The 56560-nt window shown below is 67.2% G+C and carries 52 protein-coding genes and 1 tRNA gene (1 of these 53 cut by a window edge); 25 read left to right on the top strand and 28 right to left on the bottom strand.

All coding sequences use genetic code 11. The features are described from left to right. Positions 1–502 carry the 5' portion of a hypothetical protein gene (locus ABZW96_RS32680; protein ID WP_355080063.1) on the bottom strand. The gene continues 122 nt to the left of window position 1, outside the view, so only the first 502 of its 624 coding nucleotides appear in the window; its start codon is at positions 500–502; the stop codon falls past the left edge of the window. Positions 503–801: 299 nt separating this feature from the next. On the opposite strand from ABZW96_RS32680, the gene ABZW96_RS32675 reads away from it, so the two are divergent. Both ABZW96_RS32675 and ABZW96_RS32670 read left to right on the top strand, forming a co-directional pair. Continuing rightward, positions 802–1134, top strand: a complete 333-nt coding sequence (locus ABZW96_RS32675) for a metalloregulator ArsR/SmtB family transcription factor (RefSeq protein WP_355080061.1) — start codon at positions 802–804, stop codon at positions 1132–1134. Beyond that, positions 1131–1607 carry an SRPBCC family protein gene (locus ABZW96_RS32670; RefSeq protein WP_355080059.1) on the top strand — a complete coding sequence of 159 codons (477 nt, stop codon included), beginning with the start codon at positions 1131–1133 and terminating at the stop codon, positions 1605–1607. Before ABZW96_RS32675 ends, ABZW96_RS32670 begins: the two co-directional genes overlap by 4 nt. Positions 1608–1815: 208 nt before the next feature. On the opposite strand, the gene ABZW96_RS32665 is transcribed toward ABZW96_RS32670, so the two are convergent. The 6 genes from ABZW96_RS32665 to ABZW96_RS32640 all read right to left on the bottom strand — a co-directional run bounded on the left by ABZW96_RS32665 (position 1816) and on the right by ABZW96_RS32640 (position 6529). Next, a complete protein-coding gene (locus tag ABZW96_RS32665) occupies positions 1816–2805 on the bottom strand; it encodes a pirin family protein (RefSeq protein WP_355080057.1) in 990 nt (329 codons plus the stop codon). After that, a complete protein-coding gene (locus ABZW96_RS32660) occupies positions 2802–3596 on the bottom strand; it encodes a GNAT family N-acetyltransferase (protein ID WP_355080055.1) in 795 nt (264 codons plus the stop codon). The genes ABZW96_RS32665 and ABZW96_RS32660 overlap by 4 nt, the downstream gene beginning before the upstream one ends. A 140-nt stretch (positions 3597–3736) precedes the next feature. Continuing rightward, positions 3737–4030 carry a putative quinol monooxygenase gene (locus ABZW96_RS32655; RefSeq protein WP_355080053.1) on the bottom strand — a complete coding sequence of 98 codons (294 nt, stop codon included), beginning with the start codon at positions 4028–4030 and terminating at the stop codon, positions 3737–3739. Between the two features lie 25 nt (positions 4031–4055). Next, entirely contained in the window at positions 4056–5066 is a 1011-nt protein-coding gene (locus ABZW96_RS32650; protein ID WP_355080051.1) for an aldo/keto reductase, read from the bottom strand. Continuing rightward, the gene (locus tag ABZW96_RS32645) at positions 5063–5521 is read right to left on the bottom strand and encodes a MerR family transcriptional regulator (protein WP_355080049.1); all 459 of its coding nucleotides are present in this window, start codon (positions 5519–5521) and stop codon (positions 5063–5065) included. The genes ABZW96_RS32650 and ABZW96_RS32645 overlap by 4 nt, the downstream gene beginning before the upstream one ends. A gap of 123 nt (positions 5522–5644) precedes the next feature. Continuing rightward, positions 5645–6529: an alpha/beta hydrolase gene (locus tag ABZW96_RS32640; RefSeq protein WP_355080047.1), complete on the bottom strand. Its 885-nt coding sequence runs from the start codon at positions 6527–6529 to the stop codon at positions 5645–5647. A 77-nt stretch (positions 6530–6606) separates the two neighbouring features. On the opposite strand from ABZW96_RS32640, the gene ABZW96_RS32635 reads away from it, so the two are divergent. After that, complete coding sequence (locus ABZW96_RS32635) at positions 6607–7215, top strand: TetR/AcrR family transcriptional regulator (RefSeq protein ID WP_355080045.1); 609 nt, start codon at positions 6607–6609, stop codon at positions 7213–7215. 10 nt (positions 7216–7225) lie between these two features. On the opposite strand, the gene ABZW96_RS32630 is transcribed toward ABZW96_RS32635, so the two are convergent. After that, complete coding sequence (locus ABZW96_RS32630) at positions 7226–7597, bottom strand: glyoxalase superfamily protein (protein ID WP_355080043.1); 372 nt, start codon at positions 7595–7597, stop codon at positions 7226–7228. Positions 7598–7655: 58 nt separating this feature from the next. On the opposite strand from ABZW96_RS32630, the gene ABZW96_RS32625 reads away from it, so the two are divergent. After that, positions 7656–7859 (top strand): hypothetical protein, encoded by a 204-nt coding sequence (locus ABZW96_RS32625; RefSeq protein WP_355080041.1) that lies wholly within the window; start codon positions 7656–7658, stop codon positions 7857–7859. Between the two features lie 23 nt (positions 7860–7882). Here the strand turns inward: ABZW96_RS32625 and ABZW96_RS32620 are convergent, their stop codons facing one another. After that, entirely contained in the window at positions 7883–8374 is a 492-nt protein-coding gene (locus ABZW96_RS32620) for a histidine phosphatase family protein (protein ID WP_355080039.1), read from the bottom strand. Positions 8375–8555: 181 nt separating this feature from the next. Between ABZW96_RS32620 and ABZW96_RS32615 the strand changes: the two genes are divergently transcribed. After that, positions 8556–10226 carry an FAD-dependent oxidoreductase gene (locus tag ABZW96_RS32615; protein ID WP_355080037.1) on the top strand — a complete coding sequence of 557 codons (1671 nt, stop codon included), beginning with the start codon at positions 8556–8558 and terminating at the stop codon, positions 10224–10226. Positions 10227–10592: 366 nt separating this feature from the next. On the opposite strand, the gene ABZW96_RS32610 is transcribed toward ABZW96_RS32615, so the two are convergent. The 3 genes from ABZW96_RS32610 to ABZW96_RS32600 form a co-directional block, all read right to left on the bottom strand. Continuing rightward, positions 10593–11378, bottom strand: a complete 786-nt coding sequence (locus tag ABZW96_RS32610) for an acyl-ACP thioesterase domain-containing protein (RefSeq protein WP_355080035.1) — start codon at positions 11376–11378, stop codon at positions 10593–10595. A 222-nt stretch (positions 11379–11600) separates the two neighbouring features. Then, positions 11601–12734, bottom strand: coding sequence for a transglycosylase SLT domain-containing protein (locus ABZW96_RS32605; RefSeq protein WP_355080033.1), 1134 nt, complete (start codon positions 12732–12734; stop codon positions 11601–11603). After that, entirely contained in the window at positions 12731–13063 is a 333-nt protein-coding gene (locus ABZW96_RS32600; RefSeq protein WP_355080031.1) for a type VII secretion target, read from the bottom strand. Before ABZW96_RS32600 ends, ABZW96_RS32605 begins: the two co-directional genes overlap by 4 nt. A gap of 146 nt (positions 13064–13209) precedes the next feature. On the opposite strand from ABZW96_RS32600, the gene ABZW96_RS32595 reads away from it, so the two are divergent. Beyond that, positions 13210–14184, top strand: a complete 975-nt coding sequence (locus ABZW96_RS32595; protein ID WP_355080029.1) for an NADPH:quinone oxidoreductase family protein — start codon at positions 13210–13212, stop codon at positions 14182–14184. A gap of 17 nt (positions 14185–14201) precedes the next feature. Next, positions 14202–15314 carry a winged helix DNA-binding domain-containing protein gene (locus ABZW96_RS32590; protein ID WP_355080027.1) on the top strand — a complete coding sequence of 371 codons (1113 nt, stop codon included), beginning with the start codon at positions 14202–14204 and terminating at the stop codon, positions 15312–15314. 10 nt (positions 15315–15324) lie between these two features. Here ABZW96_RS32590 and ABZW96_RS32585 read toward each other — a convergent pair whose 3' ends face one another. After that, positions 15325–15849 carry an Lrp/AsnC family transcriptional regulator gene (locus ABZW96_RS32585; protein WP_355080025.1) on the bottom strand — a complete coding sequence of 175 codons (525 nt, stop codon included), beginning with the start codon at positions 15847–15849 and terminating at the stop codon, positions 15325–15327. A gap of 157 nt (positions 15850–16006) precedes the next feature. On the opposite strand from ABZW96_RS32585, the gene hppD reads away from it, so the two are divergent. The 8 genes from hppD (at position 16007) to ABZW96_RS32545 (ending at position 23713) form a co-directional block, all read left to right on the top strand. Further along, on the top strand, positions 16007–17209 hold the full coding sequence (hppD, locus tag ABZW96_RS32580; protein WP_355080023.1) for a 4-hydroxyphenylpyruvate dioxygenase: 1203 nt from the start codon (positions 16007–16009) through the stop codon (positions 17207–17209). Between the two features lie 103 nt (positions 17210–17312). After that, complete coding sequence (locus ABZW96_RS32575; RefSeq protein WP_355080021.1) at positions 17313–17840, top strand: DUF3558 domain-containing protein; 528 nt, start codon at positions 17313–17315, stop codon at positions 17838–17840. A 10-nt stretch (positions 17841–17850) separates the two neighbouring features. Next, entirely contained in the window at positions 17851–18408 is a 558-nt protein-coding gene (locus ABZW96_RS32570) for a DUF3558 domain-containing protein (protein ID WP_355080019.1), read from the top strand. A gap of 342 nt (positions 18409–18750) precedes the next feature. After that, the gene (gene rpsL, locus ABZW96_RS32565) at positions 18751–19125 is read left to right on the top strand and encodes a 30S ribosomal protein S12 (protein ID WP_039801925.1); all 375 of its coding nucleotides are present in this window, start codon (positions 18751–18753) and stop codon (positions 19123–19125) included. 1 nt (position 19126) lies between these two features. Next, on the top strand, positions 19127–19597 hold the full coding sequence (rpsG, locus tag ABZW96_RS32560; protein WP_014353063.1) for a 30S ribosomal protein S7: 471 nt from the start codon (positions 19127–19129) through the stop codon (positions 19595–19597). Positions 19598–19733: 136 nt separating this feature from the next. Further along, complete coding sequence (gene fusA, locus ABZW96_RS32555) at positions 19734–21836, top strand: elongation factor G (protein ID WP_355080017.1); 2103 nt, start codon at positions 19734–19736, stop codon at positions 21834–21836. Between the two features lie 99 nt (positions 21837–21935). Then, on the top strand, positions 21936–23126 hold the full coding sequence (gene tuf, locus ABZW96_RS32550) for an elongation factor Tu (protein WP_067809956.1): 1191 nt from the start codon (positions 21936–21938) through the stop codon (positions 23124–23126). A 104-nt stretch (positions 23127–23230) separates the two neighbouring features. After that, a complete protein-coding gene (locus ABZW96_RS32545) occupies positions 23231–23713 on the top strand; it encodes a hypothetical protein (protein WP_355080015.1) in 483 nt (160 codons plus the stop codon). Positions 23714–24088: 375 nt separating this feature from the next. Here the strand turns inward: ABZW96_RS32545 and ABZW96_RS32540 are convergent, their stop codons facing one another. Both ABZW96_RS32540 and ABZW96_RS32535 read right to left on the bottom strand, forming a co-directional pair. Next, positions 24089–24727, bottom strand: coding sequence for a hypothetical protein (locus tag ABZW96_RS32540; protein ID WP_355080013.1), 639 nt, complete (start codon positions 24725–24727; stop codon positions 24089–24091). A gap of 115 nt (positions 24728–24842) precedes the next feature. Further along, entirely contained in the window at positions 24843–26537 is a 1695-nt protein-coding gene (locus tag ABZW96_RS32535; RefSeq protein ID WP_355080011.1) for a WXG100 family type VII secretion target, read from the bottom strand. 320 nt (positions 26538–26857) lie between these two features. Here ABZW96_RS32535 and ABZW96_RS32530 point away from each other — a divergent pair, with 320 nt between their 5' ends. Both ABZW96_RS32530 and ABZW96_RS32525 read left to right on the top strand, forming a co-directional pair. Then, positions 26858–31651 carry an FHA domain-containing protein gene (locus ABZW96_RS32530; protein WP_355080009.1) on the top strand — a complete coding sequence of 1598 codons (4794 nt, stop codon included), beginning with the start codon at positions 26858–26860 and terminating at the stop codon, positions 31649–31651. Between the two features lie 13 nt (positions 31652–31664). Continuing rightward, complete coding sequence (locus ABZW96_RS32525) at positions 31665–31907, top strand: hypothetical protein (RefSeq protein WP_355080008.1); 243 nt, start codon at positions 31665–31667, stop codon at positions 31905–31907. A 50-nt stretch (positions 31908–31957) separates the two neighbouring features. Here the strand turns inward: ABZW96_RS32525 and ABZW96_RS32520 are convergent, their stop codons facing one another. After that, positions 31958–32890 (bottom strand): alpha/beta hydrolase, encoded by a 933-nt coding sequence (locus tag ABZW96_RS32520; protein ID WP_355080007.1) that lies wholly within the window; start codon positions 32888–32890, stop codon positions 31958–31960. A 102-nt stretch (positions 32891–32992) separates the two neighbouring features. Here ABZW96_RS32520 and ABZW96_RS32515 point away from each other — a divergent pair, with 102 nt between their 5' ends. Next, positions 32993–33805: a helix-turn-helix domain-containing protein gene (locus tag ABZW96_RS32515; protein ID WP_355080006.1), complete on the top strand. Its 813-nt coding sequence runs from the start codon at positions 32993–32995 to the stop codon at positions 33803–33805. 177 nt (positions 33806–33982) lie between these two features. On the opposite strand, the gene ABZW96_RS32510 is transcribed toward ABZW96_RS32515, so the two are convergent. From ABZW96_RS32510 to ABZW96_RS32490, 5 genes are all read right to left on the bottom strand, one after another. Next, positions 33983–35290, bottom strand: coding sequence for an FAD-binding oxidoreductase (locus ABZW96_RS32510; RefSeq protein ID WP_355080005.1), 1308 nt, complete (start codon positions 35288–35290; stop codon positions 33983–33985). Positions 35291–35316: 26 nt separating this feature from the next. Next, on the bottom strand, positions 35317–36768 hold the full coding sequence (locus tag ABZW96_RS32505) for an amidase family protein (RefSeq protein WP_355080004.1): 1452 nt from the start codon (positions 36766–36768) through the stop codon (positions 35317–35319). Continuing rightward, a complete protein-coding gene (locus tag ABZW96_RS32500; protein WP_355080002.1) occupies positions 36765–37217 on the bottom strand; it encodes a DUF2871 domain-containing protein in 453 nt (150 codons plus the stop codon). Before ABZW96_RS32500 ends, ABZW96_RS32505 begins: the two co-directional genes overlap by 4 nt. 7 nt (positions 37218–37224) lie before the next feature. Continuing rightward, positions 37225–37662, bottom strand: a complete 438-nt coding sequence (locus tag ABZW96_RS32495) for a DUF4267 domain-containing protein (protein ID WP_355080001.1) — start codon at positions 37660–37662, stop codon at positions 37225–37227. Positions 37663–37735: 73 nt separating this feature from the next. Beyond that, complete coding sequence (locus ABZW96_RS32490; protein ID WP_355079999.1) at positions 37736–40990, bottom strand: BTAD domain-containing putative transcriptional regulator; 3255 nt, start codon at positions 40988–40990, stop codon at positions 37736–37738. 410 nt (positions 40991–41400) lie between these two features. On the opposite strand from ABZW96_RS32490, the gene ABZW96_RS32485 reads away from it, so the two are divergent. Together ABZW96_RS32485 and ABZW96_RS32480 are read left to right on the top strand one after the other, a co-directional pair. Beyond that, positions 41401–43002 carry an LCP family protein gene (locus ABZW96_RS32485; RefSeq protein ID WP_355079997.1) on the top strand — a complete coding sequence of 534 codons (1602 nt, stop codon included), beginning with the start codon at positions 41401–41403 and terminating at the stop codon, positions 43000–43002. 205 nt (positions 43003–43207) lie between these two features. Then, positions 43208–44431 carry an FAD-dependent monooxygenase gene (locus ABZW96_RS32480; RefSeq protein ID WP_355079995.1) on the top strand — a complete coding sequence of 408 codons (1224 nt, stop codon included), beginning with the start codon at positions 43208–43210 and terminating at the stop codon, positions 44429–44431. Positions 44432–44620: 189 nt separating this feature from the next. On the opposite strand, the gene ABZW96_RS32475 is transcribed toward ABZW96_RS32480, so the two are convergent. Beyond that, the gene (locus tag ABZW96_RS32475) at positions 44621–45706 is read right to left on the bottom strand and encodes an acyl-CoA desaturase (RefSeq protein WP_355079993.1); all 1086 of its coding nucleotides are present in this window, start codon (positions 45704–45706) and stop codon (positions 44621–44623) included. A gap of 880 nt (positions 45707–46586) precedes the next feature. Here ABZW96_RS32475 and ABZW96_RS32470 point away from each other — a divergent pair. Next, positions 46587–47498 (top strand): hypothetical protein, encoded by a 912-nt coding sequence (locus tag ABZW96_RS32470; protein ID WP_355079991.1) that lies wholly within the window; start codon positions 46587–46589, stop codon positions 47496–47498. A gap of 280 nt (positions 47499–47778) precedes the next feature. Here the strand turns inward: ABZW96_RS32470 and ABZW96_RS32465 are convergent, their stop codons facing one another. After that, positions 47779–48093, bottom strand: coding sequence for a hypothetical protein (locus ABZW96_RS32465; RefSeq protein WP_355079989.1), 315 nt, complete (start codon positions 48091–48093; stop codon positions 47779–47781). 9 nt (positions 48094–48102) lie between these two features. After that, entirely contained in the window at positions 48103–49182 is a 1080-nt protein-coding gene (locus ABZW96_RS32460; protein ID WP_355079987.1) for a zinc metalloprotease, read from the bottom strand. A gap of 499 nt (positions 49183–49681) precedes the next feature. Here ABZW96_RS32460 and ABZW96_RS32455 point away from each other — a divergent pair, with 499 nt between their 5' ends. Continuing rightward, positions 49682–49900: a hypothetical protein gene (locus ABZW96_RS32455; RefSeq protein WP_355079985.1), complete on the top strand. Its 219-nt coding sequence runs from the start codon at positions 49682–49684 to the stop codon at positions 49898–49900. 170 nt (positions 49901–50070) lie between these two features. Here the strand turns inward: ABZW96_RS32455 and ABZW96_RS32450 are convergent. The 4 genes from ABZW96_RS32450 to ABZW96_RS32435 all read right to left on the bottom strand — a co-directional run bounded on the left by ABZW96_RS32450 (position 50071) and on the right by ABZW96_RS32435 (position 53834). Beyond that, positions 50071–50143 (bottom strand) — tRNA-Arg (locus ABZW96_RS32450). Between the two features lie 94 nt (positions 50144–50237). After that, entirely contained in the window at positions 50238–51065 is an 828-nt protein-coding gene (locus ABZW96_RS32445; protein ID WP_355079983.1) for a DUF1542 domain-containing protein, read from the bottom strand. 58 nt (positions 51066–51123) lie between these two features. After that, entirely contained in the window at positions 51124–52611 is a 1488-nt protein-coding gene (locus ABZW96_RS32440; protein WP_355079981.1) for an NAD(P)/FAD-dependent oxidoreductase, read from the bottom strand. A gap of 80 nt (positions 52612–52691) precedes the next feature. Next, positions 52692–53834, bottom strand: coding sequence for an acyl-CoA dehydrogenase family protein (locus ABZW96_RS32435; protein ID WP_355079979.1), 1143 nt, complete (start codon positions 53832–53834; stop codon positions 52692–52694). A gap of 527 nt (positions 53835–54361) precedes the next feature. On the opposite strand from ABZW96_RS32435, the gene ABZW96_RS32430 reads away from it, so the two are divergent. From ABZW96_RS32430 to ABZW96_RS32420, 3 genes are all read left to right on the top strand, one after another. Further along, positions 54362–54754 carry a metalloregulator ArsR/SmtB family transcription factor gene (locus ABZW96_RS32430; RefSeq protein ID WP_355079977.1) on the top strand — a complete coding sequence of 131 codons (393 nt, stop codon included), beginning with the start codon at positions 54362–54364 and terminating at the stop codon, positions 54752–54754. Further along, positions 54751–55782, top strand: coding sequence for a cation diffusion facilitator family transporter (locus ABZW96_RS32425; protein ID WP_355079975.1), 1032 nt, complete (start codon positions 54751–54753; stop codon positions 55780–55782). The genes ABZW96_RS32430 and ABZW96_RS32425 overlap by 4 nt, the downstream gene beginning before the upstream one ends. A gap of 132 nt (positions 55783–55914) precedes the next feature. Continuing rightward, entirely contained in the window at positions 55915–56517 is a 603-nt protein-coding gene (locus ABZW96_RS32420) for a serine hydrolase domain-containing protein (RefSeq protein WP_355079973.1), read from the top strand. Positions 56518–56560: the final 43 nt, after the last annotated feature.

The following is a 56560-nucleotide window of genomic DNA, read 5'->3' as shown; positions in this document are numbered from 1 at the left end:
CGATCACGAACAGGCCGAGCGGGAATCCGACGATGAAGCCGATGGCGGCGCCGATCCCCGCGCCCGCCAGGATGGTCGGCATGACCTTCTCGGCCTCGGCGTAGAACCGCTCCTGGGCGCTGACGTCGCGCAGCGGCGCGTCGGCCATGGCGATCGGCGCGACGGTGAGCCGATGTCCCGCGTCCTCGAGTACGGGCCGCAGGGACACGCGCTGGTCCCCGATGCGCAGCGTCATCGGCAGCGCGGCGACGACCTGGCCGTCGCGATCGGCGACCGTCACCACCCGGTCGTCGTGGGTCAGCTCGAACGTTCCGTCCTGGAGGGTCGCCACCGCAGCACGGCGATCCTCGCTGGCGGCGACCTCGTAGGCGACCTGGTGGAACGTGCCGTGCAGGTCGAGCGGCGCGTCGGCGGGCGCGGGCTGCGCGTGCGCGGCGCTCGTGGTGAGTGCGGTGGCCGCCAGCGCAACCAGAGTGGTCGCGGTGAATTGGATGATCCTCATCGTGCTCTTTCCGTGTCCCGCCCCGTGTCCGGTTCGTCCGGACAAGATACCGCTCGACGGGCTCGATCAGAAGGGTTGAGCGACAGTTCATCACCGATTGCGGCGGCGAAAGTATCTGTCGCACTTCGCCGGCGAGTGCCTGTAAAGCGGGAATCGGTCGCCGGGGCGGGCTTCGGCCCCGGCGTCGTCGGGTCGGCCGCCGGGTCGTGGTTTCTCGGCCGACCGTCGGTCGAGTTGCCGGATCCGGGCGATGCGATTCCCTCTTGACGTCCGCGCCGTGCTGCGCAACACTGAACTAGATGGTTCAGTATGACTTCTTGGACGCCTCCTTCGGAGCGCTCGCGGATCCCACTCGGCGTGGCATCCTCGAACGCCTCGGCAGTGGGCCCGCGACCGTCAGCGAACTGGCGGAGCGCTTCGAGATGACGCTCACCGGCATCAAGAAGCACATCCAGTTGCTGGAGGCGGCGGGCATGGTGGTGACGGAGAAGCGCGGCCGGGTGCGGTACTGCCGCCTCGGCGAGAACGTCTTCGACCGCGAAGTGGCCTGGATGCAGGGCTACCGGCGGATGGTGGAAGCGCGGCTGGATCGTCTCGGCGAATTCCTCGGACGAACGGAGCAGGAGCGATGAGCACAACCACGAACGACGCTGTCATCACGGCCGACACCGACCGCGCGATCCACATCGAGCGGGTCTTCGACGCCCCGCGCGAGCGGGTGTGGGCCGCCTACAGCAGGATCGAACAGCTCGCCCAGTGGTGGGGTCGCGGCAACCGGCTCGACATCGAGCGCTGGGAGTTTCGTGCCGGCGGGCACTGGCGTTTCGTCGAGCACGCCGAGGGGGAGACGCACGGCTTCGAGGGCCGCTTCCGCGAGATCACCCCGCGGGAGCGCATCGTGTACTCCTTCGAGTGGGACGGTATGCCCGCCCACGTGGCCATCGACAGCGTCAGCTTCGTCGATCTCGGCGACGGCCGCACCAAGGTGGTCACCGACAGCCAGTTCCACACGCCGCAGGAACGGGACGGGATGCTCCAGTCGGGTATGGAGTCCGGGCTCAACGAGAGCTACCGCGCACTGGACGCACTGCTCGCCCGAGGCTGAGACCGTACGCTTCGGCTCCGGTCGCGTGAGCGGAGCCGAAGCGCGGGGTGCGCCGTCTCGTGTCAGGGGAATCGGCGGCCGATCCAGGCGCGTCTACCGACGCGAACGGCCGTCCGGCTCGGGACGGTGGCGGCGGCAATCCTCAACAGGTGGCGGTGCTGACAACAGCGGGGCCGCCGGGCGGAGCCGGATGAGATCGCGGCGCGGTTCAGTCCCTGGCCGGGCCGATCCGGCGCTTGCGCGGCTTCAGATGCAGTCCGGGCAGGGGCGGCGCGGGAATGCGCTGCCCCGGGGTGTGGCCCGCGATGTCGGCGAACCGGCTGACGTCGTGATTCTCCCAATCGGCGCGGGCGGCGACGATGTCCTCGTGGCTGCGGCCGACGAAGTTCCACCACATCACCAGTTCCTCGCCGAACGGCTCCCCGCCGATCAGCGCGACGTGCGCGCCGCCGGAACTGGTGAGCTGGAGTTCGTCACGGCCGGTGCCCAGGTACAGCAGCGGTCCAGCCGCGAGTTCGTCGCCCGCGACGGTCACCTCGCCCTCGATCACCAGCACAGCGTGCTCGAAACGAGGGTCGAGCGGGAGAGCGACATCGGCTCCCGGCTCGAGCCGCACATCGGCGCCGACGATGGGTGTGTAGGCGATGGCGGGCGAGGTCTTCCCGGCCAGCGACCCGATCAGCACGATCGCTCGCAGGCCGGGCGCTTCGACGACCGGCAGTTCGCGATGCTGCTCGAAATGCGGCGCGATGCCGGTGCGGTGGCCCGGCAGGGCGATCCACAGCTGCAAGCCGTGTCCGGCGGGCGCGCCGGGCACGGCGTACTCGGAATGGGCGATGCCGCGCCCGGACGTCATCAGGTTCAGCTGACCGGGTTCGATCTCCACGTCCGACCCGACCGAGTCGCGGTGCCGGATACGGCCTTCGAACGGCCAGGTCACCGTTTGCAGGCCGATGTGCGGATGCGGATCGATGTCCGGCGGCGCGCCGGTCTTGGTGACCGTCGGCGAGCCGAAGTGGTCGAGAAAACACCACGCGCCGACGGTGGGCAGATCGCGCTGGGGCAGCACACGTTCGACGTACACACCGCGCACGCCGCCGAGTGGCACCTCGCGGGCCGGATAACGCTCCGCGACCGGGCCGGGGCCGGGCGCGGGTTCACACAGCGTCTCAGCCGGGCGCGGATCCAGGTCACTCACCGATCGACGCCCTTGCCGATCACGTGCTTGTCGTAGTCGGGGTGCTTGTCCAGGTACGCCTTGATGAACGGGCACACCGGCCGGATCACCCGCCCCCGCTCCACGACGTCCTCGATCGCGCTCTTGGCCAGGACCGAGCCGAGGCCCTTCCCGGAGAACGCGCCGTCGACCTCGGTGTGCGTGAACACCGTCTCGTCGTCGCGTTCCTCGTAGTCGGCGAAGCCGGCCAGCTCCCCGCCGTAGAACACCTCGTAGCGATGCCGCTCGTCGTTGCGGACGACCTTGGACTCCGAAGCCGATTCGGTCATGGTTCCCTTCTCCTTCCGTGCGCGAACCGGATGCCTGCTGAGAATCGAGACCCGGTTGAACGCGCCGATCGTGGTGGCCACCCAGATGACGACGGACAGCTGGTCATCCGTCAGATACCGGCGAGCAAAAGCGTACTCACGCTCGATGACGTGCTCGTCCGGGAGCGTCGCCGTCACTTCCGCGATCGCGAGCACGGCCTGCTCGAAGGGCGGGTACGTGCCGCCGCGCCGCCAGCCGGGCAGCACCGCGATCTCCTGCTCGGTAGCCCCGGCCGCCAAGGCCGCCCGGTAGTGCACGTCGAGGCAGTACGCACAACCGTTGATCTGGGAGACGCGCAGATTGATCAGTTCGATGATCCGGCGATCCAGCCCCACGGCCGCGGCGGCGGCCCTGACCTCGCTCGCGACGCCGTTCAGTGCGCGGAACGCGGTGGGCGTCCGTTTGTCGATCCAGACGCGATCTCGCGGGGCTTCGGGGCTCATATTCATGGGATGTTAGCGGCCGCCGGTGAACGGCGCAGACCGCGCCGCGGGAGAAACGGACTTCGGTCCGGGGAAGCGCGTGGTAGGGAAGGAGTCCGTGGTGGGCCGGGCCCGCACGCGACCCCGGACCACCGCCGCGCTCATCCGATCTCGGTGAACCGTCGCAGCTGGAACGGTTCGACCAGGACGTCCTGCAACGCCGTCGCCAGGGCCTTCAGGTGTGGCGTCTGGAAGTGCGCGGCCAAGGCGTCCTCGTCGGCCCACTCCTCGAGCAGCACCATCCGGCTCTGGTCGGTGGGATGCAGGTAGAGCTCGTATCGGACGCAACCGTCCTCGGCGAGCGTCGGTTGGATCATGCCTTGCAACAGGTCCTTCAACTCCGCCTCGCGACCCGGCTTGGCGGTGAAGCGGACGTTGAGCGTCAACGTCGACATGAGCGTCTCCTGATCTCGTGGTGGGTTATTCGCGGCCCGCCGACGTGAACGACATGTCCGCGTACCGGGTGCCGGTCACCCGGCTCGCGATCGGCTCCAGTGTCGCCAGTTCGTCGGCGGTGAGCGAAATGGTCGCGGCGGCCACGTTGTCGGCGAGCCGGGTGCGGCTGCGCGTGCCGGGGATCGGGACCACTGCGAGGCCGCGCACAGCGGCCTGTGCGTGCACCCAGGCCAGGGCCACCTGCGCCAGGGTGATGCCGCGTGCCTCGGCGATGGCCCGCAGCGGGTCGAGCAGTTCGGCATTGCGCGCCGCGTTCTCGCCGGTGAAGCGCGGCATCGTGGAACGGAAATCGCTCCTGTCGGCGGTGCCGGTGAACGATCCGGTCAGGAAGCCGCGACCAAGCGGCGAGTACGGCACGAAGGTCACACCCAGCTCCGCCGCGGCGGGCACCACGGTGCGTTCGACGTCCCGGGAGAACAGCGACCATTCCGACTGCACGGCCGCGATCGGGTGCACCGCGTGCGCCGCCCGCAGTTCGGCGCCCGTCACCTCGGACAATCCGAGCGCGCGCACCTTGCCCTCCCGCACCAATTCCGCCATCGTGCCGACCGTGTCCTCGATCGGCGCGGCGGGGTCCTTGCGGTGCATGTAGTACAGATCGATGGTGTCGACCCGCAGCCTGCGCAGGCTGCCCTCCACCGCGGCGCGGATGTAGGCGGGGGAGTTGTCGAACCCTCGGAAGGCCGGGTCGTCGGCCTTGCGGACGATGCCGAACTTGGTGGCGATCACCAGCCGGTCGCGCTCGGCGCCGAAGAAATCGCTGAGGAATTCCTCGTTGTGCCCGGAGCCGTAGACATCGGCGGTGTCGAACAGAGTGACACCCAGTTCCAGCGCCCGATCCAGGGTCGCCCTTGATTCGGTGAGATCGCTGGGCCCGTAGAACTCGCTCATGCCCATGCAGCCCAGACCCTGCGTCCCCACCTCGATACCGCTGGTTCCCAGGGTGGTGGTGGGCAGGCTGTCCGTGCTCGTCATAGCTTGATTCCTTCGCTGTCGTGCGCGGTGACCATGGCCGGGGGAGCTGTCTCGACTTTGCCCTCGTACAGGGCGATCTTGTGGTCCAACACGGCCAGGGTCTGACGGAGTTCATCGATCTTGGCGAGTACCTCGGCGCGGGTGTCCCGGAACATCTCCAGCCGCTGGGGGAGCGTGGCGTCTCCCGTCCGCACCAGCTCGGCGTAGCGAACCATGTCCGCCACCGACATGCCGGTCGTGCGCAGCCGCCCGATCAGCGCCAGCCATTCGAGATCCCGGTCGCTGAACCGGCGCTTGCCGGAGTGGTCCCGGCCGATGTAGTCCATCAGCCCGATCCGTTCGTACCAGCGCAACGTATCCCGGCTCAGCCCCGATCGCTCGGACACCTCGCCGATCGAATACCGCGGCAGCTCCCGGTCGTCACTCGCGGTCACCGGAAACGCGGTTTCACTCATGACTTCACTCGCTGACGCTCGTTCACTGCACTCGCCCTTCTCGTTGAACACTGACGACGCTAATCACCTGGAGTGCACTCCAAGCAAGACCCATTCTCCGGTTGTTTCTCCCGGCTGTCGCCGTCACCGCGAGACCGGCTTCGCGTCCTGTCGCGCGACGGTGTCGACGAAGTCGGCGACCAGCGGGGCGATCTCCGGGAGGAACTCCTCGAGCGCGAAATGGCCGGTATCGAAAACGTGCAGATCGGCGTCCGGTAGGTCGCGGAGGTAGGCGTGCGCGCCCGGCTCGGGAAAGAAGGCGTCGTTTCTTCCCCAGACGATCAATGTGGGTGGGCGGTGCGACTGCAGCCAGCGCTGCCAAACAGGGTAGAACTCGACATTGGAGTGGTAGTCCAAGCCGAGCGCGATCTGTGCCCGCTGCCGCTCGGGGCGGTCCAGGAAGTACTGGTCGAGCACCCATCCGTCGGGTGCGACGAGTTCGGAATCGGTGGTGCCGCCCAGGTATTGGCTCTGAGTCACCGGCAGGGTGAGGATCTGCCGGATGTTGTCCTCGGCGCCGGGCACGCCCGGCCGGTTGGCGACGGTCTGGCGCGCCAGTTCGGACAACCCTTCGGCGTAGGCGTTGGCGTTCTGGATCACCAAGCCCGCGATGCGGTCCGGTTGCCTGGTGGCCAGCCGGAACCCGACCGGGCCGCCGAAGTCGAAGACGTACATGACGAACCGGGTCAGGCCGAGCCCCTCGACGAAACCCTCCAGGACGTCGGCGAGCGAGTCGAACGAATAGGGGAAGTCGGCGGGCGCCTCGGTGTGTCCGAAGCCCGGGTAGTCCGGCGCGACCACGTGGTAGCGGTCGCCGAGCGCGTCGATGAGCCTGCGGAACTGGTGGGAAGCGGATGGGAATCCGTGCAGCAGGAGAAGCGTGGGCGCGTCGGCCGGTCCGGCCGTGCGATAGAAGACGCGCACGCCGTCGACCTCGACGAACCGGTGCGAGACCTTGGCGATGTTCACAGGACCACCTAAACGAGAAGAAGTTTGCATTAAGATCGTGGCAGGGCTGACGGATCGATGCAAGGGAAAGCTGTTCGATGGCAGAGGAGATCAGGCCCGGTGCGGTCCGCCCGGGCGGAAGGACGGCGCGCACGAAGCGGGCCGTGCTCGCGGCGACGCTGACGGAACTGGTCGAGAATGGCTACGCGGGAACAAGTCTGGAGAAGATCGCCGCGCGAGCCGGCGTCGCGGTGTCCACCTTGTACCGGCGCTGGGGCGGCCTGGATCGCGTGATCCTCGAGGCCGGGATGGATGTCGGCACGGGCATCGTCACGCCGGACACCGGGGACTTCGAACGCGATCTCATCGACTTCGCCCGCGCCGTGGTCGAGGTGTATCGGAATCCGGTGGCGGAGCACTGGCTGTACGCGATGGTGGTGGCCGCGACCAGGGATCCGTCCGCTCGCGCCACGTTCTCCCTGCTGTTCGAGAACCGCTTCGCGGAGGTGGTCGTCATCGTGCGGCGCGCGCTCGAACGCGGTGAGGTGCACCCCGACACCGATCCGGCGGAGGTGATCCGGTTGGCAGCCGCTCCGATCTACTACCGCATGCTCGTCACCGGCGAGCCGGTCGACGACGCGGTGGCCGAGCGCGCGGCGCGTACGGCGGCGCTGGCCGCCCGGGCGGGGGTGCTCCGGGCGGACTGACGCGCGCCGGTCAGCTGCTGTAATCGGGCAGCTGCTGGACGGCCCATTTATTGCCGTCCGGATCGGCGAAGTAGGTGAACCGCCCCCAGGCGAGGTCCTCGACCGGCGCGGCGTCCACACCGGCGGCGATCAACTGCTGGTAGGCGTCGTCGGCGCTGGCGACCACGATCTGCATGCCTCGGACGCTGCCGGGTTCCGCGTCGGTGATGCCCTCACCGAGACAGATCGAGCATCCGGAACCGGGCGGGGTCAGTTGAACGAAGCGCAGGTTCTCGTTCACCCGGTGATCGTGGTCGGCGTTGAAGCCGATCTTGGTGTAGAAGTCTTTGGCGCGGTCGACATCGGTCACCGGAATGGCGACGAGTTCGATTTTCCAATCCATCCGGCGAGCATTCCATCGTGCACCGACAAAGTCCCGGATTCCGGCCTACCCTGGGCACATGCCTGGAAAGGACATCGACCGGATCAGGGCTCGTTCGGCCTGGGCGACGGTCAAGGAAAGCCCGGTGATCACCGCGATAGCGGTCGCGCCGTTCGCGCTCGCGCTGGGCGTGGTGTGGTGGTTGTTCGGGGGACTCGCCGCGTTCGCGCTGCTGCTCGTGCTCGGCGCGGTCGTCGTGGTCGGCGGCAGATTACTGCGCTGACCGCGCGTCCGGATCGCGTGCGGTCAGCGCGGGATGTGGAATTGCACCAGCTCTCCGGTACCCGGATCGACGTCCGCCCAGTCGCGGTCGAAGCGCAGTACCGCGAGCGCCGAAGTCGGAAACTTCCGGCTGAGTTCGACCGCGGGGGCGCTGTCGCGATTGCTCGCCAGCTCCCAAGCCGTCCACGGCATGCCCGGCGCGTGGCCGACCACCAGCAGTGTCGCCACGTCGTCGGCGCTGAGGCGGACCAGCTCGATCAGCGTTTCCGGCGTGGCCTCGTAGATCCCCGGTTCGAAGACCACCGGCGCGGTGATGCCGGTCGCGGACAGCGTCTGCCTGGTGCGGGTGGCCGTGGAACAGTGCACGGCATCGATCGGCGGCTGGGTCGCGCGCAGCCACTCACCCGCGAGTCCGGCCTCGCGCCTGCCTCGCGGCGCCAGCGGTCGCTCGTGGTCGTCGACGCCGTCCGGATAGGCCGATTTGCCGTGCCGCATGAGGATCAGAGTCCGCGCCATGGAGATACGGTAAGCCCTCCGGGCGAGAGGTCCCGACCACACTCGAGGCAAACTGAAAGCGGCATCACATCACGTGCTCCCGCGGGCGACCCTCGCGGCGGACGTGACGGACGCCGCTCATCTGTCCACCACAACCCCTGGGTGGCCACAGCCCACGTACTTCTTCGAGGATCAGCACAATATGGCCTACGTAATCACGCAGCGTTGTTGCAACGACGCCAGCTGCGTCTCCGAGTGCCCGGTCGACTGCATCCGTCCCACTCCGGACCAGCCGGAGTTCGCGACGACCGAGATGCTCTACATCGATCCCGACACCTGTATCGACTGCGGCGCCTGTGTCGACGCGTGCCCGGTGGAGGCCATCTTCTCCGAGGACGACCTGACCGCTTCGCTGGCGCGATTCCGCGACATCAATGCCGCCTATTTCCAACGGCATCCGCTGGAATCCAACTTCGATCCGATCGTCACGCCCTCGCGTCCGCCGAAGGAGCTGGGCACCCTGCGCGTCGCGATCGTCGGCGCCGGGCCCGCGGCCTGCTACGCGGCGGACGAACTGTTGCGCAGGGCCGACGTGGAAGTCGAGATGTTCGACCGGCTGCCCACCCCGTGGGGTCTGGTGCGTGCGGGCGTCGCGCCCGACCATCCGGGCACCAAGACGGTCTCGGGCATGTTCGAGTCCGCGTTCCGCCGCGAGACCCTGCAGTACTACCTGAATGTCGAAGTGGGCACGCACATCTCGCACGAGGAACTGCTGCGCCACCACCACGCCGTGATCTACGCGGTCGGCGCCTCGAGCGATCGCAAGATGGGCGTCCCGGGCGAGGACCTGCCGGGCAGCCACTCCGCCACCGAGTTCGTCGCCTGGTACAACGGCCATCCCGACTACGCCGACCGGACCTTCGATCTGTCCGGTGAGCGCGCGGTGATCGTCGGCAACGGCAACGTCGCCTTGGACGTGGCGCGCGTGCTGACCGTCGATCCGGACGAACTCGCCAAGACCGACATCGCCGATCACGCGCTGGATGCTTTGCGGCAGAGCAATATCCGTGAGGTCGTCGTGCTCGGCAGGCGCGGCCCGCTCCAGGCGGCCTACACCTCGCCGGAGTTCCTCGCGCTCGCGCATCTGAAGGGCGTCGACGTCGTCGTGGAGGAGGCCGACCTGGAACTCGACCACGCCAGCCAGGCGCTCGTGGACGACCCGCAGGTGGAGCCGTCGCTGGCCTTGAAGTACGCCCTGGCCAAGGAGTACGCGGGCGGGCGCAGGGCCGAGGGCAACAAGCGGATCGTCTTCCGCTATCTGACCTCGCCCACCGCGCTGACCGGCACCGATCGGGTGGAGTCCATCGAGATCGTGCACAACGAGTTGTTCGACGACGACGGTCAGCTCGTGGCGCGCCCGACCGACCGCACCGAGAGCATCGAGACTTCGCTGGTGCTGCGCTCGATCGGCTACCGCGGCGAGCGGATCGGCGAGCTGCCGTTCGACGAGCGGCGCGGCGTCGTGCCGAACGAGCACGGCCGGGTCGTCGGCGACGACGGGACGCTGCTGAGCGGCGTGTACGTCAGCGGATGGATCAAGCGGGGACCACGCGGCGTCATCGGTTCCAACCGAACCGACTCCGAGGAGACGGTGGAGCTGCTGCTCGCCGACTTCACCGCGGGCAAACTCGCAGCGCCGCAGGCCGACCGCGCCGCGCTGAAGGCGCTGCTCGCCGAGCGCCAGGCCGACTTGGTGGACCGGGCGGGCTGGCGAGCGATCGACCAGGCGGAAAAGTCCGCGGGCAAGTCCGCGGGCCGCCCGCGGGTCAAGTTCACCACCCGCGAAGACCTGCTCAAAGCCGCCCGCGGCTGACGACCCAGGACGCCGGTCGGATCACCCCGCGACCCGACCGGCTCCGATCCCCAGGTCCCCGACGTGGCCCAAGCATCGGCTGGATCCAACGAGGACGCCGACCAGGTGGATCTTCTGCGAGAACCGGCCTACTGATTTCGCAGGCACATGGATAGCTCGTCGGGTACGTCCAAAACCCGAGCGGCACCCACGCAAGCCCTGAACGCAACTGTCGAGCCCCTGACCAGTACGGCCTGAAGAGGTGGAGACGCGGAGCAGCCTACTGATTTCGCAAGTACATGGGTAACTCACCGGGTACGCCCAAAACCCGAGTAGCACTCGACGCAGGACCTGAACGCAAATCCCGCGCCACCCGACTGGTACGGCCTAAATACTCGGAGAGGCGGGAATGGGCATGATGCGGACCACGGTCGTGGTGGTCCCGCCGACCACGAACCACAGCCGCAACACCGGCTGGCCGGTCCGATCCCCGGGTTCGTACCGGCTGCGCACGCTCACGTGCTGGCGTGCCAGCACCGGCGCCACGTATTCGATCACCGCGCGGTGTGGACCCGCGAGCAGTTTGGGATATTCGACCAAGAACTGTTCCACCGCTTGCCAGTAACAGGCGTTGTTGACGTGGTTGTACTGGTCGATATCGGTGGCCCGCACCGGGAACGGTAAGTCGGTGTCCGACTCCGGCGGTGTGGCGTCGGTCAGGTAGGGCCGCCACCGCAGGCGGTGTTCGGTGGACGTGCGGGCGAGGTAGGCGAGGCCCTCGTCGCTGATCCGCGCGGGCATGCCGGTGGACTCGCTGATATTGATCCAGAAGCCCTCGGTCTCGATCAATCCGCCGTTGCCGCTGGTGATCCGCACACGCATATTGGTCCACCGGGTGGACATCGCCGAGCACCACCGCAGCAGCTGCACGTCGTCCGGCCACAGGATCGGCCGGATGACGTCGATGACGGTGCGCCGGACGATCCAGTTCGGGTCCGACCGGTGGAAGAACGTGCTGTGCAGGTTTTCCCAGGCGATATCTTGCAGGTAGCGGGCGACGGCGTCGAACCGCAACCGGTCGTAGGGATCCACATCGCCAGCCCGGATGGGCCACGCCGAAGCAAAGCCCATGCCCTCCTCGGGAAGCGGGGCGAGTGGCTGATCGAGTGACACTTGTGCTCCTCGCGCTGCACGGTGTGCCGCGTTTTCTTCGTGCGGTGCTGTTGTGACGACTTTACGGGGCGTACGTCACACCCTCGCGTCGAGCCGTCCGTACCTCCTTAATAGTCCGTCTGCGGGGATCTGGGCCAGCAAAAACGGGGTCTTGCGCGCGCGAGAGATTCCGACGCACGGTCGCGGCGGCTCGGCGGGCGGGAAGCATGGCCGTGCGCGGGGTCAGTACCCCTGGTACGCGCCGCCCGAGTTCACGGCAGCGACACCCGGGACGTTGCCGAGCGAACCATAGCGGTCGATCGAGTACCGCACGCCGGCGATGATGTTGTCGACCGGGTTCCAGACGTCGTCGTGGCCCGGCGCCTTGTACGCGTTGAACGTGCTGTCGATGGTCTGCATCAGACCCTTCGACGGATGCCCGGCCACCCAGTTGCTGTCCCAGCGGTTCTCCGCGTATGGATTGCCCGCGGATTCGTGCTCGATGATCAGCGCGATGGCCCGCTCATCGATCTGCGCTGGGTCGTACCCCATCGCGATGAGCTTCTGCTTCGCCTCGGCGATCCACTGCGCGACGTCACCGGTCGGCATGGGCCCCGACGGCGCGGACGAACTCGTACCACCGTGATACGGCGTGCTCGACGAGGTGCCGTGCGGCGACCCGGAGTTGTGGTGCCCGGACGTCAGCTGGCTCGATTGATGCGACGACGGTGCGGCGACGGGGGTCCCCGATGCGGCGGCCGGTGCGGTGGCGGCGGGCGTGGTGGGGGCCGCGGGCACGTTCGCGCTGGGCTCGCCGAGCCCGGCGAACGCCGCCTCCAGTTTCCCGGCCGCGCTCTCGACCTGCGTCTTCGCTTGGTTCGCCACGTCATCGGCGGTCTTCAGGGCGTTGGTCAGCTCCCACGTCCGCGAGGCCGCCTGTAGTGCTTCCTGGAAGACGAGCCCTTCGACGTCGGCTTTGTCCGCGTGCGAGCGCAGATAGTCGATGCGCGTCTTGGCGTCCACGGTGCCGTTGGGCGCGACGTCGAACGGCGGCGTCTGGTTCAGCGCGTCGTCGCGCAGGCTCAATACCTTGGCTTTCGCTTCGGCGAGGTTCTGCACCTGGGTGGTGAGCGCCGTCTTCAGCTCGAGCAGGGCGGCGCTCACCGCGGAAGCGCGGGTCTTCTCGGTCTGCATCCTGGCGTTCGCGGCGTTGCCGGCGGAACCGGACCACTGCTCGGCGTCGGCGAGTGCTTTCGTGTCGTCCGCGCCCTTGCCGACCGCGGTGTCCAGGCCCTGCGACATCCGTTCGGCGAGCGCGCCCGCCGCCGTGAGCTGCTCCGGCCGCCAGTTCTCGACGTCTGGGATGCTGAGCGTCATGGCACCTGGAGTCCTATGGTGCGAAGTTTCGCCGCGAAGTCGTCCTCGACCAGCTCGTACTTTCCCGCCGCGTTGTGCAGGTTGTCCGCGATCGTGCTGAGCCGCGAGCCGATCCGCTCCAGGCAGCGGTGCGCGGCGTCGTTCGCGCGCTGGGCCGCAGGGCCGAACTCGGTGCCTGGCAGCGCCCCGACGACGGCACCGAGACTCTCGCCGCCGCCGAGGTCGGCGACCGAGGTGGCCTCCGTACGGAGAGTCTGCGCGAACGAGCGCAGCGCCGCCGGATCGACTTGCATCGTCGTCGCAGGTTGCGATTGGTTTTGCTCGACCATGAATCCCCCTTCCCTCCCGACCGCGAGGTCGCGGCCAGCATAGCAAAATCGGGCGTCCGGACGGGCGTCGTCGGACCGCGCCGGTTATGTTGTCGGTGTGGCGCCGGCCGCGGATCAGGCCGGTGCGAGGACAGAGAGGTCGGCACATGCGCGCAGCCCAGGTCAGCAAGCTGGAAGGCCCGGAAGCGATCCGGATCGTGGATATTCCGGAGCCCGCGGCTTTCCCGGGCGGGGTCGTGATCGACGTGCACGCGGCCGGTGTGGCCTTCCCGGACGTGCTGATGACGCGCGGCCTCTACCAGATGAAACCCGAACTGCCGTTCGTCGTGGGCGGCGAGGTCGCGGGCATCGTCCGGGAAGCGCCCGAGGACGCGCACGTGCGACCGGGTGACCGGGTGATCGCGCTGACCATGCTGGGCAACGCGCTGGCCGAGACGGCCGTCGCGCCCGCGCAGATGGTGTTCCGGCTCCCCGACAACGTCTCGCTGGAGGCGGGCGCGGGCATTCTGTTCAACGACCTCACCGTGCACTTCTGCCTGCGTACCCGGGGCAGGCTGGCGGAAGGTGAGACGGTGCTCGTGCACGGCGCCGCGGGCGGCATCGGCACCTCGACGCTGCGCATGGCGGCGGCGCTCGGGGCGGGCCGGGTGATCGCCGTGGTGAGCACCGAGGCGAAGGCCGAGGTCGCGCGCGCCAACGGGGCCACCGACGTGGTGCTGACCGACGGCTGGCTGGCGGCGGTGAAGGAGCTGACCGGCGGCCGCGGCGTCGACATCGTGCTCGACCCGGTCGGCGGCGACCGCTTCACCGACAGCGTTCGGTCGCTCGGCTCGGCGGGCCGGTTGCTGGTAGTCGGCTTCACCGCAGGGGAGATCCCGACCGTCAAGGTCAACCGGCTGCTGCTGAAGAACGTGGAGGTGACCGGCGCGGCGTGGGGCGAGTGGGTGATGTCGCATCCGGGCTATCTGCAGGAGCAGTGGGCCGAGGTGGAACCGCTGCTGGCCTCCGGCAAGATCGCCCCGCCGGAACCGGTGCTGTACCCGCTGGACAAGGCCGCGGAGGCGGTCGCCTCGCTGGACAACCGGACGGCCACCGGCAAGGTCGTGGTCACCCTGCGCTGAGGCATTCCGGCCGCGTCATGAAGCTGTCCAACCGGGTACTGAACCGGACCCTGCTGGCTCGCCAGCATCTACTCGAGCGCTCGCGGTTGACGGTGCACGAGATGTGCGACCATCTCGTCGGGTTGCAGGCGCAGGATTCGCTGCCGCCGTTCGTCGCATTGTGGAGCCGCGCAGCGGATTTCGATCCGGCGACGGTCTCGGACGCGCTGGAGGACCGGTCGTTGGTCCGGATCACCCTGATGCGCGGCACCATTCACCTGGTCACGCCGCCCGACGCGGTGCGGATCGCGCCGCACATACAGCCGGAACTGGAGAAGGTGCCGTTCCGGAATGGTTTCAACTACGGCGCCATGGTCGGACTGGATCCGGAGGAGGTGCGCGGGCACGGCGAAGCCGCGCTCGCCGACGAGCCGATGTCCGCGGCGGACCTGCGCGCCCGCGCCGCCGAGTTGTACCCCGACCGCGACCCTGGCGCGGTGCTGCAGACCTGGCTGTACCAGCTCCCGGTGTTGCAGACCCCGCCGCGCGGCAAGTGGAAGGACAACAGCAGGCCGATCTGGTCGCGGGTCGAGCCTTGGTTGGGCGCGCCGCTGGACCCCTCGTATCCCTTGGCGGAGTTGATCTTCCGCTATCTGCGTGCTTTCGGGCCTGCGAGCACCATGGACATGCAGACCTGGTCGAAGTTGCTCGGCATGAAGCAGGCCGTCGCGGAACTGGGCGACCGGGTGCGCACCTACACCGACGAGCGCGGTCGGACGCTCTACGACATCGCCGACGGTGAACTTGCCGATCCGGACATTCCCGCCCCGGTGCGGCTGCTCGGCTGGTACGACAACGCCTTGCTGTCGCACCAGGATCGGACCCGCATCGTGCCCGACGGCGCGGCCCCTCCGCTGCGCGCCTTCGCGGCTCAGGTCTCGCCGGTGCTGGTCGACGGCTTTCTCGCGGGCGTGTACAAGATCTTCACGAACGCGGGAACCGCCCGGCTCCGCATCAGTCCGACCCGGAACTGGACCGGGGCGGAGCGCGCGGATGTCGAGGCGGAGGCGCATGCTCTGCTCGCCTTCTTGGAGGCGGACAAGCAGGGCAGCGTGGAAATCCTCGACGTGCACGCCGGCCTGCGCCCCTGACCGGGGTCGCTCACTGCTCGCGGGCTGGTCGGTAGGCGGGCGCTTTGGTCGTCCCGGTCGGGCTCAATGTGCGCAACAGGGGCAGCGCCCGGCGGGACACCACGGTGGAAAGAACGATGACGCTGTGCGAGCGCACCACCGAGGAGGTCCGGTCGATGCTCAGCAGCACGGCCTGCAACCCCGCGTGCGAGTCGGCCCCGATCCGGCACAGCACGTCGCCGGTGCCGGTCGTGGCGTAGGCCTCCAGCACGCCGGGGATGGCGTCGAGCTCGGAGGCCACCGCGTCCAGCGCACCCTGGGCTATCTCCAGCGTGACGAAGGCCTGCACGTCGAACCCCGCGGCGGTGACATCGATCTGCGGGTCGTAGGAGGCGATCACGCCGGACTCCTCCATGCGCGCGATCCGGGACTGCACGGTGGCCCTTGCCACTCTGGTCCGCCGGGACAGTTCGAGAATGCCCGCCTTCTGGTACTCGTGCATCGCGGACAGGATGGCGAGATCGAGTTCGTCGAGCTTCGCCGATGTGCGCGCCATGCCGGCCTCCGTTCGCCGCACCGGGCTCGCTGCCCGGCCCGCTCATGCTATTCAAATTGTCCAGCATGGCCCGCCACTTCCTAGCCGAATTCGCCACACTGACTACCGGGAATCGGCGCTGTTGCCTAGCCGACGGAACCGGCGATTTCCTTGGAACATGACCATCGAGCACCTGCCGGACACCCGGTCCGGCGCCGTTCCCAGCGACGGCGAGCTGCGCACGCTCGTGGGGCTGGTGGACCACGACAACAGCGGTGACCCGTTCCCGGTCATCGGGTGGGACGCTCTGGTCTGGGCGGTGGGCAACGCCACCCAGACCGCGCACTTCCTGGAATCCGCCTTCGGCATGCGGTTGGAGGCGTACTCCGGTCCGGAGACCGGCAATCGCGACCACAAGGCATTCGTGCTGCGTAGCGGTGCGGCGCGTTTCGTGATCACCGGAGCGGTGCACCCGGACAGTCCGCTGGCCGCCCATCACAATCGACACGGCGACGGCGTGGTGGACATCGCGCTCGAAGTGCCCGACGTCGACCGCTGTGTGGCGTGGGCGCGCACCCACGGCGCCACCGTCCTGGTCGAACCGCACGACGAGACCGACGACTTCGGCACGGTCCGCTCGGCCGCGCTGGCTACCTACGGCGACACCAGGCACACCCTGGTCGACCGTTCCGGCTATTTCGGGCCCTACCTGCCCGGCTATGTCGCCCGCCGCTCCAACTACCAGCGGCGCGACGGCGCGCCCAACCGGTTGTTCCAGGCGATCGATCACGTCGTGGGCAACGTGGAACTCGGGCGGATGGACGAGTGGGTCGAGTTCTATCGGCGCGTCATGGGTTTCACCAACATGGCCGAGTTCGTCGGCGACGACATCGCCACCGAGTACTCGGCGCTGATGAGCAAGGTCGTCGCCAACGGCAACCATCGGGTGAAGTTCCCGCTCAACGAGCCCGCCGTCGGCAAGAAACGCTCCCAGATCGATGAGTACCTGGAGTTCTACCGCGGCCCCGGTGTCCAGCACATCGCGCTCGCCACCGGCGACATCCTCGGTTGCGTGGACGTTTTGCGCCGGGAGGGTGTCGAGTTCCTGGAGACGCCGACGGCCTACTACGAGGATCCCGAATTGCGCGCCCGCATCGGCCGGGTCCGCGTCCCGGTCGAAGAACTCCAGCGGCGCGGCATCCTCGTCGACCGTGACGAGGACGGCTACTTGCTGCAGATCTTCACCAGACCGCTCACCGACCGCCCCACGGTCTTCTTCGAACTCATCGAACGCCACGGCTCCCTCGGTTTCGGCAAGGGGAACTTCAAAGCTCTGTTCGAGGCGATCGAACGCGAACAGCAAGCCCGGGGCAATCTTTAATCGGAGCTCACGCAGCTATGGCCGGCCCGGCTGTCGCGGGCAGCGCTGCCCGGCCGTGTTCGCCGGACGGTCCGCCCGGAGCGCAATCGGTAGAGTTCTTGCCATGCGGATCAAGTCGGCGGTCGTGACCGCGGCAGCCTTGGTGCTCGCACTGGCGGGTTGCGGTTCGAGCGGAGACTCCGAGGACCCCGGTCCGTCGCGGCCTGCGCCCAAAGTGGTGGCCATGGGTCCGTTCGTCGGGGAGTGTGGGCACGTGACCGACGACGAGGTGCGCGCTCTTGGCGGGCTCGGCCGGATCTCCGGCGTCTTCCGCAATGCCGTCGGCTGCAATTGGCAGTCGGCCGGCATCGGTTCTGCCAGTATCACTTTCGCTTCCTATCGAGGGAGTCCGATCGAGCGTGAGCGGGCGTGGGTGACCGTGAACGGCCGAGCCCCCGATCCGATAAAGGTCGGTGGGCGCGAGGGTTTCGCCGCCTTGGATCCGAGTGGACAGATCTGCGACCTCGCCGTGCAACTCGGTGACGACTTCTTCGAATGGTCGACGAACATCGGGAATTTCAGCACGGGCACCGGCAACCCGTGCGACCGCAGCCGCGCTCTCGCCGAGCTGACTCTGCAACGGATGCAGTGAGGGGAAGGGCATGAACGTGCGACGAGTCCTGCGCGGGCGAGGCGCGGTGGCCGCCGCTGCGGTGGCGGTGGCGCTGTCCGTGGGCGGCTGTAGTCAGGTGGTGCCCGGTTCGCCGCAGCCGGTGGGCGGAAGCCAGCCGGTCAACACCAGGCTGGACAAGTTGCTGCGCGAATGCATGATCCTGTCCGAGGAGCAGATCGGCAAGGCCGTCGGCGAGGGCGTCACGGTCAGCGAGTCGTTCTTCGGCGCGGTGTGCATGTGGGATCTGATCGGCGCGCCCGGCGGCAACGGGATGGCCACGCTCAACTGGTACGAGAACGGGACGCTGAGCAACGAGAAGCAGACGAACAACAAGCTCGGCTACGAGACCACCAACATCACCATCCAGAGTTCGCTGGCATTGCAGATACGCAGGCCGAAGGACCCTGATTCCTGCGGCGTGACGGCGAGTGCGCCGGACAACGGCGTGATCGGCTGGTGGATCAACTACCGCCCCGGCTCGGCGCATCCCGACCCGTGCGACGCGGCCAAGAAGCTGATGGAAATGACCTTGAACCTGGCCAGGTAGACGATCTTCGAACCGACCCACTTTGACCCTGTGTCCCGGCCACGGGTATCGTGGACCGCTGTGCCCGGAAGCATGCGGGCAAGTTCGTGCGTGACCGTAGGCCAGCGAGAGCGGCCGACGAATCCAGCGTGCCCGGAATAAGGGCTCCGCGCCGCGCGCGACACGCCCGACCTCGGGACGCGAGAAACGTGGCCGGACGTGCGAGTGAAAGCTCGATGACAGCGGCGTGAACGACGGGCCTCGAAGTGGAAGCTTGTCTTCACGAAGGGCCCCGGGAACGCCGCGAACTTAAAACAGACACCAAGTCCACACACCGCGTTAACTAATAAGGAAAGCCGGTCTATGCCAACCATCAACCAGCTGGTCCGCAAGGGTCGCCGCGACAAGGTCGCCAAGACGAAGACCGCGGCCCTGAAGGGGAGCCCGCAGCGTCGTGGCGTGTGCACCCGCGTGTACACCACGACCCCGAAGAAGCCGAACTCCGCGCTGCGCAAGGTCGCGCGTGTTCGCCTGACCAGCTCGGTCGAGGTCACGGCCTACATCCCGGGCGAGGGACACAACCTGCAGGAGCACTCGATGGTGCTCGTGCGCGGCGGTCGTGTGAAGGACCTCCCCGGTGTTCGTTACAAGATCATTCGCGGCTCGCTCGACACCCAGGGTGTGAAGAACCGCAAGCAGGCCCGCAGCCGCTACGGCGCCAAGAAGGAGAAGAGCTGATATGCCACGCAAGGGCCCCGCACCCAAGCGTCCGCTGATCAACGACCCGGTCTACGGTTCGCCGCTGGTCACTCAGCTGGTCAACAAGATCCTGCTGGACGGCAAGAAGTCCACCGCCGAGCGCATCGTCTACGGTGCGCTGGAGCAGGCGCGCGAGAAGACCGGCACCGATCCGGTCGTCACCCTCAAGCGCGCGCTGGACAACGTGAAGCCGTCGCTGGAGGTGAAGCCCCGCCGCGTCGGTGGCGCCACCTACCAGGTGCCGGTCGAGGTCCGTCCGGGCCGCGCCAACACTCTGGCCCTGCGCTGGCTGGTCAACTTCTCGCGTGCGCGCCGGGAGAAGACCATGGTCGAGCGTCTGGCCAACGAACTGCTCGACGCCAGCAACGGCCTCGGCGCCTCGGTCAAGCGCCGTGAGGACACCCACAAGATGGCCGAGTCCAACCGGGCCTTCGCGCACTACCGCTGGTGACGTCTGCCCGGCCCGTCGTCTGGGTCGGGAGGCACAGCCGGAGGCGGCACTCACCGGCCGCTTCCGGCGTTGACATAGAGGCGACCACAGGGTCGTCCCCGATAATCCCAACTAGCTACGAGCGGGGAAGATTTCCGTGGCACAGGACGTGCTCACCGACCTGAACAAGGTCCGCAACATCGGCATCATGGCCCACATCGATGCGGGCAAGACGACCACAACTGAACGCATCCTCTTCTACACCGGCATCACCTACAAGATCGGTGAGGTCCACGACGGCGCTGCCACGATGGACTGGATGGAGCAGGAGCAGGAGCGTGGTATCACCATCACCTCCGCGGCTACCACGTGCTTCTGGAACGACAACCAGATCAACATCATCGACACCCCCGGGCACGTCGACTTCACCGTGGAGGTGGAGCGGTCGCTGCGCGTGCTCGACGGCGCCGTCGCGGTGTTCGACGGCAAGGAAGGCGTCGAGCCGCAGTCCGAGCAGGTGTGGCGTCAGGCGGACAAGTACGACGTGCCGCGGATCTGCTTCGTCAACAAGATGGACAAGCTCGGTGCGGACTTCTACTTCACCGTGCAGACCATCAAGGACCGCCTCGGCGCGAAGCCGCTGGTCATCCAGCTGCCGATCGGCGCGGAGGACACCTTCGAGGGCATCGTCGACCTGGTCGAGAACAACGCCAAGGTCTGGCGCGGCGAGACCAAGCTCGGTGAGCAGTACGAGGTCGTCGAGATCCCGGACGAGCTGAAGGAGAGGGCCGAGCAGTACCGCCAGGAACTGCTGGAGACCGTCGCCGAGTCGGACGAGGCGCTGCTGGAGAAGTTCTTCGGCGGCGAAGAGCTGACCATCGAGGAGATCAAGGGCGCCATCCGCAAGCTGACGGTGACCTCCGAGCTCTACCCGGTGCTGTGTGGCTCGGCGTTCAAGAACAAGGGCGTGCAGCCCATGCTCGACGCGGTCATCGACTACCTGCCCTCGCCGCTGGACGTGGAGGCCACCACCGGCCACGTGCCCGGCAAGGAAGAGGAACTGCTCACCCGCAAGCCGAGCGCCGACGAGCCGTTCGCGGCGCTGGCGTTCAAGATCGCGGTGCACCCGTTCTTCGGCAAGCTGACCTACGTCCGCGTGTACTCCGGCAAGGTCGACTCCGGCGCCCAGGTCATCAACTCGACCAAGGGCAAGAAGGAGCGTCTGGGCAAGCTGTTCCAGATGCACTCCAACAAGGAGAACCCGGTCGGCGCGGCCTCGGCCGGTCACATCTACGCGGTCATCGGTCTCAAGGACACCACCACCGGTGACACCCTGTGCGATCCGCAGAACCAGATCGTGCTCGAGTCCATGACCTTCCCGGACCCGGTCATCGAGGTCTCCATCGAGCCGAAGACCAAGTCCGACCAGGAGAAGCTGGGCACCGCGATCCAGCGTCTCTCCGAAGAGGACCCGACCTTCTCGGTCAAGCTCGACCAGGAGACCGGCCAGACCGTCATCGGCGGTATGGGCGAGCTGCACCTCGACATCCTGGTCGACCGCATGAAGCGCGAGTTCAAGGTCGAGGCGAACGTCGGTAAGCCGCAGGTGGCCTACCGCGAGACGATCACCAAGCCGGTCGAGAAGCTCGAGTTCACGCACAAGAAGCAGACCGGTGGTTCCGGCCAGTTCGCGAAGGTGATCATCGCGCTGGCGCCGTTCGTCGGCGAGGACGGCGCGCACTACGAGTTCGAGAACAAGGTCACCGGTGGCCGCGTGCCGAAGGAGTACATCCCTTCGGTGGATGCCGGTGCCCAGGACGCCATGCAGTACGGTGTGCTCGCCGGCTACCCGCTGGTGAACCTGAAGGTCACGCTGCTCGACGGCGCCTACCACGACGTCGACTCGTCGGAAATGGCGTTCAAGATCGCGGGCGCGCAAGCGCTCAAGGAAGCGGCTCGCAAGGCCGGTCCGGTGATCCTCGAGCCGATGATGGCGGTCGAGGTCACGACGCCCGAGGACTACATGGGCGACGTGATCGGCGACCTGAACTCCCGCCGTGGTCAGATCCAGGCCATGGAGGAACGCAGTGGTGCCCGTGTCGTCAAGGCGCTGGTTCCGCTCTCGGAGATGTTCGGTTACATCGGTGACCTGCGGTCGAAGACCCAGGGCCGGGCGAACTACTCCATGGTGTTCGACTCGTACGCGGAGGTTCCGGCCAACGTGTCGAAGGAGATCATCGCCAAGGCGACCGGCGAGTAATGGCTCCCGGGCGTTTGTAAACCCTTTCCCCGTTGTCCGCGGGGATGACCCCCGCACTGCTGCAATTGCACGCACCAACAAGTCCAGGAGGACAAAGAAGTGGCGAAGGCGAAGTTCGAGCGGACGAAGCCGCACGTCAACATCGGCACCATCGGTCACGTCGACCACGGCAAGACCACGCTGACTGCAGCGATCACGAAGGTGCTGGCTGACAAGTACCCGGATCTGAACGAGAGCTTCGCGTTCGATCAGATCGACAAGGCGCCCGAGGAGAAGGCTCGTGGTATCACGATCAACATCTCCCACGTCGAGTACCAGACCGAGAAGCGCCACTACGCGCACGTCGACGCCCCGGGTCACGCCGACTACATCAAGAACATGATCACCGGTGCGGCGCAGATGGACGGTGCCATCCTCGTGGTCGCCGCCACCGACGGCCCGATGCCGCAGACCCGTGAGCACGTGCTGCTCGCCCGTCAGGTCGGCGTGCCCTACATCCTGGTCGCGCTGAACAAGGCCGACATGGTCGACGACGAGGAGATCCTCGAGCTCGTCGAGATGGAGGTCCGCGAGCTGCTGGCTTCGCAGGAGTTCGACGAGGACGCGCCGGTCGTGCGGGTCTCCGGTCTGAAGGCGCTCGAGGGCGACCCGAAGTGGGCGGAGTCGGTGCTGGAGCTGATGGCCGCGGTCGACGAGTCGATCCCGGACCCGGTTCGTGAGACCGACAAGCCGTTCCTGATGCCGATCGAGGACGTCTTCACCATCACCGGTCGTGGCACCGTGGTCACCGGTCGTGTCGAGCGTGGCGTGATCAACGTGAACGAGGAAGTCGAGATCGTCGGCATCCGCGAGAAGACCACCAAGACCACCGTCACCGGTGTCGAGATGTTCCGCAAGCTGCTGGACCAGGGCCAGGCGGGCGACAACGTCGGTCTGCTGGTTCGTGGTCTGAAGCGTGAGGACGTGGAGCGCGGCCAGGTCGTCGTGAAGCCGGGCACCACCACCCCGCACACCGAGTTCGAGGGCCAGGCGTACATCCTGTCGAAGGACGAGGGCGGCCGCCACACCCCGTTCTTCAACAACTACCGTCCGCAGTTCTACTTCCGTACGACTGACGTGACGGGCGTTGTGACCCTGCCCGAGGGCACCGAGATGGTCATGCCCGGTGACAACACCGAGATGTCCGTCAAGCTGATCCAGCCGGTCGCCATGGACGAGGGTCTGCGCTTCGCGATCCGCGAGGGTGGCCGCACCGTCGGTGCCGGTCGCGTCACGAAGATCATCAAGTGATTCGCTGAATCGCTGAGAACGGCGCCGCTCCGAAAGGGGCGGCGCCGTTCGCGTTTCGGGGCTCCTATTCCAGCGGTTCTGACATCCGAGGTAGTGTGGATGTCATGAGCGCTGCCTACGACGTTGTCCCTTTCAGCGACTTACTGCACAAGCCTGCGGTGACCGCGAAGCTCTTGGACGACGTGCGCGCATTGCGGCTGCGTCGGCGCGATGCCGACGATCTGGCACTCATGCGGGTATCGCAGATGGATGCCGAGGGCATAGTTGTCGATTTCACGGCGCGACTGCTCGCGGGTCTGGTGCGTCGGCTGGGTGCGGAGGCCGTGCGGGATGTCCTGCCGGACGCTGTTCCTTGGGTGACCTTCCTCCCGGCAGGGGATCTCGATCAGTTTCTCGAAGAATTGGTCGCGGTAGCGCGGGGTGCGGCGGCCTTGGAGAACCTCGCTCCACTGGCCACGCTGCTGGCACAGTGGCGGCACACAGCTGAGATCTATGCCGACCCGGCGCTCTTGGCAATTCTGACTCGTGAGCCGGAAGGCGATCTCGGGCCGGTCCCGGTGCCGGAGTCGGAAGAGTCGGCCGGATGAGTCCGAAGCGGGGCGATCGCGTCGCGCCCTCTGCGGTCGGCGAAGAATTCGAAGTCCGTTTCGCGACTACCGAAGCCTGTACCGGTCGGGAGCATTTGGCGCAGCACGCGGCTGCCAACCTTCGTCGGGCGTTCGACGCGATCCGAGCGAATCCGAGGGCATCGGCGAACCCGGAGCGGCAGCATCGTCTCAAAGGTTCGATGGGATCGGCGGTGTGGAAGGGCGCCACTCTCGAGCGCTGGCAGTACGAAGGCACCAGTGGGGGCAGAGTCTGGTACTTGATCGATGACGATCATCGAACCACCTGGATAACGTACGCCGGAACCGGTCATCCGAAGGCCACGGAATAGCGTTGGATGCTGCAGCGGCGGGTGCTCAGCAGGCATAAGCGCGGCCGACGGCCGGTTCGCGCTCCGTCTGCGGGAGTTCGCGCAGGCAGCCGAGCGGGACGACGCCCTCGCTGCTCAGTTGCACGCCCGTGCCCTGGGCGGGGTGCACGCAGGTGAGGCCGGTCGTCGCGATGCGGCAGGCGTAGTCGCCGAAGGCGATGGTGCTGTCGTACGGCAAGGTCCGGCCATGACCGTTGATGAAAAGCCCTGGATCGCCGCGGAATTGGCCCACCGTCAACCGGTGCCCCGTGTAGGTCACGTATCCGCCGAACCATTGGCCGTAGCCCTCGCCCGGCGCGGGCACCGGTTCCTTCAGTTCGACCGTGCAGTCGAACCCGTCCATTCCCAGCGCTGTCCCCGTGACGCAACTGATCTTGCTGGTAGGGCTGACGAACGCGATATCGTCCCGCAGGTCGGTCACCGGACCGCCCTCGATCCGGGCCGAATGGAAGCCGGCGAGATCAACCGGCGTACCTTGCCGAACCCAAGCGATCCGATCTCTGAGTTCCCCTTCCTTCTCCGGTGCCGCCGTCGCCCGCGGCGACGACGCCGTCTGTGACGCCCCCGCTACCGGCTGCGGCCTTCCCGCCGTGGTCTGCGCGCAGCCGCCCAGCAGCAGCACCAAGCTCATCGCAACCATCCACCGCATGCTGCTCACAATATCGCTGCCTCTCAACGAAATTCACCTTCGCAAGCCGGACGCTCACACACTGGCCGCTCGTACGACTGTGCGGTGGTGATTACGGGGGTGTGGGGGAGTCCGCGGTGGTGACGAGCAGGCGGTGCAGTACCTGCGCGGGCGGCGCGGCCTCTGCGGCGTTGAGGACTACGTCGGTGAATGCCTCGGCCAGAGCAGCGGCGGGGTGGAATCGCCCGCGATCGAAGCTGCGGCCGCTCAACTGCGACCGCCATTCCTGGAAGCCGGACACCGTGCGATTCAACGAGCCCTTGTCCTCCGGGTTCAGTTGCGGCATATACGCCCTGACCAGCACGCGCTGTGCGGCGGCGCGAGCGCGAAAGCCGCCTGCTCCGTCGAGCGCTCTGCCGAGCTCGCGCACGATCGACGAATACACGGGCCGTCTCGCGCATCCGGGGGCGAGCATGCCCGCGTTGTCGGCTGTGGTGACGGTCTGCTGTAAACGCTCCGGGTCGGTGGCAGCGCCCACCGCCAGCACGATGCGTGCGGTGAGCACCCCCTCGGACGCGACCGAGGAGCGCTTCTCCGGTGAATCAGGAGCGTTCTCGGAGTCGCCAGGTGTCGCGCCCGAATCCCATTCCAGCCGCGTCGCTTCGCCGCTCGCCAGTTCTTCGATCCCAATGGCGCGCAAGACGATTTGCGGGTATCGCGGCAGCACGTCGTCCACTGCGGCGACGATCTCGGTCAGTACCTGGACCGCGACGCCCGGGGTCTCGAAACCGAAGGCGCGCACGCCGTGGCGGTCGGCGAGTTCCCGGGCGAGGCGGGCTGCGACCGACTCGGCGGAGGCGTCCACTTTCCGGTTTGCTTTCTCGTCCTTCTGATCCGGTCGTGCGGGAGGGCGGCCCGGCGCGCGCGGCGGCGAACCGGGTGTCCCCGCGTCCGGGGCGGAAACCCTCGGCGGACGCGCTGTGATGGGCCTGGACCATGGCGTACTCGGAGCCGTGGCGCCGGTCTGCTTCGCCACGCCGGCCCGGGGCGTCACGGCGGTCTGATTCGTGGCGGCAGGCTTCGTCCACGGGGAAGACGGCCGATTGCCCTGCGTGGGACGCGTGGATGCGGTTTCTGCCCGATGAGCGGGTTGCGCGCTGGAACCGGGTGTATTTGGCTGTTCGGTGCCGCGGTGGTCACGGCCGGGCGGATTCCCCTCGGTCCCGCCCGGCTGCTGCCTCGGGCTCGAACCGTCCTCAGGCGTGCCGGGAGTACCGGCAGGAGCGCTCGACAAGTCAGGTGACCGAGCGGTCGCAGGCGCGGTGACGGGAGTTCGGTGGGCCGGCGGGGCCGCCGTCGAGGCCGCGGTGGGCAGAGGAGATCCTGCGTATGGCTGCGCGGCAGTAGGTACGTCCGTAGCGTTCGGGCTGAGCCGGTGGGTGGGGGTGACCTGCTCTCCCAGCGGGATCGATACCGGATCTTTCTGGAACGCGTCGGCAGTGTCACGGATACGCTGCCCGACGGCCCGATCGTGATTCTCAAAGTTTTCGGCGAGATTGCGCAGATCGGTGCCTGCCTGCTGGAGCACTTCGACGAGGCTGTTCAAGTCGGCCATCGTTCGTTTGTGCTCCGGAACGTAGGATTCGGCGAACGCGCGGCCGGCGTCGTCCTTGCCCCAAGGCTCGCCTTCCTCGGCCAAGGCCGCGCGCAGTTTTCGCACGGTGGCCGCCACGTCCGCCCCGATCAGGTCGAACTGCGGCGCGTGCTCCCGCAGCCGATCCGGATCGACCGAAAATGTTTCGCCCACACCGTCTCCCTATGTACTTGCAGACATTGTCCCGGAACCGCTGGTCGCATACCCGCCTGTGGTGAGACTCCCGCCGCCGGGCCGGGACCGCGTGACGGTTGCCCCAGAAAGCGCCGTCTGGTCGATCGGCTCGGTGTGGGATAACGAAGCTACTTTCGGCGCAGTACTTTCGGATTAGTTGCAATCTCGACTGTCCGTCGCGCTGGGTACGGCCAGCTTTCCCTTACCGATCGAATTCCCACTATTGGGAATAATGAGTGCGGTCCGATATGTCTGAATGATCTCGCAGCGAATGTGAGGGTGCCGGGAGGCAGGCTGCGATGGATGCTAGCGGTTTGCTGGCCGAGGTGCCTTCGGCTGTGCGCGAATTGGTCCTCGGCCACTGGCCGGAGACCGACATCGATGGAATGCGTCGTAACGGGGACGCGTACCTGGTGGCTGCCGGTGAGTTGAACGACTCCGCCGACCGATACGAGGGCGAGGCCGGGCGTACCGAGCAAGCCGTGCAAGGCGCCACGTCGACAGCCCTGGCCGACCGCCACCGTGTCGTCGTGAAATCCATGCGCGATCAGGCAGCGGTGTGCCAGAGCTTGGGAAAGCAGTGCCACGACGTCGCTGATTCGAGTGTGCAAACACAGCATCTGCTGCTCGCGATGGGGATCGCCCTCGCCGCCCAATTGGCCTACGATGCTCTGCTGTTCTTCCAGGGCGGGGGCGCGAAGGCGCTGATCGACCGGATCGAGGCCGAGCAGGCGATGGCCGCCGCGGCCGCGAGACTCACCGCGGAGGTGGGCGAACGAGCGGTAGCGGGCGCTGCGCAGCGGGCTGCGCTGCACGGCGCGGTGCACGCGGCGAAAGTCGGTCTTCTGACCAGTGCCGCGATCAGCGGCGGCGCACAGCTGTGGGACCTGAAAGACGGCGTGCGCGACAAGTTCGACGTGGGCGCCTTCCTGGAAATGCTCCTCGGCGGTGTGGTCGGTGGTGTGGCGGGTGCGGAGGTCGGCCGCAGACTCGCGCCGCGCGTGCTGGGCTGGGCGCGCGGCCGAGCGATCAGTCAGCGCGGTCGGCTCGCTGCCCATATGGGCGGCACGATGTTGCTCGGCGGCGCGGGCGGTGTGACCGGCGGTCTGGCAGGCGCGGTGCCGTCGGTGTTGATCCACATGGACGAGATCCACAGCCTCGGTGACCTGTTCAAGATGGTTCGCGAAGCCGCGATCACCGGCTTCGGCAGCGGGTTCGTCGGCGCGGCGGGTAGTGCGATCCGAGTCCACACCGCAGGCCGTACCGCGATGCGTTCGGAAGGTGACGCCCCTCGACTCGGTCTGCGCCACTGGGAATTCGCCTCACGCATCAATGAGCTGTTGAGTTCCGGTGAACCACCGCGAGTGGAGACCATCGAACGATTCAGCACCGAGGGCAAGTCGGCGAGGGTGGTAGAGCGGCTCATCTTCCACGACGGCACCGAAGTGATCCACAAGGTGGTTTCCGATCCGCTGCACGCACACGCGGAATTCCTGAGCTCGCTGGTCGGCGACGCGGTGGGCGCACGGGTGCCCGCGGTGCACGTGATCGGCGACCACGTCTACATGGAAGTGGTGCCCGGCACGGTGGCGGCGGACACGTATCCGCGAAGCGCGTTCCCGCAGGACGTCGTCAGCGGTCCTGCCGGAATGCGCCAAGGTGTCATGGACGTGCTGATACGCATACCGGACCGCAATGGCGACAACTGGATGGTGGATCCGGACGGCAACGTATGGGGGATCGACCACAGTCGCGCGTTCGAGAATTTCACCGACGCGCAGTATTCCGTCGGCCCCTTCGCGGAGAACTTCCTGCGTTACGGGGACACCAACGAGATCTTGTGGAACGACCACGCTCTCACCCGCCCGGAGTTGCTGGAGATCCGGCAGCGTGTCGAAGAGTTGAGCCCGGTGTTCTACGCCGCGGGTCATCGGGACTGGTACGACGGCATGCTCCAGCGGATGACCGCGTTGGAGGAACATGCCGCGGGTGGTGGTGACGCCGGGCGTGGGGTTCTGCCGCCTGTGTCACCGCAGTCTCCCGGCTCGGCGCCGGGAATCACCCCTGGTGACGGCCGGGCGGTGTCGGTCACGCCGCGACAAGACCGGCCGCCCGGCGCTGACGCATTTGCGGGCAACGGGAGGCCACCCACACCGCGCGGCGAAGTCGACGGCTCGGCGGTCGCGCCACGAGGCCGCCGGGACCAGCCGCCGGCGCTACCACGGAATGCGGATGGTCCGCTCGTCCGGCAGGAGGAACTGACGCCGCGGGTCCCGGTCGACGAGACGTCGGATGGACGGCCGATCCGGGACGATTCGCGTGTTCCGGACGAGTCGAGGCCGCGTCCTCCGGTCGCTGAGGCAGATCCGGCCGGGCGGCAGTCGGCAGCGGATGAGGCTCCGGCGACACACGAAGAGCCGACGCCCCACACGCGGACCGACGAACCGACGTATGACGGCCCGCCGACACGACCGCAGCCGCGCGTCCAGCTGCATGAGCAGTCGGCGAGCCAGGACCGGTACACGCTCGCGGGTGCGCCGCCGCCGGCCGGACTCACCGGGCACTACCGCCATCCCGAGGGTGGCTACGTCGACGTGGTGCTGACCGGCCCTGAGGGCGCGCGGATTCCGCTGCGACTGATTCCCGGCCAGGAATACGTTTTCGGACGCGGCCAAGGCGCGCTGCTGGAGCAGGTCGCGAACGATCGGGTGTCACGCCGTCACGCGACGCTCAAGGTGGACGATCAAGGCCACGTCATGCTCCGCGACGAGAATTCGATGAACGGCACTTTCGTCGACGGCAAGCAATTGGCGGGCGGGCAATGGGTGCGCATCTACGACGGGCAAGAGCTGCTGCTGAGCCGGGACCTCGAACTGGGGGTGACATTCGAGCGGCAGACAGCCGAAGTCCGGTTGTTCGGGGACGACGGGCCCACGTTCACGCTGCATCGTGGCCGAGAAGTGGATCTCGGTCGCGGCCTCATACACCCTGAGGCGACCGGCCGAATCACTGTGTCGGGCCGCCACGCGACCATGGGCATGGACGAGGACGGTCGCGTGTGGATCCGGGATGCGGGCTCCACCAACGGCACCCGGGTGAACGGCGACCTGCTCGCCGAAGGCGAGAAGCGCACTTTGGCACCGGGCGATGGCGTGCGATTCGGCGGCTACCGCGGGGAGGCGCAGTTCATTCCGCTGGACGCCGCGCTGGACGCCAGCCCGGTGCACGTGCGGTTCGGCGTCGGGACGGACGCGACATCCGTGCGGCTGGAACCCGGTAGGCCGGTCATCATCGGCACCGGCGAGAGTTCGCCCTTCGCATCCCAGTTGCGTGGCATCCGCGGCATCGGGGAGCAGCACGCGACGCTCGGGCTGGACCACGACGGTCGTCTGTGGATCAGAGACCACCGGGGGTCGGAAGGGGTATGGATCAACGGGGACAGGATCGCTCCGAACCAGAGGGTGACACTGTCCGAAGGCGACAACGTGGGACTCGGCCCGGACTATGTCGGGACCGCTCGTATCGGCAGCGAGGAACCCCCGCAACTTCCGCCCGCCGAGCTGCGCTTCGAGCAGCGCAGACAGAAGCTCCCCATCCGCCTCGAACCCGGCCAGGAGGTTTCCGTCGACGTCAGTGCGCTGAACGGCCACGCGATGGTGATCGGCAGGCCGGGACGGCAGGTGATCGTCGGACGTGACCTGGATGGCGGCATCTGGGTGCTCGATCGGGTTCACGACGGCTGGAACCCGCTGCGGGTCAACGACGAGATCGTGCCGGAGGGCCAGAAACGCTACCTGAACGCCGAGGACGAGGTGAAGTTCGGGGACGTGTCGACACGGCTGCGATTCGGCGAGGAACCGCCGCTGGAGCTGCGGTTGTCCGACGACGAAAACGTGCCTCCGCTGACATTGCGGCGTGGTGAACAGGTTGTGCTCGGGCGCGGGACCGACTCCCCGCTGTCGGACCAGTTGACCGACACATCGGTATCCCGCCGCCATGCCGTCATCTACCGCGACGAGTTCGGAACTCTGTGGTTGCGCGACGAACACTCCACGCGGGGGACGTGGGTCGACAACATCAAGGTCGATCCCGATCAAGGGCCGGTTCGGCTTCGTCCCGGCGATCAGGTCCGGCTCGGTGACTGGATCGGCGCCGCACGTTTCGAGGACGGTTATGGTCAGGCCCCTCCGCGCCCGTTGGCGGTGAAGCTCAACAACTCACTCGGCGACGTGTCGCTGGATCTGGTGCGCGGTGGCGAACCGGTCCTGCTCGGGCGGGACGGGACGGGGATACCCAGCGGGCTTTCGCGCGCCGACCGGATCTCGCGCAGGCACGCCAGTATCGGCACCTACCCCTCCGGCCGCGTTTGGATCCGCGATGAAGGATCTACCCACCACACCTACGTCAACGGCGAAGAGATCGCACCCGGCACGAAAGTCATGCTGCATCCGGGGGATCAGGTGCGCCTGGCCGATGTGTACGAATTCACTGTCGCTTATCCTCCCGCCGACGGTGGCGCATTCGTCAACATCATCGACCAGACACCTGAGACCGGGCAGATGGTGACAGATCTCGCCCGAGTGCCCAGCCATATCTACGCGAGGGTAAGCGAGCATATGAACGCCGTGGCCGGTGGCGGAATCGTCATAGGTAATCGCCCCCTACTCCAGTTGCCCGGTACCGAGAGCCTTGCAGGCAGTACCCCATACGGACGCAAGGCCGGAACGAGCTGGAACACCGTCCAGGGCGTGTACATGGGTGGACCGCGCCGGCTGGTGATCAACTCCGGCGGGCGCAGCGGCAGCGAGAACGTGGTCTTCCACGAGTTCGGGCATGCGGCCGACGCGGCGTACGGTACCGGTGGAAGATGGCTCAGCGACACCCAGGAGTGGCGCGACCTGCACGCGTCGATGCTTCAATCCATCGGGAAAAAACATAAGTGGAACGATTACTACAACCGTCGCTGCGAGGCTTTCGCCGAAGCGTTCACGGCGTGGATGCACGGCGACATCAAGCAGCTTCGCAAGTTCGCCCTCGGCAACGACCAGATTGCCCGTCAGTTGAAGGATTATTTTGACCGCGTATTCGGATGATACGAGCCCACCCATGCTGGCAGAAGACGGCGTGACCATCCTGCTGCCGCTGCGTGGCCAGACCGAGGACGGCGTCTTCTACAGCGGCTTCGAGGAGTTCCACCCCGGCGACCCGGGCTACGAAGAAATGCTGCCTGTCGCTCGGGAGAACCCGGTCGCGGAGAAGGAAGAGCCGCAGCGGCCGGTCGATACCGATACCTTGACCCGCATCCTCCGTGAGGCGGGTTTGGACGGACCGACCGGCGAAGACGACTAGCGGGAGCTGCGGCCCCGCAGGAACCACCCAGAGGTGGCCGACGACTACGGTCAGTGCCGGCCGACGAAGTCACGGATGAGGGCGCCGGTGCCGTCGGGCTCTTCGACCATGGGTGTGTGGCCACAGTCGAGGCTCTCGATCCGGATGCCAGGGACGCGGCGGTAGTCCTCGTAAGAGTCCGGCTGCCATCGCTTGTCCTGAGAGCCGTAGAGCACCATGGCCGGAACGCCGAGGTCGGTGAGCCGGTCCGGTTCGGACCGTTCCCGCAGGTAGTCGTCCGACGCGGTGGAGGTCGCGGTGAGACTGCGGTAGGTCATGCCGCGCAGGTCGGCGACGAACTGGTCGGGGATCCGCACGTCCCGGGTGAACGCGGAACTCATGGCTTGCCGGAGCACGACATCCGGGAGCAGCGGCCACAGCGGCTGTCCGATCGCAGGAACGAACAGTAGGTTGCCGACCGGACCGCTGCCGGTGACGGCGTCCAGGCGGGGACCGGAGTCGATCAGCATGATCGCCGACACCAGGTCGTGGCGCTGTTCGGCCAGCGAGGTGGCCACGTAGCCGCCGGAAGAATGCCCGACGACGATCGCCTGTCGTACGCCCAGCTGGTCGAGCACGGCCCCCACTCGGCTCGCCTGTTCGGACGTGCTGTAGCCGCTGTCGGGTTTATCGGACTTGCCGTGGCCGAGCAGGTCGATACGCACGACGTACCGGTCCCGCAAGGCGGGCAGCACCGGATCCCAATAGGCGGTCGAGGCGCCCAGTCCGTGCAGCAGCACCACCGCGCGAGCGCCCGGCGTTCCGTCGGCGACGACGTGGATGTCTCCGCCCGGAAGATGAACCATGTGCTCGTGCGAATCGTCGGTCTCGGCGTTCGCCGCGCCGGTCGTATAGCCGGTGGCCACGGCGACCAGGACGGTGGCGATCAGCAGCCCGATATTGCGCCACCGATTCGGTCTCGCGGCGGTAGTGGTTTCGTCCACGGTTGCTCCTTCGATTGGTTGGGACACCACCACGTTCTGGCACGACAGCGGGCCGCGTATTGAAGAAATGTCAGCGTGCGCGGCTGCTCATACAATCGACGTGTGCCTTGGGACATCGCGCGACCGGCGCGGCCACCCGCCCTGCGCGGCGTCGACATGGCCGGATTCCATGTGCACGGGGACGGCCCCGAGCAGGTGCGTGTCATTCCACATCCGGCGGTCACGGTGATCGTCGAGTTCGGCGAGTGCGGCTTCGAGGTCCGCGACTCGACGGGCCGTAGCCATTCGGGCAGTCTGACACTCGGCCTCGCCGGCACCGCGCTTCCGGTCCGTGTCGACGCCGTCGAATGCGTCCAGATTCGCCTGGAACCGGTTGTCGCCCAAGCGATTCTCGGCCTTCCTCCCACCGAGCTGGGCGGTAGCATCATCGGCCTGGACGACCTCTGGGGTCGGGAGGCGGGGTGGCTGCGCGAGCGCCTGCACGAGACGCCGAGCTGGCCCGACCGGTTCGCCCTGGTCGACACCGCGCTGTCCGCGCGGTCCCGGCACGACCAGCGCGTCGACCCTGAGGTCGCCTGGGCATGGCGGCAAATCAAACTCAGCCGCGGCCGTTTCCGCGTCGAGCACCTCGCCGCCGAGCTGGGCTGGAGCCGTCAACGACTGTGGTCACGCTTCGGCACGCAAATCGGCCTGACCCCCAAACGCGCCGCCAAACTTGTCCGCTTCGACCACGCCGTCCACCGCCTCGTGCAAGGACATTCCCCCTCCCGAGTAGCAGCCGACACCGGCTACGCCGACCAATCCCACCTCCACCGCGACATCCGCGAATTCACCGGCGTATCCCCCACCGCCGCAGCCACCGAACCCTGGCTCACAATCGACGACCGAGCCTGGCCGTCGACGATCGCGACGTAATTCGGCACGATACCGCTCGGATACTCCTGGCCCCGCGAAAACGGATGGGCGGCGAAGGGAATCGCCCTCGCGGCCGATATCGACATAGCTGGTCGCGGGCACAGCGCTGCCGCGCCGATCACGTTGGCGGGGCAGCGCTGTGTGGAGGTGCCTGACCTCGGTCTCGAAACCGGAGGTTCAGTGGAGAATCGGGAAGTTGGCGCGGAATACACCGTGTGGGTCGCGGGCCTGCTTGAGCTTTCGCAATCGGTCCAAGGTGCCGGTGTCGAAAACCTCCGCGACACTGTCGCCGGCGGACAGGACGGTGTACGGTTTGCGGCCGCTGACTCGCGCGCCCAGATCGGCGATGATGCGCTTCTGCGTGGCGAGTACCGCGGCAACGGTGTCGGGATCCGAGCCGGTGGCCTGCAGAGACAGTGCGTAGGGCTCCGCGAACGGCGGAGCCGCGCCTCGGGTGGGCTCGGCGAGCGCACCTCCCAACTGCCGGAGCTGGATGCCCATCAGCGGATCGATCGGTGCGTGCAGCAGGATGTCGGCGGCGGTCTCGTCCAGTGCGGTCAGCAGTTCGGTTCGCAGCAGTCCGGGGCCTGGGGCGGTGGGCTCGTTGACGATGGCGCCCAACTCGGCCGGGGACAATTCCCGGCGCGTGTCCGCGAGGATGCCGTCGATCGTGTCCAGCCGTCGCAGCAGGTCCCGTCCGCGCGCCGGTTCGCCCAGGTAGGCGGCGGCGATCGCGATCACCGGCGGAGCCTGCGGCAGTTCCAGCCGATTGAGCCAGACCGTGAGTTCGGCCGGTGCGTGATCGGTGATGTCCTGGAAGGCCGCACGGACCGCCTCGGTCTGCGCGGCCGGCCAGGCGATCAGGCCACCGAACAAGGCCGGAGCCGCGAACAGATCGAACTCCACAGCCGTCACCAGTGCGAAATCCCCGCCGCCGCCGCACAGTGCCCAGAACAGCTCCGGGTCGGATTCCGCCGTGACCCTGGCCTGACGACCGTCGGCATCGACGATGTCGAAGGCCCGGACGCTATCGGCCGCCCAACCGTATTTACGGCCGAACCACGATAATCCGCCACCGAGGGTATAGCCGACAACGCTGACCACCGGGGAGCTTCCGGCCAGCCCGGTCAAGCCGTGCCGGGCGGCCGCCGCCTGTACGTGCCCCCAATTGGTCCCCGCACCGACGCGGGCACGTCGCCGGGCCGGATCCACCTCGATCCGATCGAGTCGGCGCGTGCGCACCAGGATGGCGCCGGCGGTATCACCGGAAGCGCCGTGGCCGTTGGGCTGAGCGGTCACCGACAGGCCCGCGCCGCGCGCGTAGCCGACCACAGCGGCCATATCCTCCGCGTCTTCGACGTGCACGACGGCCGCTACCGGCTGGTCGATATTGAGGTTCCACGGGGTCCGTGCCGTATCGAACGCTTCGTCACCCGGCAGCAGTACCCGTCCGCGCACGGCGGATCGCAATGTGTTGTGTGACATGTAGATTCCCTTCGCTACAGAAATGTTCACCGCGTCGTGTCCGAGCCGATGGATCGAGCCTGGTTCCGGGTGGCCGGGTCGGTTGCCGGGGAGATGGGTGTGGACATCGGAAAGGCCGCTTCGATATAGGCGGCGGCCGTCAGCGCGCGGCGCTCGGCGAATGGGGCGGTGATCAACTGGACACCGATGGGAAGACCCTCGGCCGATACGCCCGCTGGGACCGTGACCGCGGGCAGGGCCAGGTAGTTGGCGGCGATCGTGAGGCGATGCGCCGCGTACATGGTCGCGACTTGTGCGGTGCCGCCGAGGTCGTAGCCGACCGGCCAGGGCAGTTCGTCCGAGACCGGGCCGAGCACGATCGGATGCTCCGCGAGGAAGCGGGACCAGGCCGCGCGGCGGGTGAGGCGCTCACCCAGCGCGGTCATGTAGCCCGCCAGATCCAGCGGCGGGAACAGGTCGATCGCCGCGTCCACGAAGGTGTTCAGTCCGGCGCTGCCGACTCGCCGCATGGCTTCGCGGCGCTGGACCACCACCTCGGTGGAAACCAATCGACCGTAGTCCGCCGCCACCTCGCCCAATTGCGGCGGATCCAGTTCGGCTACCGGATACCCCGCGCGTTCGAGGGCGTCGGCGCAGCCGAGCAGTGCTGCCCGCACCTGCGGATCGATATCGTCACCGAGCGTGACGGCGACTGCGGGCAGGACGGTATCGGTCGCGTCACGCACTGGAATCCATCCGGGATCGCGCAGGTCAGCGCTGTCGCTGAGTACCTCGAAGGCAGTCGTCAGATCGCGCACGGTGCGCGCCAACGGTCCCGGCGCCGCGAACAATTGATTCGTCGGCGCGGGTGCGGCCCCGGACAGGCTCGAGGCCACCGCTACCCGGCCGGGTGTGGTGCGTAGGGAGGCGACTCCGCAGAACGCGGCGGGTACGCGCAGTGAACCGCCGAAGTCGGTGCCCAGGCCTAGGGGGGTCATGCCCGTGGCTACCGCTGCGGCGTCACCGCCGCTGGAACCGCCCGGGCTGCGAGTCGGGTTCCACGGATTCACCGTCGGGCCCGCCTCGTCGTTGTCGGTATGCCAGCGAGTGGCGAAGTCCGGCATGTTCGTTCGCCCGATGACGATCGCCCCGGCTCGCCGCAGTGCGGACACCGCGGGTGCGTCCGCTGTCGCGACGGCCTGCCCGAAGGCCGCCACGCCCCAGGTGGTCGGGCTGCCCGCGACATCGAGGTTGTTCTTGATGGTGACCGGGACCCCGTGCAGCGGCCCCGTCGGCGCCCTGCGGTCGGCCGCGGCCGCCTCGGCGCGCGCGGATTCGCTGAATACCGTGGTGAGCGCGCCGATCTCGGAGTCGGCCTGCTCGATGCGCTCGAGATGCGACTCGACGACCTGGGTCGCGGTGACCGCACCCTCGGCGATCAGCGTCGCGAGCGAGACCGCGTCCCGCGTCCACAGTGCGCCGTCCTGCCCGGTGTTCATAATGCCTCCCGTTCGGCGAATACCGCTGCGCTGTGCGGTGTTCGACTGTCGTCGATGGATTTGCCGACGGTGATGAAGAAGAGGATCAGCCCGACGGCCAGCAGGATGTGGCCCACGCCCGCGCCGAGCGCGATCGCCTCACCACTGCTCTTGCCCAGCACGGTGAGGGTGCCGTGCAGCGTCATGGACACGACGGTGATGGCCAGGCCGATGTTGTACAGCCAGAAGAACCAGCCGTACAGGCTTCCCCGGGCGCTGAGCGTGAACTGTTTCTCCAAGGCCAGCACGATGAGGAAGAACAGCATGCCCAGCGCCAGCACGTGGGTGTGCACGACACCGAGCTGCGACTGCCCGGTGAAATGTTCGACCTTGGTGATCTCGCGGTAGTAGAACCCGGAGATCAGGCCGATGATCATGTAGATGTGCGCGGTATTGAGCAGTGTCTTCATCGGGCGCTCAGCGATTTTCCCGGCGCAGCAGCAGCGCGCCGGCTGCGGCCACCAGGCCCGCGGTGAGACCGTGCACGCTCAGGGCGGTCGCGGTGGAGCCGCGGCGCACCAGGATGGTGAGCATATCGCCGGTCGGGATGAGGGCGATGGTGAGCAGGGTCGCGCCGAGGGTGCGGCGCTGCCCGGCCGCGAGCAGGACCAGCATGATCAGACCGATGACCACATCGCGGACGCCTTTGACGTTCAGAAAGCCGTTGGCCTCGCCGCGCGGCCAGTCGGTGAAGCCGAACCCCGGGGCCATTCGCTGCGGGGCGAGCAGATAACCGCCGCCGACGGAGATGATGAACCCGGCTCCCAGTACGGCGCCGGCCCTACCGAGACGTTCGCCGAGTCGGCGGGAACCACGCACGGAAACAACTGTTTCCGTATTCGAAGGAACTGACATGAGCACTCCTGGATCGGTGGGATACGTGTCCCGAGCATCCAGTGCCGCCCGTACCGTTCGCTGACAGCCGTTGTCAGCGAACGGTACGCAGCAGTTCGAGCACCGCCTCGTCCGGAAGCCGGGCGCCCGCGAGGAATTCCGCGCCCAGGCGAACGGGCCCGAGCGCCTCTTCCGCTTGGTCGAGCGCCCGCCGCCGGAACGGGCCGATGCGGATCACCCCGGCCCTCCGGTTGATCCGGTCGGTTGCGCCGAGAATGCGGGCCGCCTGGTCCGGGGCGTCCTTCGCCAGAGCAACCAGGGCGTAACCGATACCGACCTCGGCCAGCAGCGCCGCCGAGGTCTGGGCGGCCAGATCGCGGGGCATGGCCAGCTCTCGCAGCGCGTCGTCCGGCCGGCCCGCCGCGACCAGGGCCGCCGCGTGCGCGGTGCTCACGAAGGCCAGGTTCACGAATCGGACGGTATCGTGGCGTCCTGCGGGTGGCGGGCCGTCGGGGAGCGGATGCTCGGACATCTGCCGGTACAGTTCCATCGCGCGGTCGTTGTCGCCGCGCAGGTGGGCCAGGTGCGCCTGCGTCGCCGCCAAGAAGCGCCCAGGCGCGGGGATGATGTGCGGGGTGATCACGGCCTCGGCCTGGTCGATATAGGTTGCCGCGACCTCGGTATCGCCGCCGACCAGGTGCATCTCCGCCGCGAAGAGCAGCACGCCCATGCGCTCACCGGCGCCCAGGTCGGCGCTGAGCAGTTCCAGCGCGCTCGCGATCAGCGGGCGGGCGCTGTCCAGGCCGAGCATCCGGGTCCGGTAGCTGGCCAGGGAGATCAGGGCGCGGCTGTGTGACCGGGCGTCGCCGTGCGCGCTCAGGCAGGTCAGCGCCGCCTCCAGAGTGGGCAGGGCGCGGGCCGGGTGGTCGCCGCCCAGTTCATCGAAACCTTTTGCTATCAGCGCATTACCGCGTAGCCATGGATCATCGGAGGTGGTGCACGCGGTCAACAGGCTGTCGTCGTCGCCGAGTAGGTCACGCAGCGCCAGTATGAGCACGAACATCGGGTGCGGAGGTCGATCCTCGGTGAGGGCCGCGCGGGTCAGCCGCTCGAATTGTCCCGTGTCATCTCGGATCTGGCCCCACCAGATGTTGGTGAAGTACGCCGGCAGCTCCTCGGCGTACCGGCAGGCCAGATAGGCCCCGGTGCACCCCGGCGGCGGTGTGTCGTCGATCAAGGCGAGGACCTCGCGGCGGCGTTCGGAGATGTCGCCGTGCAACCCGCGCAGCAGCCAATACCAGACGAGATTCGAGTACAGGCGAACCGCGCGCTCGCCGTCGCCGACGTCCAACGCCCACCGCAGTGCGGTCTCGCAATTGCCGTGTTCGGCGATCAGCCGCGCGAGCCAACCGGGTTGTGCGGTAGTGCGTAATCCGTGGGCGGCGGCGTCAGCGAATTCCGAGAAGCAGTCGGCATGGATGCGGGCGACTTCGTCCGCATCGCCTGCGGCGGTCAATTCCGCTGTCGCATAGGCGCGGATGGTCTCTGCCATTCGATAGCGCTGTCCATCGAAGTCGACCAACGACTTCGTCACCAGTGAGGTGACCGTGTCGATGGCGTCCGGACCACACACCGAAGTAACGGCGTCCAAGGTCGCTCCGCCGGCGAAGATCGAAAAACGCCGGGCTGCAGTGGCTTCCGCATCGGTGAGCAGTCCCCAGCTCCAGGCGACGGCCGCGTGCAAGGTTCGATGGCGCGGGACCGCGTGGCGAGTGCTGTTGGTGAGCAGCCGGAAGCGATCGGTGAGCCGGGCGCTGAGGTCCGGTAGCGGCAGGCTCCGCAGGCGAGCGGCGGCGAGTTCGATAGCCAGCGGCATGCCGTCCAGGCTGCGTACGATGGCGCGGATATCCGCGGAATTGAGCTCGGACAGTGCGAAATCCGGGAGTGCCGCGGTGGCGCGGTCGATGAACAGCCGGACCGCGGGCGATGCGGTGACCGCCGCGATATCCGAGTCGGCTTCGGGCAGGTCCAAGGTCCGGACCGGATACAGTCGCTCGCCGTCCATGCCGATCGGCTCCCGGCTCGTGGTGAGCACCCGCAGCAGCGGCAGCCGCTGCAACAGATCGTGAATCAGGCGCGCGGTCGCCTCCACGACATGCTCGCAGTTGTCCAGTACCAACAGCATTCGGCGGCCGGACAGCGTCCGCTCCAGTACATCGGCCCATTCCGTGGACAGTTCATCGGGTCGCTCGAACTGAGCGAGCGCGTTCGCTATCGCCACTCCGACCGCGTTCATGGCCGGCCGGTCGGGCCGCTCCCGCTCGAGTGCGGCGAGTTCGACGAAAGCGAAACCGTCCGACCAGTCCTCGGCGTGCGCCCCGACCGTCTCGGCGGCCAGCCGAGTCTTCCCCACGCCCCCGGTACCCGACAGTGTCACCAGTCGGGCCTCGCGCAGCGCCCGTCGCACTCCTTCCACGTCGCGTCCGCGTCCGACGAAGCTGGTGAACCGCCTGGGCAGCAGCGGTGCGGATGCGCCGCTGGTTCGCGATGCTTCCGTAACTCCCGTCGGACCCGATCCGTACGCCGTCTCGATCGCAGGTTTGTCGACTGCGGGATTACGGGGTGCGTTCGTGTGAATTTCGGCCAGGGCCGAGCGCAGGACCTCGGCGGGTGTCGTGCCGAGTTCGTCCAGTAACAGGGTCTCGGTTCGCTGAAACTGTTGTATCGCCTCCGAGGTTCGTCCCGCTGCCGCGAGCGCCCGCACCAGTCGTGCGGCCAGCGTCTCCCGGAACGGATGTGCGGCTACCTCCGTGCGGAGCTCACCCAATACCTCGCCGCCTCGGCCCAAGGCTCGAAAGGCGTCCGCTCGCAGTTCGACCGCCTCGAGCCGCTGTTCGGTCAAATGCAGTGCAGCGACCCGCAATGCCTCCGATTCTCCCGCATCGATCAGCGGCTCCCCGCGCCACAAGGCGAGCGCGGCATCGAAGCACGCGATGGCTCGTTCGGGCTCACCGGCCGCCAGCAACGCTCGCCCTGCCTCGACCTCACGCCCGAACCGATGCACATCGACGTCCTCGGGCGTGAGCTCGAGCACATACCCGCCCCCGTCATTCCGCACCGTGCCCGGTGCCGCCGCTCGCAACCGACTCGCCAGAGTCTGCAACGCATTCCCCGCCCCCGCCGGCGGGTTCTCCCCCCACACCCCGTCCACCAGCCGCGCCGCCGGCACCACTCGCCCGGCTTCGAGCGCCAGCAACCCCAGCAATGCCCGCACCCGCGGCCCCCCGACCGACGCCTTTCTCCCGTCCGCGGCCACCACCCGCACCGGACCCAATAGCTCTACCAGCATGAATCGTCCATCTCGCGATCGATCCTGCGTGGCGCCCCGACCTCTCGTCAACCCGGGCGAACCTGGGACCTCGCCGCATTGCGGCTATCGAACCACCTCGAACTGTCGGCGCATGCCGACCGGCGCGGCCTGTCGTCGATCATCACCGAGATCGGCGCGCGTGACGTGATGCCGCGCCCACGGATTTCGCTACCGCGTACCCGATCGGGTGCTTGCTCGGCGTGTATTCGGCACAGACATCGGGCAGGATATTTCTAACCTGGTGAAGTGCTATCGGTGGTTTCTGCGCGGCACTGTGACGTGAGGCTTGACGGCGAATGAGTGACGAAACGGAACCGATTCCGGTCGTGGTTCCCCGGTCAGGTGGTCGTCATGCTCGGCCGGAAACGCCTGTCGAAGGGGTTCGCGCGGTGTCCGCGGAGGCGACCGACCCTGCCGAGGGCCCCACCGACCGGTATGTGCCGGTGCGGCCCACCCGCCGCGATCGGACCGCGCAGTCGTCGTGGCAGGCCAGGGTCGCACGGACCGCCCTTCGCCTGGTCGTTGCCGCTACCTCGGTGGTCGTCGTATCGGGCACCGGATTCGCCTACTACACCGAGCGCGCCGTCGATGACGGGTTCGCCCGGTCCGGGGCGATCAGTTCCGAAGACGCCGCCGCGCTCGACGGCGACATGAACATCCTGCTCATCGGACTGGACACCCGCAAAGACCGCAACGGCAACGACCTACCCAAAGAAATCTTGGACCGGTTGCACGCCGGCGACGGCAGCGAGGGCGGCTACAACGCCAATTCCCTCATCCTGGTACACATTCCGAAGGATCTGAAGAAGATCACCGCCTTCTCCATCCCGCGCGACGACTACGTCGCGGTCACCGGGATCCCCGGCTACGACCACGCCAAGATCAAGGAAGCCTACGGACTGAAGAAGGTGGCGGTCGAGCAGAAGCTCGCCAACCAGGGCGTCAAAGACAAGGTCGAACTGGAACGCCAGGGCCGCGAGGCCGGCCGCGAATCCATCGTGCAGACCGTGAAGGCACTGACGGGAGTACCGATCAACCGGTTCGCCGAGGTCTCCCTCGTCGGCTTCTACGACCTGGCCGCCATTCTCGGCGGCGTCGATGTCTGTCTCAATCACGCCGTCGACGACGAGTACTACTCCGGCGCGGTGTTCCCGGCCGGACCTCAGCACCTCGATGCCGCCGACGCGCTGTCGTTCGTCCGGCAACGTCACGAACTCGACAACGGCGACCTCGACAGGACCCACCGCCAGCAGGCGTTCCTCACCTCGGTCGCCAAACAACTCGCGGAGTCCGGCACGCTCACCAACATCGGCAAACTGCAGCAATTGATCAACGCCGCACAGAACGATGTGGTGCTCTCCCAAGGCTGGAACGTGCTCGACTTCGCGCAGACCATGGGAAAGGCGGGTTCGATTCCGATCGAATTCCAGACCTTGCCGGTGCAGGGCTACCGGACCATCGACGGCCAAGACGTGAACATCATCGATCCGGCCGCCATCAAAAAGACGGTGCGCACGGCGTTCGGCGTGCAGGCAGCCACGCCCACCGCACTCGCGACCACACCCACCAGTACCGTCGACGTCGTCAACGCGGGCGGACCGGCAGGTATGGCCGCCAAAGTGTCGACAGTGTTGGCCGACAAGGGATTCGGCAAAGGAAACATCGGCAACGCCGCCTCCACCGATGGTTCCGGCTCGGTCGTCTATTACGGCACAGGCGCCGACACCGACGCCACCCAGGCCGCGAACTTGCTCGGCGGGCTACCGACAGCCGCGTCCAAGAATATCGACCCCGGCCACATCGAGATCGTGATCGGCAGCGACTTCACCATGCCCGACGAATTGAGTGCGGGCACATCGACGAGCTCCACCACACCGACCGGCACAGCCTCGCCCACCGGTGCCCCCACCTCCAAACCCGCCGACGCGGCGCCCGACTCCGGTAAACCCGTCACCACCAGCATCGGATCCAACATCCCCTGCGTCGACTGAGGTTGCCGCCGTGGACGCCTCCGGCCCGGCCTGGTCGGTGCGGCATCGGGCAGACGAGTGTGGTGTTCGCAGGAGCGTGGACACGATCTCGGCTGCACCGATGAATTTCTTGTGGATCCGTCGTCGATACCTGTGGATACACCGACAGCGGTGGGTCAGAGCAATCGATCCGGACAGTGATCCGGCCGGGTGAGCGGGAGGCGCAGTGAGCGGTACCAGGGTATTGGTGGCGGGGGCGAGTATCGCGGGGCCGGCGCTGGCCCACTGGCTGCGCCGGCGAGGGGCCGAGGTGACCGTGGTGGAGCGGGCCCCCGAACTGCGTCCCGGTGGGCAGGCGGTGGACGCGCGTGGGGTGACCAAGGAGGTCATCCGGCGGATGGGGCTGGACGCGGCGGTGCGCGCGGCCCGCACTGAGACGGCCGGCGCGTACACCGTGGACGGGAACGGGAACGTGCTGGAGACCTATCGCGCGGACGACGATGGCGGCGACGGGTACATCTCGGAGATCGAGATCCTGCGCGGGGACCTGTCCCAGGTGCTCTACGACGACACCCGTGACGGTGTCGAGTACGTCTTCGGTGATCGGATCGCCGAGCTCACCCAGGACGCGGACGGGGTCGACGTGACCTTCGCGGGCGGCGACCGGCGGCGCTTCGAGCTGGTGGTCGGCGCGGACGGGCTGCACTCGGCGCTGCGAGCGATGGTCTTCGGGCCGCGCGAGCGGTTCGTCCGCCACCTCGGGCACGTGCTGGCTTTCTACAGCGTTCCCAACGAGTTCGGGCTGGACCGCTGGCTGATCGACTACCAAGAGTCCGGGCGCTCCGCCGGGCTGCGGCCCATCCAGGACGCCACCCGGGCGATGGCCATGTTTTCCTTCCCCTCGGGGGACTTCGATGTCGACTATCGCGACGTCGCGGCCCAGAAGCGCCTGCTGCGCGAGCGGATGGCCGGCATGGGCTGGTTGACCCCGCGCATCCTCGCGCACCTGGACGACACCCCGGACTTCTACCTCGACCAGGTCGCCCAGGTGGTGATGGACCGCTGGTCGAGCGGACGGGTGGTGCTCCTCGGGGACGCGGCGTTCAGCTCGTCGCCGATGTCCGGGCAGGGCACCGGGCTGGCCCTGGTAGGCGCCTACCTGCTGGCGGGAGAGCTGGCCGCCGCTGGGTGGGACCCGGAGGCCGGGTTCGCCGGCTATGAGGCGCGGATGCGCTCGTTCGTCGAGGCCAACCAGGAGATCGCCCAGTTGAACGCCCGCAGCCGCGACGTCCCCGGGCCGGACGCCGAGCCGAGCCCCGATTTCACCGGGGAGTGGTTCGCCGAGTTGGTCGAGCGCGCGATCAACGGCGTCGAGCTGCCCGACTACACCGGGGTGCCGGACTCCAGGGCCACGGCCGGGCCGCCGATCACTTTGTCGGCCAAGCCGTAGGTGTCACATAACGTGTCGAGAGGGACGACGCTTGGGTAGGCCACCGCCGGACTACGTCCGCGCATACCGCGCGGATCTGCACTGGTCAGCGTAGCCATCGGAAGACAACGGGCGTTGGGACTTTCGCCGGATGGCGGTGTAAAGCATCTGCCGGGTGCTTCCGGGGAGGGGGTGACGCCCAGCTTGTGTTCAACGATCCCGTTGTGACACTTCGGTACCCGGGTGTCGATCGGGGGTGCGTAGAGGAGCGCCGACATGGTGCAAGTGTCTCAGCGCCTCGCGGTAAGAGGAGATCAACCCGGTTTCGTGGTAGGGCACGCCGATTTCGGCGCAGTAGTCGCGGACGATCACCTGGGCATGACGCAGATTCGGCGTCGGCATGCTCGGGAACAAATGATGCTCGATCTGATAGTTGAGCCCGCCGAGGGCGAGGTCGGTCAACGCGCCACCTCGTACGTTGCGGGAGGTCAGCACCTGTCGACGGAGGTAGTCGAGGCGGTCGTCGCCGGTCGAGGTCGGCATGCCCTTGTGGTTCGGGGCGAAGATGCAGCCCATGTACAGGCCGAAGAGGCCTTGATGGACAGCGAGGAACGCGAAGGCTTTGTCGGCGGGCAGAACCGCGAACAGTGCGGTCAGGTAGGTGGCGAAGTGGACGAACAGGAGTGCGGCCTCCAATCCGCGGTGCTTCATCGATCGATTTCTGAGCGCACGTACGCCGGCCACATGGAGGTTCAGGCCCTCCAGCATCAGGAGGGGGAAGAACAGGAACGCCTGCGCCCTCCCGATGAGACGAGGCAGACCGCGACTGGACCGTGCTTGCTGCTGTGACCAGACCAGAATGTCGGGCGCGACATCGGGGTCGAGTTCCTCGTGGTTCGGATTGGCGTGATGCCGAGTGTGCTTGTCCTGCCACCAGCCGTAGCCCAGACCGATGCCGGCGTTGCCGACAACTCTTCCCACGAGCTCCGTCGGCTGCCGTAGCCGGAAAACCTGGCGATGTGCGACATCGTGCATGACCAGCGCGATCTGAGCGAACGTCACGGCCATGAACCCCGCGACCAGCAGCGTCCACCACGAATCGCCGATGAGGACGAACGCTGCCCAGCAGGCTGCGAACGCGACCCCGACGAGGCTTAGCCGGACGGCGTAGTAGACGGGACGCCGGTTCATCAGCCCCGCGTCGGAGATCCGGCGCAACAGACGGGCGTAGTCACCGTCGGCGCCGCGCCGCGGTGACCGTGGAGATGACTCGGGGACCAAGGCAGGTGTCGTCATAGATCTTCCTGAGAGCTGAGCCGGAGACGCCACCCCCATCCGTCGACGATGTCGGCCGGTCGATGTCGGAGCGGGGCGCGGATTTCGATACCCCGAAGCTATCGGCCGGATTCTCGTTACTCGTAACCCTCTGGTATGAGAGGGAATCGGACTGCGGTGTGATATTCGATGTCCACAGCTGCAGAGGCGGCCGGCCGGTTGTCGGCCGACACATCCGGGTCGCCGGACCGGACTCCCCTCATGCCGCTGATCGAGCGATGTGGACAGAACCGTTTCGTCGAATCTGTGGCGCTTGCACCGGGCAAAGCGACCGGCGCCCTCCGTCGCCAGCAAATATGTTGCAGTAGGGTTCCTGGGAGGTGCCGTCACTCGCTGTGATGTGGCCGGATGCGCTTCTTTGCCGAGGATCCGATTCGAATTCAAACCTGCACTGACGCAATGGTTCTGTGAAATACTCGTGCTGTTCTCCACTGTCCGAGGAGGGCTTGATGCGATCGGTATCGCAGCTATTTGCGGTCTGTTCCTGCTTGTTGATCGGTGGGCTGGCCGCGTGCGGGTCGCCCGATGCACCGACCACGGTTTCTCCGACCACAACCGCCCCGAAAGCTGATACGTCCAGCGCAGTGACCACCTCTCCCGACTCGGCGACTGCCAGCTCGATCCTTTCAGCTACTCCGTCCGTATCCCCCGAGACCGGGCGGGTGATCCCCTCAACCGTGTCAGTCTCCGTGGCGAGTAGCACGACCGGAGTCATCATCCCGACAACACCGCCCACAAACGTGCCACCGACGGTTCCGATTCTTCCGGGCAGACCGGGCACTGGAGTCGATATCACGACGACTGTGGCGCCTCACCCAGCGACGACCAGTGAGCCCCCTCGATGAGTGGGGACGATGCCGATTCGACTGGCCGGCACAGTCTTCGTCGAGCTCTGACCGCTGCGGGAGCCATCGCCTCGCAGGGCGCGGTTATCGCCGCAGTGCTCTACTACTTCGGCATGGTGTACACCCGCGCCTGGTACGGCTATTTCGGCGTGGATGTCGGGATGCTCGGTTTGTCCACCCCCGACTACGTCATCGGCAGCCTCACCAGTAGCTACTGGCCCGTGACCATCGTCTTGCTGGTCGTGCTCGCCTGCTACGCACTTCGGTCGGTTCCGCTTGCCGTTGCCGTACGCAGCCGACGACCCGTCGCCACGCTCCGGCGCTGGACGATGGCCATCTTGATCAGCGGCGCCATCCTGGCCACAGTCTTCGCGCTTCTGGTCATCGTCCGCGACTGGCTACCGCCGTGGCTCGGTTCATACATGCCGATCATGCTCATCGCGGCGGTCTCACTCCTCGGGTACGCCATCGCGCTGCGGGAAACCCATCCCCGCATTTTCAGCCGCCCCGGCGCCGGTCGCAGACGCACACAATCCACCCCATGGCTACCGATCCTGGCCTTGCTGGGCTTAGGTTTCCTCGGCTTCTCGTGGGCGGTGGGCTCCTACGCCCATCAGCGCGCCATTCGCGACGCCCGCCTCACCGTCGAGACCGGCTTCGGCGCACGTCCGGTCGTCCTGCTGCTCAGCGTCGATCGGCTCGCGATCGAAGGCGGCGGCTCCCAAGTTCTCCCGATCACCACACCCGGGGAGAAATACCGCTACGCCTACAGCGGGCTCCTACTACTGGCGCGCACTCCTGACCGCTTCTTCCTGATCCCGCACCAGTGGACGAAGGCCAACCACGACCGAGTATTCGTCATCAGCAACAACGACAACGTCCGCATCGACCTCGCACCCCACCCATAACAAAGGCCCTCCACGATTCGGGCACAGCACGCTAGTCCCTGATGCAGGCACACTCTCGATCCGTCGCCCACGCTGCATGCTCGCCCCGATATCTGACCGGTCCAACCTACCCGTCAGTCGCCGACGAACAGGAGATATCCGTTGGCGCGAAGCCGGCCGATAGCTTTGGGGTTTCGTTCCGAACCGCTGTCACGGTGCTCATCCCGATCCAGACGCCGCCACATCGAAGGTCAGCGAGACCCACAAGGGTTTCAGGTGGGGGATTGGTGATCGAAGCTGATTACCCGGTGTCCACCAGAAGGGCGTCCCCGACGCATTGCAGCGTACGTGTAGTGGGCTCCGCTGCGCCTTCGGCGGGAAAAGACATCGAGTAACGGCCGTCCCCGAGGTCACGCCAGGAGCCGGTCGTCGCCCGGGCCCGGTCATCGGCGCCGGGACGGTATTCGACGACGGTGCCGTCTTCTCCGAACTCGAGGCCGGACCGGCCACGTGACCGGGGAAACGGGAAGTCACGTGGCCGATAAATCGACACCGTGTCGGTGTCCTCCTCGTGGGAGTGCACCCATATTCCGAGGATGGGGATCGGTCCGGTCACCGGCAATCCTCACCGGGTCCCCGGCGCCGACCAGTGTGGCGCTCGGGCGAGGACGCCGTTGATCTCGTCGAGTAATGAACGCAACAACGCTACCTCGCCTTCGAGGTCGGCGACCGCACCCGCGCCGCCGGAGGAACTCGAATTCGTCGATGGCACGGAACGGGGTGCGGCCGCCTCGCCGCGTCCGGGCGTCGCCTCCGCGGCCATGGAGGACACCGCCGGTCGCAGATCCCCGGCCGGAGCGCGAGCGGCGACCAGGAACGAGGCCCTCGGCCCATCCAGGCACGCGTTCATCCGCAAGGATTGGCCGGTGGTGAACATGAACATCGCCGCGTCGTCGGTGTAGTCCATGTAGTTCATGAACATGTCGCCATTGGGGCCGTTGTTGCAGGAAATGTGCGGGAACTGGGGTTTGCCGAAGTTCTGGGTGGCCTGGTTGGGCGTGTCGTCGACCAGATCGCCACCGGAGCAGCCGCTTCCGTCATCGCCCCAGATATGGCGCAGACTCAGCCAGTGCCCGACTTCGTGCGTCGTGGTGCGCCCCAGGTGGAACGGCGCGGTGGCGGTTCCGATTGTGCCGAAGCAGGTTGTCGCGATGACGACGCCATCGGTGTCGACGGGACCGCCAGGGAATTGCGCGTAACCGAGAATCGAGTTTCCGGGCGCGGTCTGCGGATCGGCGCATACCCAGAGGTTGAGGTATTCGTCGCTCGGCCAGGGATCGGCGCCGCCGGTCGCGGTGGCTTTCACATCGTCGGCTTCGGCGCTGAAGAATGTCTTCGCGGTGGCGGTCCGGGTGATGCCGTCGGTCGCATTGCCATCAGGATCGGTTGTGGCCAAGGCGAATTGAATTCGACAGTCGGCGATACGATCGGTCCAGACGGTCGGCACGCCGACGCGGTCGAGATTGGTCGCCCGGAAGTCCTGGTTGAGCACCGTGATCTGGCTCTCGACCTGGGCCGCGCTGATGTTCTCGGCCGGGAACGCGGGATTATGGACGACGTGGACGACCACGGGGATCGTGATCGGACCGGTGCGCAGCGGTGCGCGCATACGGCCTTCGTAGGCGAGCGCGCGGTTCTCGAACATCGCCGAACGCTGTCGGTAGCTTTCGCTCTGTTGGAGCAGTTTATGGTGAACTGCCATGGTGCCGCACAATTCGCGGCTTCGTGCACCAGGTGTAGGAAGATCGGCCATCACATATCCTTTCGCGAATCAGTCGGATGAAATCGCTCGGTAAGGATGCTTCGCCGATTCTGCGGCCGTGACACGAGTAGCGACTACCTGCATCCGACCTCGCGCGGCTAAAGTCCGTACAACTTTGAAATATGTGGAAGATCGGTGACGACCCCGCCGCACAGCGGTGGAGTAACAGCTCGCGCCGGTCGGCACCGGACCGCACATGACGAGGTTCGCGAACGGATCCAGCGATCACCCCGCCCCGCGTCCCGATGAGTATCGCCGTGTAGGAACCCGTAGTCGACTACTCGTGAGACGACGACATCCGAGGCGAAGACTCGGGGAATCGGATCGTCGGTTGCGGGGCGATTTCGCAGGCAAAGAACGTTTACGCGAAATGGAGGAAATCATGACCGCAGGCATGGATTCGGCAGTCGTTCACACGGCGAACGAGGCAGCCGATATCAAGAAACAGGATCTGCTCGATCAGACTTCGTGGGTAGCGCATTTGTGGGCCGACGTCCCCGCGGCCATCAGCTACGCGAACTCGCCGCCGCTCTCGCAGGCGGGCACCATCGTCTTCAATATCCGGGACAACGGCCAGGTGTGGACGTACGACCTGCACTGACTCGCGTCACCGGTGAATCGTGGATCCGGTTTCACACTTGCGGGCTGCCGTGTGACTGGCATGAGTCGCCCGGCTTGGTATGCGAAGTGGCGTCGGAATCGTCGGCGGGGTCGTCGCCGGTGGTGATGATGATCCCGAAATAGCCATGGCGCGGTGCGGAAAAATGATAGTGCCCTCGGCAGGATTCGAACCTGCGACACCCGCTTTAGGAGAGCGGTGCTCTATCCCCTGAGCTACGAAGGCTGGGTGGGCTCGAGGCCCGCCCGGGACGTTCGCAGTCTACCGGGTAACGGGCTCGGAGGCCGCATCGCTGTCGTATGGGCGTTGGTGGACGGGATCAGAAGCCCCCGTCGAATCCTCCGCCGTCGAAGCCTCCGCCGTCGTAGCCGCCTCCGTCGAACCCGCCGTTGTCGTAGCCGCCGGAGTAGTCCCCGCCCTGGTCGTAGCCGCCGGGGTAGTCGCCGCCTTGGTCGTAGTCCCCGCCCTGGCCGCCATCCGCGGCCAGTCCGTCTTGGAACCCTTCGCCGTAGCCGCTCTCGAAGCCGTGCGCGTCGTAGCCCACTCCGGACATCCCGGAGAACAGGGAGGTGAACAGCAGGGCCGAGCCGAGGCCCCAGGCGCCTGCGACCATGGCGGGTTTCCACCAGGGTTCGGAGTACCACCCAGCGGGTACCGGTCGTCCGGCCACTCGGCCGCCGGGGTAGTAATTCGGTGTCGATGACGAGGGTTCGGGGGCGGCCTTTATCTGCCTGCCCTCGTACTCGACGACGCGCTTCTCGGTCACCTGCCCCGCGGCGTCCTGGCCGTCGAGTCCGGGGATCGCGGGGCCCGGGTCCATGTTCATCGCGGTCCGTGCGGCCCTGATGTAGTAGAGCCCTTCCAGCGCGGTCTGCTTCGCCAGCCGTGCCTGCGTGGGCGTGCGCGCCTGGTCGAGTTGCGCGCCGGCCGCGAGATGCCGCTCGGAGGCGTCGGCGAGTGCCTGGACTGCCGCGTCGTTGCTGCCGGAGAGGCTGTAGACCTGGCCGCCGAGCCGTTCGTTCACTTGCCTGGCGTCGGCGAGAGCGTCGGCCAACTCGGTAGCTTTACGCTGTTCGCTCTGTTGTGACTGCCATATCAGCAAGACGATCAGCGCGCCGAGTATCAAGGCGATAAGCAGCCAAAACATGGGCACCTCTTCCGCGGGATCTCGGACAAGGCCAGTTTACTGTCGGCTTGCTGAGGTCTCACTGAGTGTGCGGGTCACGGCGTCGCGGCGGGTGCTTGCGCCTCGTCGTAGTCGGCGGGGTCGAAGTCTTGGTCTTCCAGCGGTACAGCAGGGTCGCGCCGGGCCAGTTGTTGGTGATCCGGCCGGAGGCGTTGCGGTACCAGCTGGAGCAGAAGTTCCAGGGGGTGTCTTTCAAGCGCTTCTGCAACCAGTCGTCCCAGCGCTGCTCGGCGGCGGGGCGGGCGGCGAGGTAGCGGCCGGGACGATCGGTCAGGTACTGCACGACCTGGCGGATGTAGCGGGCCTGGGATTCGAGCATGTAGATGATGGAGCCGGAGCCGACGTTGGTGTTCGGGCCGTACATCATGAACAGGTTGGGGAACTGGGGCACCGAGAGTCCGAGGTAGGCGCGGGCGCCTTCGTCGCCCCAGACGTCGGCCAGTTTGCGTCCGCCGAGGCCGTAGATGTTCATCGGGGCAAGGAACTCGGTGCCCTTGAAGCCGGTACCGAAGATGATGACGTCCACGTCGTGCTCGACGCCGTCGGCGGTGCGGATTCCGGTCGGCGTGATCGACTCGATGGCAGTGGTCTCCACGGTGACGTTCGGCTGCGCCAGCGCGGGGAAGTACTCGTTGGAAAACAGTCCGCGCTTGCACCCCGCCGCGTAATCGGGAGTCAGTTTCGCGCGCAGTTCGGCGTCGGGCACTTGCTTTTCCCGGTGCCGGTCGGCCAATGCGATCACGGGGGTCTTGATCGCCGGGATGTCGGTCAGGCCGAGGGCGAGCGCCTCGAAGAAGGACCAGATGGCGAAGCGCTCGGCGAGGCGGCTGGGCGGAAAGTATTTGAACAGTGCGTGATGCAGAGCGCTGTACTCGACGTCGGCCTTCGGCAGCACCCAGGCGGCGGAGCGCTGGAACAGCGTGAGGTGACCCGCGGTCGGCTGAATGCGCGGGATGTATTGGATCGCGCTGGCACCGGTGCCGATGCAGGCGATGCGCTTGCCGGTCAGGTCGACATCGTGATCCCACTCGGCGGAGTGGAACGCCGGACCGGTGAAGGTTTCGATGCCAGGGATGTTCGGCAGGGCCGGGCGCGAAAGCTGGCCGACCGCCGGGACGAGGATGTCGGCGGTCAGTTGCGCTCCGTCGGCCGTGCGGACGGTCCACTGGCCGGTGCGCTCGTCGAACTCCGCGTCGGTGACCTCGGTGCCGAAACGGATGAAGCGTCGCAGGCCGTGCCGGTCGGCGACGCCCTGCATGTACTCGTGGATGTCGCGTTGTTCGGAGAAACGCCGTGGCCAGTCGGACTTCGGCTCGTAGGACCACGAGTACAGCGGGGAAGGCACGTCGCAGGCCGCGCCGGGATAGGTGTTCTCCCGCCAGACGCCGCCGAGATCGGTGGCGCGCTCCAGAATCGTGAAGGTGTCCAGCCCGGCCCGCCGCAGCTCCAGCGCGATGCCGAGCCCACCGAATCCGGCGCCGATGATGATGATGGACGGCGTCGTCATCCATACAGAGTACGAGCCGGTATCCGCAGGTCCGAAGACATCCGCGGTCATTGAATCGGCATTTCCGGCCAGCGAGGGCGTCAGTTCCCGGCGAGTTGGCGTGCGATGACCAGACGCTGAATCTGGTTGGTGCCCTCGAAGATCTGCATCACCTTGGCCTCGCGCATGTAGCGCTCGACCGGGAAATCCTGGGTGTAGCCGTAGCCGCCGAACACCTGGACCGCGTCGGTGGTGACCTTCATGGCGGCGTCGGTGGCGACGAGCTTGGCCACGCTGGCCTGGCGCGAGTACGGCAGGCCCGCGTCGCGACGGCGGGCGGCGTCGAGGTAGGTGGCGCGGGCGGAGTCCACGGCGGCGGCCATGTCGGCGAGCACGAAGCCGAGCCCCTGGTGGTCGATGATGTGGCGGCCGAACGCCTCGCGTTCCTTGGCGTACGCGACGGCCTCGTCGAGGGCGCGCTGCGCCAGGCCGGTGGCGACCGCGGCGATGCCGAGACGGCCGGAATCCAAGGCGCTGAAGGCGATCGAGAGTCCCTGTCCCTCGGCGCCGACGCGACGTTCGGCGGGCAGGAACGCGTCGTCATAGGCGGCGGTGGTGGTCGGCACGGCGCGCAAGCCCATCTTCTCCTCGGGCTTGCCGAAGCTGAGCCCCTCGGTATCACCGGGGACCAGGAAGCAGGAGATGCCGCGGGAACCTTCGCCGGTGCGGGCGAACAGGGTGTAGAAGTCGGCGCGTCCACCGTTGGTGATCCAGGCTTTGGCGCCGGTGATCCGGTAGCCGCCCGCCACGGGGGTGGCGCGGCAGCGCAGCGCGGCCGCGTCGGAACCGGCGTGCGGTTCGGACAGGCTGTAGGCGCCGATGGTCTCGCCGGAGAGCATGTCGGCCAGCCAGCGTTCCTTCTGTTCCTCGGTGCCGAAGGCGAACAACGGATGGCAGGACAGGCTGTGCACGCTGACGGCCACGGCGACGGCGGCCCACCGGGCGGCGAGTTCCTCGAGCACCTGGAGGTACACCTCGTAGGGCTGCGCGCCGCCGCCGTATTCCTCCGGATACGGCAGGCTGAGCAGCCCTGCGGCGCCCAGCGCGGGGAAGACGCCATCGGGAAAGATCCCGGTCTTCTCGCACTCGGCCACGCGCGGTTCGAGCACCTTGTCGGCGATGTCGCGGGTCAGCTCCAGCAGGTCCCTGGCCTCGGAGGTGGGCAGCATTCGGTCCACTGGCATGTCGTCTACTCCACGGTCGCTCGGTGCGTCTCTCGTGATTCACAGTAACCGGGCGTGTCCGGCGGCTCCTTCACGTCGGAAGGCGGTCGCGGCGAATCCAGGGTGCGGCACGGCGGGACATTCCGGTCCGGACACGATTGCGGCGGATACGACGAGTTCGGTGCAGAATATTCCGACCGGAGCGGCACCTGGTGGCCGAGTGCGAACTGTTTGCAGGACGCTCCTTCTGCACGTGCAATTGTGTGTACAGGTGCGCGTGAACGTCGCTGCGACGCCGGGGTATTCGTGCTGGTAACCGTCGTTGTGCGCGAGGCATGTCCACATCGCGGGAAGGGCGTGCCGATCGGTTTGTCTCAGTCGGGTGATATCGCTTCGCTCGCCTGGCGCACTGACGCCACACTCGACTAAGACAGAAGACTGTCGGGATCCGGGGTCGACCGGTGTGTCGGCGGCAACGCAGGGGGTGCCGCCGCCACACCGGCCCGGAGCGCTGGTGTCGGCGGCTTCGTCTGTTCTAATATCTGCGTATGAATGCAGATAACCAGGAATGGCGGCCGCGTCTCGCGGAGGATCAGGTCGGACTGGTTGTCGAGGTGTTCCGCATGCTCGCCGACCCCACCCGCGTGCAAGTGCTCTGGGCGCTGGTCGACCGCGAACTGTCGGTGAACGACCTGGCCGGACAGGTCGGCAAGCCGGCGCCTTCGGTGTCCCAGCATCTGGCCAAATTGCGCATGGCGCGGTTGGTGAACACCCGCCGATCGGGGACGACGATCTTCTATCGCCTGGAGAACGAGCACGTCCGGCAACTGGTGGTGGACGCGGTGTACAACGCCGAGCACGCGGGCCCAGGCGTTCCCGCGCATCATCGTGGCGCGAGCGCGCTGCGTGAACTCCCCGGCCGAGACGAGGCGAGCGCATGACCCATCGGCATCACCACCACCACCACGACGGACACCATCATCACCGGCATCCTTCGGGACCGTTCGCGGTGCTGCGGGAGATCTTCGTCCCGCACAGCCACGACGCCGCCGACAGCATGGATGACGCGCTGGAGGCCAGCGCGATCGGCATCCGGGCGGTCAAGATCAGCCTGGTCGTGCTCGGATGCACCGCGGTGCTGCAACTGGGCATCGTCGCTGTGTCCGGCTCGGTGGCGCTGGCCGCGGATACCGTGCACAACTTCTCCGACGCGCTGACCGCGGTTCCGCTGTGGATCGCGTTCGCCCTCGGCCGCAAGGCCGCGACCCGGCGCTACACCTATGGCTTCGGCCGGGCGGAGGATCTGGCCGGGCTGTTCGTCGTCGCGATGATCGCCTTGTCGGCGCTGATCGCCGGATATGAGGCGGTGCGCAGGTTGCTCCATCCGGTGCCGATCGAGCATCTGGGCTGGGTCGCCGCGGCCGGGTTGGTCGGGTTCCTCGGCAACGAGACTGTCGCGCTGTACCGGATCCGCGTCGGCCGGCGGATCGGCTCGGCGGCACTGGTCGCCGATGGCTTGCACGCGCGCACCGACGGTTTCACCTCGCTGGCCGTGCTGCTCGGCGCGGGCGGAGTGGCACTCGGCTTCCCCCTCGCGGATCCGATCGTCGGGTTGCTCATCACCGCGGCGATCCTCGCGGTGCTGCGAACCGCGGCACGCGACGTGTTGCGCCGCTTGATGGACGCCGTCGAGCCCGGGATGGTCACCGCGGCCGAGCGGGCGCTGGCCGCCGAGCCCGGCGTGCAGGGCGTGCGCAGCCTGCGAATGCGGTGGATCGGTCACCGGCTGCACGCCGACGTCGAGTTGGACGTCGCCCCGACGATCACGCTCGCGGACGCGCACCGCGTCGCGCACGAGGCTCAGCACGCCCTGACCCATGTGGTGCCCAAGCTGGACACCGCTGTGGTGCATGCCTATCCGGCGCATACCGAAGTCGCGGTCTCCGGACCGGGTCGCGCGCCGAGCTGACCAGCGCAAACTGATGGCGTATGCCGTCGGATGGGTGGTCGCGGTTCTTGCTCCGCGGCCCCTGCCCACAGCGGCCTACCGTTGGGTAGCATCCCCGGTGTGATGTGGCTCATGGTCGATGCGTGCTGAACCATGACGCCGCGTGTACCGACTCTCCCTGAGCTGCCCGACCTGGGTCTACGCAGTCGCAAGCCGGAATATTTCGACATCGTCGCGTCGATTGGCGCGGAAGTGGATCCGCCCGAAGCCGGTCTTGCCCGCGACTATGCGGAGTATCTATGGCAGCGCGTGCGACCGGTTTATCGCAGCGGTGTGCACCCGGCCATCCAGTTGTGCGTGCGACGGTCCGAGCAAGTCGTTGTCGACCGGGCGCTGGGCCACGCGGACGGCGACGGCACCGACGCGCCGAATGTGCCGGTCGACATGACCACGCCGTTCGTCACCTACTCCGCGTCCGACTGCGTCACGGCATTCGCCGAGCGCCTGCACACCGAGCGCGAACTGCTGGAACCGCACGCGCCGATCGGCCGCCGCATTCCCGAATACGTCCGCCACGGCAAGGAATCCAGCACGATCGGGCAGGTGCTCGCGCATCGGTCCGGCGTGGCGAACCCGCCGGGGGAGACGCTCACCGTCGCGGACCCGGGAACTGCTGGTACGGAACCCGATGGTGGCCGAGACCGATGTGGCTTTCTGTGGGGAAGTCATCGATGGAAGAAGGAGTTCCGATGTTGAGCACTATGCAGGACGAGCCGTTGTCGTTGGCGACGTTGCTGCG

Source organism: Nocardia sp. NPDC004168, assembly GCF_040610355.1.
Classification (GTDB): Bacteria; Actinomycetota; Actinomycetes; order Mycobacteriales; family Mycobacteriaceae; genus Nocardia; species Nocardia sichangensis.
Note: the sequence above shows the minus strand (reverse complement) of the source record. Positions and strands in the feature narration are given on the sequence as shown.

Coding starts and splice junctions, on each gene's coding strand:
- ABZW96_RS32675 (WP_355080061.1), top strand. CDS start 802: ATGGTTCAGTATGACTTCTTGGACGCCTCCTTCGGAGCGCTCGCGGAT.
- ABZW96_RS32670 (WP_355080059.1), top strand. CDS start 1,131: ATGAGCACAACCACGAACGACGCTGTCATCACGGCCGACACCGACCGC.
- ABZW96_RS32660 (WP_355080055.1), bottom strand. CDS start 3,596: ATGAGCCCCGAAGCCCCGCGAGATCGCGTCTGGATCGACAAACGGACG.
- ABZW96_RS32655 (WP_355080053.1), bottom strand. CDS start 4,030: ATGTCGACGTTGACGCTCAACGTCCGCTTCACCGCCAAGCCGGGTCGC.
- ABZW96_RS32650 (WP_355080051.1), bottom strand. CDS start 5,066: ATGACGAGCACGGACAGCCTGCCCACCACCACCCTGGGAACCAGCGGT.
- ABZW96_RS32645 (WP_355080049.1), bottom strand. CDS start 5,521: ATGAGTGAAACCGCGTTTCCGGTGACCGCGAGTGACGACCGGGAGCTG.
- ABZW96_RS32635 (WP_355080045.1), top strand. CDS start 6,607: ATGGCAGAGGAGATCAGGCCCGGTGCGGTCCGCCCGGGCGGAAGGACG.
- ABZW96_RS32630 (WP_355080043.1), bottom strand. CDS start 7,597: ATGGATTGGAAAATCGAACTCGTCGCCATTCCGGTGACCGATGTCGAC.
- ABZW96_RS32625 (WP_355080041.1), top strand. CDS start 7,656: ATGCCTGGAAAGGACATCGACCGGATCAGGGCTCGTTCGGCCTGGGCG.
- ABZW96_RS32620 (WP_355080039.1), bottom strand. CDS start 8,374: ATGGCGCGGACTCTGATCCTCATGCGGCACGGCAAATCGGCCTATCCG.
- ABZW96_RS32615 (WP_355080037.1), top strand. CDS start 8,556: ATGGCCTACGTAATCACGCAGCGTTGTTGCAACGACGCCAGCTGCGTC.
- ABZW96_RS32605 (WP_355080033.1), bottom strand. CDS start 12,734: ATGACGCTCAGCATCCCAGACGTCGAGAACTGGCGGCCGGAGCAGCTC.
- ABZW96_RS32600 (WP_355080031.1), bottom strand. CDS start 13,063: ATGGTCGAGCAAAACCAATCGCAACCTGCGACGACGATGCAAGTCGAT.
- ABZW96_RS32595 (WP_355080029.1), top strand. CDS start 13,210: ATGCGCGCAGCCCAGGTCAGCAAGCTGGAAGGCCCGGAAGCGATCCGG.
- ABZW96_RS32590 (WP_355080027.1), top strand. CDS start 14,202: ATGAAGCTGTCCAACCGGGTACTGAACCGGACCCTGCTGGCTCGCCAG.
- ABZW96_RS32585 (WP_355080025.1), bottom strand. CDS start 15,849: ATGGCGCGCACATCGGCGAAGCTCGACGAACTCGATCTCGCCATCCTG.
- hppD (WP_355080023.1), top strand. CDS start 16,007: ATGACCATCGAGCACCTGCCGGACACCCGGTCCGGCGCCGTTCCCAGC.
- ABZW96_RS32575 (WP_355080021.1), top strand. CDS start 17,313: ATGCGGATCAAGTCGGCGGTCGTGACCGCGGCAGCCTTGGTGCTCGCA.
- ABZW96_RS32570 (WP_355080019.1), top strand. CDS start 17,851: ATGAACGTGCGACGAGTCCTGCGCGGGCGAGGCGCGGTGGCCGCCGCT.
- rpsL (WP_039801925.1), top strand. CDS start 18,751: ATGCCAACCATCAACCAGCTGGTCCGCAAGGGTCGCCGCGACAAGGTC.
- rpsG (WP_014353063.1), top strand. CDS start 19,127: ATGCCACGCAAGGGCCCCGCACCCAAGCGTCCGCTGATCAACGACCCG.
- ABZW96_RS32545 (WP_355080015.1), top strand. CDS start 23,231: ATGAGCGCTGCCTACGACGTTGTCCCTTTCAGCGACTTACTGCACAAG.
- ABZW96_RS32530 (WP_355080009.1), top strand. CDS start 26,858: ATGGATGCTAGCGGTTTGCTGGCCGAGGTGCCTTCGGCTGTGCGCGAA.
- ABZW96_RS32525 (WP_355080008.1), top strand. CDS start 31,665: ATGCTGGCAGAAGACGGCGTGACCATCCTGCTGCCGCTGCGTGGCCAG.
- ABZW96_RS32510 (WP_355080005.1), bottom strand. CDS start 35,290: ATGTCACACAACACATTGCGATCCGCCGTGCGCGGACGGGTACTGCTG.
- ABZW96_RS32505 (WP_355080004.1), bottom strand. CDS start 36,768: ATGAACACCGGGCAGGACGGCGCACTGTGGACGCGGGACGCGGTCTCG.
- ABZW96_RS32500 (WP_355080002.1), bottom strand. CDS start 37,217: ATGAAGACACTGCTCAATACCGCGCACATCTACATGATCATCGGCCTG.
- ABZW96_RS32495 (WP_355080001.1), bottom strand. CDS start 37,662: ATGTCAGTTCCTTCGAATACGGAAACAGTTGTTTCCGTGCGTGGTTCC.
- ABZW96_RS32490 (WP_355079999.1), bottom strand. CDS start 40,990: ATGCTGGTAGAGCTATTGGGTCCGGTGCGGGTGGTGGCCGCGGACGGG.
- ABZW96_RS32475 (WP_355079993.1), bottom strand. CDS start 45,706: ATGACGACACCTGCCTTGGTCCCCGAGTCATCTCCACGGTCACCGCGG.
- ABZW96_RS32470 (WP_355079991.1), top strand. CDS start 46,587: ATGAGTGGGGACGATGCCGATTCGACTGGCCGGCACAGTCTTCGTCGA.
- ABZW96_RS32460 (WP_355079987.1), bottom strand. CDS start 49,182: ATGTTCGAGAACCGCGCGCTCGCCTACGAAGGCCGTATGCGCGCACCG.
- ABZW96_RS32455 (WP_355079985.1), top strand. CDS start 49,682: ATGACCGCAGGCATGGATTCGGCAGTCGTTCACACGGCGAACGAGGCA.
- ABZW96_RS32445 (WP_355079983.1), bottom strand. CDS start 51,065: ATGTTTTGGCTGCTTATCGCCTTGATACTCGGCGCGCTGATCGTCTTG.
- ABZW96_RS32440 (WP_355079981.1), bottom strand. CDS start 52,611: ATGACGACGCCGTCCATCATCATCATCGGCGCCGGATTCGGTGGGCTC.
- ABZW96_RS32435 (WP_355079979.1), bottom strand. CDS start 53,834: ATGCCAGTGGACCGAATGCTGCCCACCTCCGAGGCCAGGGACCTGCTG.
- ABZW96_RS32430 (WP_355079977.1), top strand. CDS start 54,362: ATGAATGCAGATAACCAGGAATGGCGGCCGCGTCTCGCGGAGGATCAG.
- ABZW96_RS32425 (WP_355079975.1), top strand. CDS start 54,751: ATGACCCATCGGCATCACCACCACCACCACGACGGACACCATCATCAC.
- ABZW96_RS32420 (WP_355079973.1), top strand. CDS start 55,915: ATGACGCCGCGTGTACCGACTCTCCCTGAGCTGCCCGACCTGGGTCTA.